This is a genomic window from Pseudomonas sp. BRG-100 (assembly GCF_000737955.1).
Classification (GTDB): Bacteria; Pseudomonadota; Gammaproteobacteria; order Pseudomonadales; family Pseudomonadaceae; genus Aquipseudomonas; species Aquipseudomonas synxantha_A.
On sequence record NZ_JPRX01000001.1, the window covers coordinates 3,041,479 to 3,098,945 of the forward strand.

A 57,467-nucleotide genomic window follows, 5' to 3' on the forward strand; every position below is an offset into this window, starting at 1 on the left:
GGCTGGCTTGCCTGCGATGGCGCCAGCAGCCACACCCATGCATTCCCTGCATAAAATCCAGACCTCAAATGCACTTGCCAGCACACCCTGCGAACGGCGAAAAAACGCTCCTGTCCTTCGTCCGGTGAACCTCCATGTCCAAACCCCAACCCGTGCGCAACGTGCTCTACATCATGTGCGACCAACTGCGTCGCGACTATCTGTCGTGCTACGGCCATGCTCATCTGCGGACGCCGAATATCGACCGCCTGGCCGCTGCCGGTGTGCGTTTCAGTCGGGCCTATACACAAGGCACCATCTGCGGGCCGTCGCGCATGTCGGCCTATACCGGGCGTTACGTCAGCAGCCATCAGGTGGCGTGGAACGCCGTACCGCTGCCGCTGGAAGAGCTGACGATTGGCGACTACCTGCGCCCCCACGGCATCCGCACCGCGCTGGTGGGCAAGACCCACGCCACGCCGAACGTGGAGGCGTTACAACGCCTGCATATCGACCCCGACAGCGCCCAGGCCGAGCCGCTCAATGAGGTGGGCTTTGATGCGTACCTGCGCCACGACGGCATCTACCCCGACAGCCCGCTGTTCGACGACAAACGCGAGTCCGCGCCTTACACCCATTACCTGCGCGAGCAGGGCTACGGTGGTCGCAACCCCTGGCATGACTGGGCCAATGCGGCCCAAGGTGAAGACGGTGAAGTGCTCAGCGGCTGGCACATGCGCAATGCCGGCAAACCTGCGCGGGTGGCCGAACAACATTCGGAGACCGTCTACACCACCGACCGCGCCATCGACTTTATCGGCGAGCAGGGGCAGCAGCCATGGTGCCTGCACCTGTCGTACATCAAGCCGCACTGGCCCTACATTGCCCCGGCGCCGTACCACGCGCTGTATGGCGCCGAGCATATCCAGGCGCCGATTCAACCTGAACACACCAGCGATCACCCGGTGTACCAGGCGTTTCGCCAACACCAGGAGAGCCTGAATTTTTCCAGGGATGAAGTGCGCCTGACGGTGATTCCCACGTACATGGGCCTGATCAAACAGATCGACGATCAACTCGGGCGGCTGTTTGATTTCATGCAAAGCACTGGCCGCTGGGACGACACGCTGATCGTGTTTACCAGCGACCATGGTGACTTCCTCGGCGATCATTACCTCGGTGAAAAAGAGTTTTTGCTGGAGCCTGCGGTGGGTGTTCCCTTGATCGTGCGCGACCCACGGGCCAGTGCCGATGTCAGCCGTGACAGCGTGGACGCACGCCTGGTGGAAACCATCGACGCCCTGCCCACTTTCCTCGACGCTCTGGGCCTGCCCGCAGCCGACCATCGCCTCGAAGGCCGCTCGCTGATCCCGCTGTTGCACGGCGAGCAACCCACCTGGCGCCACTACGCCATTGCCGAATACGACTACGCCTTCCAGGCCCCGGCTCGGGAACGCCTGGCGCAGCCCATCGACCGTTGCCGCATGACCATGGTGCGCAGCGAACGCTGGAAGTACCTGGCCTATGACGGCTTTCGCCCGCAGCTGTTCGACCTGGAAAACGACCCGCAGGAAATCCACGACCTGGGCAGCGATCCCGCCTATGCCCAGGTGCGCGAGACTCACTTGGGTTATCTGTTCGAATGGCTGCGTGGGTTGAAGCGGCGTACCACCATCAGCCACACCGAGATCGAAGTGCGCGGGCAATGGTTTCGCTATGGTGAGCCGGAGGCGGAAAAAGTGGTGCAAATTGGGGTCTGGTAAACGCCACAAATCCAATGTGGGAGGGGGCTTGCTCCCGATAGCGGAGTGTCAGTCACAGCATTTTTGACTGGCCCACTGCTATCGGGAGCAAGCCCCCTCCCACATTTTGATCTCCAACCGGCTTAGAGACCTTTCGTGGTCTGGCTGCGCTGCCCCTGCACACCCACCGGCACATCACCCTTGAGCGTGACCCGGCGCACGATGCGCTCTTGGGTGCCATAGTCGTCCACCGCGTAATGCTGGGTGGCACGGTTATCCCAGATCGCCACGTCACCGGTATTCCAGCGCCAGCGTACGGTGTTTTCCAGACGCGTGACGTGGCCTTGCAGCAGGTTGAACAGCTGGGTCGACTCCGCCTGGGAATAGCCTTTCAGGCGCTTGACGAAGTGCCCCAGCAGCAGGGTTTTCTCACCGCTGACCGGGTGCACACGCACCACCGGGTGTTCGGTTTCGTACACTGTCGAAGTGAAGACCTTGCGGTATTCCTCCAGCTTCTCCACCGCTACATCCGGCTTGCGTGCGGCGTAGTCGTATTCGTTGCTGTGCACCGCCCATAGGTGGTCAGCCAACGCACGCAGCTCGACGCTGAGGTCGTTGTAAGCGGCGGCGGTATTGGCCCAGACGGTGTCGCCGCCGGACGCTGGCGCCAGCACCGAACGCAGGATCGAAGCTTTTGGGTAGGCATCGACGAAAGTCACGTCGGTGTGCCAGGAGTTGGCGCGCTGTCCACGGGTGCCATCCAACTCCATCAGAAAGCGCGTGCCGTCGCGCACCGGCACCGTAGGGTGTGCAATCGGCTCACCGAGCAGGTGGGCGAAGGCTTCCTGGCTCTGGTCATCGAGATGGGTTTGTTCGCGGAAGAAGATGACCTTGTACTGCACCAGTGCCTGCTGGATGGCCTCAACGGTGGCGGCATCCAGGTCACCAGACAGTTTGATGCCACGGATCTCGGCGCCGATACGACCGGCCACCGGGTGGATGTCGAGCGCGTGGGCGATGGGTTGAACAGCTAATGCGGCGTTGCTCATTGTGATGACCCTCATGTGCCTGCTGATGGTGGAGATGCTTTCCAGCAACGCTCTATCCATATGCATTTTAGATCTAGCAAATGAATCAATGCTTCGTTGACGGAATAAGAGCTTGCATTTAAAACCTCAGCTTGCTCGGTCGCAAATGCCTTCGACCTATTTTTAAAATGCCGGGAAAGCATATGGATCTTCGCCAACTGCGCTACTTCATCGCCCTCAACGAACACCGCAGTTTCGTGCGTGCGGCGGACGCCATGGGCATCACCCAACCAGCGTTCAGCCGCAGCATCCAAGGGCTGGAACAGGAGTTTGGTTGCGTGCTGGTAGACCGCGGCCACAAGGACCTGCGCCCTACGCCGGAAGGCCAGGTGGTGTTGCAGCACGCCCTGAGCCTGGTGCACGGCGCAGCGCTGCTGAGCAGTGAAGTGACGCGCATGACCAAGCTCGACGCCGGCGACCTGCGCTTCGGCTGCGGCCCCGCGCCCGCCGTGAAACTGGTGCCGGATGCGGTGGCGCGGTTTATCAACGCCCACCCGAAAATCCGCACCAGCTTCCAGGTGGACAACTGGGAAACCCTCAGCCGCAGCCTGAGCCGTGAAGAGATCGAATTCTTTATCGCCGACATCCGCCAGTTCGAGGCCGACCCGAATTTCCAGACCCGCGCACTGACACCCAAGCGCGGCGTCTTTTTCTGCCGCCCTGGGCACCCGTTGCTGGCCAAGGACAGCCTGTCGACCAACGATATGTTCGACTATCCGCTGGCCGCGCCGCTGATCTCCCAGGGTATTCGCAAACTGCTGGCGAACCTGAGTGGGCGCATGGATTTTTCCCCGAGCATCCAGACCGAGCACTTCCCGGCGCTGGTGAAGATTGTGCTGCAATCCAACGCCATCGGCGTCGGCACCGAGGAAGCGTTCGCCGAGGATGTGGCCAGCGGTTCGCTGGTGCTGCTGCACTGGCGCAACCTGCCGCAGAATATGGAGACCATGAGTGCGCGTTGCGGGATTGTCAGTCGCACGGGGTCGCGGTTGTCGCCAGCGGCGAAGGCGATGATCGAGACGTTGGTGGAGGTGGATAGTCAGCAGGTAAGTGTGGCGGTTTGAAGGGCCTCATCGCAGGCAAGCCAGCTCCCACATTGAGCGGTGAACACATTCAAGTGTGGGAGCTGGCTTGCCTGCGATAGCGATAGCCCAGGCACCGACAAGCTCAGAGCCCCGCCGCCACCAAACCCGGCGCCACCCAATCGCTCACCTGAAACGACTTGCGAATCAGCTTCTCCTTCGAGGCCAAATCCACCGCATCCTGCAATTTGCCCAGGAACACCGGGTCCAGGGTCGAGGGGAAAATCTCACTGAGTTTCTGGTCTTTCAAATCATTGGTCAGGATCACCGGCGGGTAACTGGCCAACCCCGACACCAGCGCGATGTAAGCCTGCTTATTGTTGTCATCGGTCAACCACTGCACTGCTTGCTGCTGGGCCTTGAGCAGCTTGGCCACAGCATCTGGGTGTTCGTCGACAAACTTGGCGCTGCCCACCAGCACGGCCTGGATGCTGCCGGCATCGCCCAGGTCCTTCGTGGTCAGCGGTATTTCTGCCAAGCCTTTGGCCTGCAACGCCGTGAGAGTGGAACCGCCCCAGGTTGCGTCAATCTGCTTGGCGGCCAGCGCAGCGCTGGCGGCATTGAAGTCCAGGTTGATGACCTTCAGGTCCTTCTCACTCAAGCCCTGGCTGGCCAATGCGCTGTCGAACGACAACTGGCTGGCCGTGCCGCGAAACACCGCCACGCGCCTACCCTTGAGGTCTTGCAGGGTCTTGATGCCTGAACCCGGCACCACACCGAGGTAGTGCTTGACCCCACGTGCGGTGGCGCTGAGCAGCCGCGTATCCAGGCCATTGGAACGGCCGATGATTGCCGCCAGGTCGCCCAGATAGGCGAGGTCCACCTGGCCGTTGGCGAAGGCTTCATTGATCACAGGGCCCGCGCCTTTGAAGTAATTCCACTGGATCTTGATGCCTTGGTCGGCAAAGGCTTTTTCATAGATTTGCTGTTCACGCAAAACGTCGGTGATGCCGCCGCCACTGTGCTGGCTGCCGGCACTGAGGTCGGGCACGGCGATGCGAATTTCCTTGAGGTCAGCGGCATGCACCAGCCCGGCCAGGGCGGTACCGGCGAACAGGCTGATCAGACGTTTGAAGGGCAGTTTCATAAGCGCAGCTCCTGGTGGGCGACGGTCGCCTGGGGAGCAAAAAATAGGCACAGCACGAACAAAACTTTAAATACTATAAATGCACAATTTAATAGCTTTTTGGACTATGCGAGCGAATACACAGGCTCCAGAGCGGTATGCATGAACAGCATCGAAAATATTCTTCGAATGCATTGGATGCGTGGAGAGCTGAGGCTTTAAATGATTTCTCTTATCTCGCAATCATCTTGATTACGTTTTTATAAGATCGAAATCACATAATGCATTTGGCGACACGGAGGTCTTCCATGGCCCGGATTTCACTTTTGAGCCTACCTCTGGTGGCCCCGTCCAACGGTAGAGTGCCGCGTTGGCCGCAGCTGTGTCAGCGCCTGTTGGCGTGGCTGCTGCCGTTCACGTTGTTTGCCCTATGGTGGTTGGCCAGTCGCAATCACTGGATGAGCGAACAGATTCTGCCCGCCCCCACCCTGGTGTGGAGCAGCGCAGTGGAGTTGGCCGGTGGCGAGTTATGGAGCCATCTTGCGATCAGCTTGCAGCGCCTGTTCTGGGGCCTGCTGGCCGGTATCGGCGTGGGCGCGATACTCGGCGCAGTCCTGGGTTTCAGCGCCCGCGCCGAGCGTTTGGTATTCCCCACGTTCAGCGCGCTGTCGCAGGTACCGACCTTGGCGTGGATTCCGCTGTTCATGGTGTTTTTCGGCATTGGCGAAACCTTGAAACTGGTGGTGCTGGTCAAGGCCATTGTGGTGCCCGTAACCCTGCACACCTTGGTGGGCGTGCGCGACGCCCAACCCAACCTGCGCGAAGCCGCCCGCGTGTTGCGCCTGCCCACCCACTTGCTGATCCGCCGCCTGATCCTGCCCGCTGCGCTACCGGCGTTCATGGCCGGGGTACGCCTGGCCCTGGCGGCGGGCTGGACGTCGTTGCTGGCCGTGGAGTTGCTGGCCTCCAGCGAAGGCATCGGCTACCTGATGGTGTGGGCGCGCCAGTTGTTCATGCTCGATATTGTCTTTGTGTGCATCGTGGTCATCGGCGTGCTGGGCGTAGTGATGGACCGCGGCATCGGTTGGCTGGATCGCAAGTGGGTGCACTGGCCCCATCCGGCTACAGCGCAGATCCGCCGCGGGCCACGCTATGAAGGCTGGCAACGCTTGCAACCGTGGCTGTTGCCGCTGCTATTGCTGACGTTGTGGCAAGTGGCAACGCAACAGGGTTGGGTCGACCCGAACATTCTGGTCAGCCCCCAAGCGGTGCTGCAAACCACCGTGGCGGGTGTGCTGGATGGCAGCCTGACCACGGCGCTGGGCAAAAGCCTCGGCCGGGCCGTGGGTGGCTTGCTGCTCGGCGGCAGCCTGGGCTTTGCCGTGGGCTTGTGGCTGGGGCTGTCGCGGCGCAGTGAGCGGGTACTCAGCCCGACCCTGGCCGCGCTGCGCCAGATCGCGATTTTCGCCTGGGTGCCGCTGCTCACTGCCTGGTTCGGCCTGGGTGAACTGGCCAAGTGGGTGTTTATCGCCCTCGCCGCGTTCTTCCCGTTATTCATCGCCACTCAGCGCAGCGTGCTCAACCTGTCGCCGCAACTGCGCGAAGCCGCGCAAGTGCTGCGCCTGAACCTGTGGCAACGTCTGCGTCGCCTGGTACTGCCGGGGGCCGCGGCGGGGATTTTCGCCGGCCTGCGCCTGAGCCTGATCTACGCCTGGATGGGCACCATCGGCGCGGAATATTTCATGCCTTCGGACGGCGGCATCGGCAGCCTGATGATCGGCGCCCAACAGCTGCTGCGCATGGACCTGATCATGAGCGGCATGCTCCTGGTCGGCCTCACCGGCGCCGCCCTCAACCTGATCGGCCAACGCATCGAAACCCGTGCCACCCGCTGGAGACACGCATGAACGCACCGATTGTCAGCTTCAACCATGTGGGCAAAAGCTTCGATGTCGACGGCTTCGAACTGGAAGCCATCCGCGAATTCAACCTGCAGATTGCCGAAGGGGAATTTGTCGCGATTGTCGGCGCCAGCGGTTGCGGCAAGTCCACCCTGCTGCGTCTGCTGGTGGGGCTCGACACGCAATATCGCGGCGAGATCCAGGTTGATGGCAAGGCCGTCAGCGGTATCGGTGGCGAGCGCGGTATCGTGTTCCAGGAGCACCGCCTGTTTCCCTGGCTGACCGTGGCGCAGAACATCGGCCTGGGCCTGGTCAACGAGCCGCTGAACGAGGCCGAGCGCAACCGGCGCATCCGTGACTTTATCGAGCTGGTGGGCCTCACCGATTTCACGCGTGCCTACCCGCATCAACTCTCCGGCGGCATGGCGCAACGGGTGGCGATCGCTCGTGGCCTGGTAGCCAGCCCACGCATCCTGTTGCTGGACGAACCCTTCGGCGCCCTCGACGCACTGACCCGCCAGCAGATGCAGGACGAGCTCCTGGCAATTCGCGCCCGCGCCAGGATCACTACGGTGCTGGTCACCCACGACGTGGAAGAGGCGATTTTCCTCGCCGACCGCGTGGTGGTGATGGAGCCCCGGCCCGGGCGCATCAAGCAGATGGTGGACATCGCCCTGCCCCATCCGCGCCAGCGCAGCAGCTTTGAATTCCATCAACTGCGCGAACAGTTGCTGCATGAACTGATCAGCGACGACCACTACCAGCCGCCGGTGCGCGAACAGATCCGCGATTTGCCCCTGGCGTTCATTGCTTGCTGAAAGCGAGTTTGACGCCCGGCTGCTCCTGGCGCTCAAACCGATTGGCCCGGGCGAAGGTGCCGAAATCATTGAAGCGCACGCCCATCTGGGCCATGACCTTATGCGCCACCTTGACGGTCATCTGGCGAATGTAGAACGGCTCCTTCACCACAAAGTGATGGATGCCATGGGTGCTGCCGAAGTTGAAGCAGAACGCCTGCAACGGCCACAGCCACCAGGGGTTCAATACCTGGGTCTGCTGGATCACGTTGCCCAGTTCCACATCGCCGTAGTAGTGCATGTTGGAGCTGACAAAGTGCAGGCAGAACGTACGCAATACGTTGGGGCCGATGATCACCACTGCAGCGATGTCGATCACCTGCATCATCTGCAAGGTGCCGGCCGACCACATGATCGGCGCGCCCAACAGGCTGGCAATGCCGTTGGCAGCATGAAAGCCGAGGAGGACGTACCAAGCGCCCCAATGCAGGAGTGCCAGCGGGGCATACACCAGCACCACGCGCTTGAGGATGCTGAGCTTGTGTGCCCAAGTCTTGGCCCGCAGCATTCGGATCAAGGCCGACATCATGTTGTCGCCCACCATCAGCAAGCGCGCAAGCCCCCAGGGCTCGCCGTTGGTAATGGCGCGCTCTTCCATATCGGTCTCCGTGCCGGAGACCTTGTGATGGTTGAGGTGCAAATGCCGGCGTATCCACGGGTTGATCGTGCTTGGCCGTGCCAGCCATACCAGGCCCATCATCAGGTTGTGGGGCAGGCGCTGCTTGCGAAAGTACATGCTGTGGATCAGGTCGTGCTCCAACTCGTGGGTCAGTGAAGCAAAGAACGCATTGAGCAGCAGGCACGCCCACCAGGCCAGGTGACCGCTGATATAGAGCGCCGCCGAGCCGAGCATGCCCAACAAGGCAAACGCCAGGATGCCCGCGCCCAGGGCGTCCTGATGCAGCAGCCAGGGATGGCGCTGGCGCAATCGGGCGCCCTCGGCCAGCACCACCTCACGGATATGCGCTGAACGTTGTTGTGCGTTCATCTGTTGGGGACTTGCAGAAGTACCGTCCATGCTTCCATCCTCTTGTACATTGATGTGTCCATCCTGCCCTAAGCGATCGGGCAGGACGCTAGCCCCGGACGCCAACCTGTTGACCGCAAGCGCCAATCGCCATGACCGAACCCACTTCCCTCGCCAGTTGGACCCGCGCCCTGCGCAAGCAGCTCGACGCCCTGGGCCTGAACAGCGCCACGCTGTGCGCCGAGGCCGGGCTCGACCCGCAGCAGATGGACGACCCCAACGCACGCTATCCGTTGTCGGCCACCACGCGCCTCTGGCAACTGGCGGTGCAGGCCAGCGGTGATCCGGCGATTGGCTTGCGGGTGTCGCGGTTCGTCAGCCCCACCACCTTTCACGCCCTCGGTTATGCCCTGGTGGCCAGCGGCAGCTTGCGCGAGGTGTTCGAGCGCATCGTGCGCTATCACCAGGTGGTCAGTGACGCCCTGAGCCTGGAGTTGACCCGCCATGGCGACGCGTACCACTTTCGCCTGCTCCAACCCCAAGGCAGCCCCGCGCCGGCGCCGGAGGCCATCGACGCCTTCGTGGCGATCTATGTGCGCACTTGCCGCAACCGCCTGGGGCGTGACTACGCGCCGTTGGCCGTTTATCTAAGGCGCCCGGAACCCGCCGACCCCACGCCGTGGCATACCGTATTGCGCTCGCCGGTGTTTTTTGCCGCCAGCGAAGACCGCCTGGAGTTCGCTGCCCACGACTTCGACAGCCATCTTGACGACGCCAACCCGGAATTGGCCGAACACAATGAAACCGTGCTCAAGCGCACCCTCGCCCACCTGCAACCGCTGACCTGGGAGCGCAAGGTGCGCGCCGTGATCGAGGCGCAATTGCCCGATGGCGAGCCGAGTGCCGAACGCGTTGCCCAGGCCTTGCACCTGAGCTTGCGCAGCTTGCAGCGCCACTTGGCGGATGAAGGCTGTCGGTTTGATGCGCTACTCAATGAGTGCAGGCAGAACCTGGCGTTGCTGCACCTGAGGGATCCGCAGTGTTCGTTGGCCGAGATCAGCCATTTGCTGGGGTTTGCCGATACCAGCAGTTTCAACCGGGCGTTCAAGCGCTGGACGGGGATGACGCCCGGGCAATTTCGGGAGGGGTTGCGGTAGGAGGATTTTCAGTGGCTGTGATGGCCTCATCGGGGGCAAGCCCCCTCCCACATTCTGATTTGTGAACACGTTCAAAGTGTGGGAGGGGGCTTGCTCCCGATAGCGGTCGCCCAGGCAATCAACGCCCACGATCCCGGCGCAATACTTTCCTCACCCGCGCCACTAACACCTTGGCGTCAAACGGCTTGAGCAAGTAATCATCCTCATGCAGCTCCAACCCCCGCAACCGGTCTTCAATCCCGCCAGGCGTGGTCAAAAACAAAATCGGCGTTTTGCCGCGTTGGCGAATCGCCTGCTGCAATTTCCAGGCGTTCAAGCCCGGCAGCATCACATCCAGAATCACCAGCTCGTACACAGTGCTTTCCACAAACCGCTGCGCCGCCATGCCGTTGGCCGCAACTTCCACAGAGAAGCCGGCCTCGCTCAGGCCCTGGGCCATAAGCTGCGCCAGTTGCGGCTGGTCTTCCACTAACAACACCTGCATGTCTTACCTCTGGGTTTGATTACAAACCTGTCATCCAATTGTGCGGCTTTTGTCCGCGTCCACTGGCTACCGTGAGCACCTGCCTCCTGGAGCCACAAACATGTATCGCACCGCTTTGTTCTTGAGCCTCGCTGTGACCACCGCTGCACAGGCAACGCCACCACTGCCACGCCATGCCGAGCTGGATTTGCACACTGCGCGCCAACTGGCCGACGCCAGCCTGGCCCACTGCACGGCCGCGCTGACGGTATTGGACCGTGGTGGCAATTTGCTGGTGGCCCTGCGGGCGGACGGTGTCGGCCCGCACAACAGCTTCGCCAGCCAACGCAAGGCATACACGGCGCTGTCGACCAAAACCCCAACCCGGCTGTTTGCCGAGCGTGCGCGTAACAACCCTGAAGCCGCCAACCTTAACAGCTTGCCCGAGTTGCTGTTGCTCGGCGGCGGCGTGCCGCTGTTTGCCGAGGCTGAGCTGGTCGGCGCGCTGGGCATCGCCGGTGCCGGCGGCGCTGCGCAGGACGAAGCCTGCGCCATACAGGCTGCCGAGCAATTGGGCTTGAAAACCACCCCTTGATTCCACCCACTGTCACAAGGATTTCTCGATGAAAACCCTAAGCACGACCCTTGCCGCCCTCAGCCTGAGCGGCCTGTGCAACCTGGCCCTGGCCGCCGGCAACCCGCTGAGCGTACACGTGCTCAACCTGGAAAACGGCCTGCCATCGGCCGGTGTCAGCGTCACCCTGGAACAGCATGTGGGCGATCAGTGGCAATCACTGTCCCAGGGCGTGACCAATCAACAGGGACGAATCGCCGAACTGTTCCCCGCCGACCAGAGCATGAAGCCGGGCGAGTACCGTGTGGTGTTCAAGACCGGCGATTACTACAAGAAGGCCAACCGCGAGACGTTCTTCCCCGAGGTGCCGGTGATTTTCCAGGTCAAGCAGGTCGACCAGCACTACCACATCCCGCTGTTGCTCAGCCCTTACGGCTTCTCCACCTATCGCGGTTCATAGGCCCGCGGCAAGGCGCAGCCCGGCGAGGTCCAGTATCTCGATGGCGCCGTAGCTCAAACCAATGATGCCCTGTTGCTCCAGCGCCTTGAGCAGACTGTTGATGGTCTGGCGCGACAGGCCCAGCATCGCCGCCAGATCCTCCTGAGGCAGTTGCAACATGCGGCGCGCCTGCTCTATTTCGCCGTAACCCTGGGCGATCATCAGCAACCGATGGGCCAGACGCTTTGAGGCGGGCATCAGGCTTATCTGCTCAATGTTGATCAAAGACAGGCGCAGTTTATGGCTCATCAACAGCGCCATATCGCGCCAGAACACCGGTTGTTGTTCAAGAATCTTGAGTATCGCCGCCTGCGGTACCTGCAACAGCGTGCAGGCTCCCGTGGCGAGGGCATCGTGGGTGCGTGGCAGGTTGTCGAACAGGCAGATCTCGCCGAACCAGTGAGGGGTTTCCACCAGGCTCAATACCGCTTCCTTGCCTTGGGCGCTGACGGCACTGATGCGCACCGCCCCTTCCAGCACCGCATACAGGCCACACGGCGGGTCGCCGCGTTTGAACAGGAACTGCCCCGTTGCAAGTACGCGCAACCGCGCCGCCCCCAGCAGGCTACGCTGAAAGTCTGGCGGCAAGTGGCTGAACCACTGACCGCGAACCAATTGCGCGTGCCATTTGCCTGTGTCCATGGGAACTCCGAAGATTGTCGCCCAATTGACAGTTAGGCACCGACTGACAGGGCATGATCAAACATCCTACAGGAGGAACAACAATGAAAAGCCTCGTCGACCACCTCAGTCAATACGCCGCCTACCACCGCGACCCGCGCAATATTGTCAGTCACTTTATCGGTATCCCATTGATAGTGGTTGCCGTGGCTGTGCTGCTGTCACGCCCCGAGTGGACGGTGGGTGGCCTTTGGGTCTCGCCAGCGGTGCTCCTGGCGTTGTTCTCGGCGTGGTTCTACCTGCGCCTGGAACTGGCCCTGGGCGCGCTGATGACGGTGTTGATGGGTCTGTCGGTATGGGCTGGGCATGTATTGGCGGCACAGAGCACGATGGTATGGCTGAGCAGTGGCGTGGGTATGTTTGTGGTGGGCTGGGTGATTCAGTTTGTCGGGCATTACTACGAAGGCAAGAAACCCGCGTTTGTGGACGATGTGTCGGGGCTGATCGTGGGGCCGTTGTTTGTGGTGGCGGAGTTGGCGTTTTTGCTGGGGTTGCGGCAGGACCTGCAAAAGCAGATTGAACAACGTTCAGGCCCGGTGGGACGCCGCGATCTCAAGCCAAGTGAAGTCTAAATGTGGGAGGGGGCTTGCTCCCTCCCACATTGGGTTCTGTATTGAGTTTAGGCTTTTTGCCAGACCTTGGGTTTGAAGAACAGGGTCTCGCCACGGGCCAGCCCGGTGAGGCTGTCGTGGTCTTTCACCACCTCAGCCTCGATCAGCTCGCTTTGCCCTTCCACCTTCAAGGTCACGCGAGTCGTTGCGCCCAGCGGACGAATATCGCGTACCTCGGCCGCATGGTGATCTTCCAGTTCATGCCGCGACAACGACACTTCGTGGGGGCGGAACAGCAGGTGCTTGTCTTCGCCCAAATGCAGGCGGTTCGAATCACCCAGGAAGTGATAAACAAAATCGCTTGCCGGGTTTTCGTAGACATCCCCCGGTGAGCCGATCTGCTCGATCACGCCCTTGTTCATCACCACGATGCGGTCGGCGACTTCCATGGCCTCTTCCTGGTCGTGGGTCACAAACACTGAGGTCAGGTTGATGTCTTCGTGCAGGCGCGCCAGCCAGCGGCGCAGCTCTTTACGCACCTTGGCATCAAGGGCGCCGAAGGGCTCGTCCAGCAGCAGCACTTTAGGCTCCACCGCCAGCGCGCGGGCCAGGGCGATACGCTGGCGCTGGCCACCGGAGAGTTGTTCCGGGTAGCGGTCGGACAACCAATCGAGTTGCACCATGTTGAGCAGCTCATGGACCTTGGCCGCGATCTGGCTTTCATTCGGGCGCTGGTTTTTCGGCTTCATGCGCAGGCCGAAGGCGACGTTGTCGAACACGGTCATATGGCGGAACAAGGCGTAGTGCTGGAACACGAAGCCAACATTGCGATCCCGCACATCGTGGCCGGACACGTCTTCGCCGTGGAACACGATGCTGCCGGCATCCGGGGTTTCCAGGCCGGCGATGATGCGCAGCAAGGTGGTCTTGCCGCAGCCGGACGGGCCCAGCAACGCCACCAGCTCGCCACTCTGGATATCCAGGTTGATGCTGTCCAGGGCCTTGAAGGCGTTGAAGTTCTTGCTGACATTACGGACTTCGATCGACATGACTTATTCCTCACCGGCGCTGTTGCGCAGGCGGTTGATTCGGTTCTCGCTCCACTGCTTGAGCAGCAGGATGAAGAGCGCCAGGATCAGCAACAGGCTGGCCACCGCAAACGCGGCAACATGGTTGTATTCGTTGTAGAGGATCTCGACGTGCAGCGGCAGGGTGTTGGTGACGCCGCGAATGTGCCCGGACACCACCGACACCGCGCCGAACTCGCCCATGGCCCGCGCCGTGCACAGCACCACGCCGTAGATCAGGCCCCATTTGATGTTCGGCACGGTGACATGCCAGAACATCTGCCAGCCATTGGCGCCCAGCAGGCGCGCGGCCTCTTCTTCCTGAGTGCCTTGCTCCTGCATCAGCGGGATCAGCTCACGGGCCACGAACGGCACAGTAACGAAGATGGTCGCCAGCACGATGCCGGGCAAGGCGAACACGATCTGGATGTCATGGTCCTGCAACCATGGGCCGAAGAAGCCCTGGGCGCCGAACATCAGCACGTAGACCAGGCCCGCAATCACCGGTGAAACCGAGAACGGCAGGTCGATCAACGTGACCAGGATGCTTTTGCCACGGAACGAATACTTGCTTACGCACCAGGCCGCGCTGACCCCGAACACCAGGTTGAGCGGCACCGAAATCAACACGGCGATCACCGTGAGTTTCAGCGCCGACAGCGCGTCCGGCTCAAGGATCGCGGTGAAGAACGAACCCAGGCCATTCTTCAGGCCCTGGGACACCACGATCACCAGCGGCAACAGCAGGAACAGGGCGAACACCAGCCAGCCAAGGCCGATCAGGATACGTCGCGACGTCGCGCTGCCACGGCGGGCAGCGTTGGCCGAGGACGCGGCGGAAATAGACGATTGGGACATGTTCCGCGCCTCCTTATGGACGTTCGATGCGCCGCTGCAACAAGTTGATCAGCAGCAGCAAGACAAAGGAAACCACCAGCATCAGCACACCAATGGAGGTGGCGCCGCGGTAGTCGTATTGGTCCAGCTTGACCATGATCAGCAACGGCAGGATTTCGGTTTTCATCGGCATGTTGCCGGCGATGAAGATCACCGAACCGTACTCACCCACGCCACGGGCGAAGGCCAACGCGAACCCGGTCAGCCAGGCAGGCAACAATGCCGGCACGAGGATATGGCGGAACACCTGCAGTGGCTTGGCGCCCAGGCAAGCGGCGGCCTCTTCGACTTCCCGGGGGATATCGGCCAGTACCGGCTGCACCGTGCGCACCACGAAGGGCAAGGTCACGAAGGTCAGCGCCAGGGTGATGCCCAAGGGGGTATAGGCGATCTTGAAGCCCAGGTCGGTTGCGAACTGGCCGACCAGGCCGTTAGGCGCATACAGCGCGGTCAAGGCAATACCGGCGACGGCAGTGGGCAAGGCGAACGGCAGGTCGATCATCGCATCGATGATCTTGCGGCCGGGGAAGGTGTAGCGCACCAACACCCAGGCCAGCAGCGTGCCGATCACGCCGTTGATCAGCGCGGCGTACAGCGCGGTGCTGAAGCTCAGCTTTAACGCCGCCAGCACGCGAGGTGCGGAGATGATGTTCCAGAACTGATCCCAGGTGAGTTGGGCGGCGTGTACAAACATCGCCGCCAGCGGGATGAGCACGATCAGGCTGAGGTACACGACGGTGTAGCCCAGCGTCAGCCCGAAGCCGGGTATGACGGGGGAAATACGACGCGACATAAGAGTCCTTGGTTAAAGGGTAGACACCACTGTAGGAGCGCGCTTTTTGTGGCAGCTGGCTTTTCTGTGGGAGCCGGGCTTGCCCGCGATGCAGGCACCTCGGTGTATCAGCCACACCACGGTGATGCTATCGCAGGCAAGCCAGCTCCCACACAAGCCCAGTTCCTACAGAAAGTCAGGCCCCTACAGTTACTTTGGCTTACTGCGCCGTGTAGATCTGGTCGAACACGCCACCGTCGTTAAAGAATTTCGGTTGGGCAGTTTTCCAGCCGCCGAAATCTTTGTCGATAGTCACCAGGTCCAGTTTCGGGAACTGCTGGGCGTATTTGGCGGCTACTTTTGCATCGCGTGGGCGGTAGAAGTTTTTCGCCGCAATCTCCTGGCCGGCCGGGCTGTACAGGTGTTTGAGGTATTCGGTGGCGATCTCGGTATTGCCTTTTTTCTCGGCGTTCTTGTCGACCACAGCCACCGGCGGCTCCGCCAGGATCGACAGGGACGGCACGACAATGTCGAACTTGTCGGCGCCGCCGTCTTCTTTCAAGGCCAGGAACGCCTCGTTTTCCCAGGCCAGCAATACGTCACCCTGACCGTTGTTGACGAAGGTAATGGTAGAACCCCGGGCGCCGGTGTCCAGTACCGGGACGTGCTTGAACAGCTCTTTCACGTACTCCTGAGCCTTGGCTTCGCTGCCTCCGGCCTTGAGGCCATAGGCCCAGGCAGCAAGGAAGTTCCAGCGCGCCCCGCCGGAGGTTTTCGGGTTGGGCGTGATCACCGACACGTCTTTCTTGATCAGGTCGCCCCAATCCTTGATGCCTTTAGGGTTGCCCTTGCGCACCAGGAACACGATGGTCGAGGTGTACGGGGTGCTGGCGTCCGGCAGACGCGTCTGCCAGTTTTCCGGCAGGGTCTTGCCCAGCTTGGCGACTTCATCGATGTCACCGGCCAGGGCCAGGGTCACCACGTCGGCGCGCAGGCCGTCGATCACTGCTCGTGCCTGCTTGCCCGAGCCGCCGTGGGACTGCTGGATCTTGACGTTGTCGCCGGGGTGAGACTGCTTCCAGAAGTTGGTGAACTCTGCGTTGTAGTCCTGGTACAGCTCACGGGTCGGATCGTACGAGACATTGAGCAACTCGTAGTCCTTGGCAACAGCGGAACCGGCAAACACGGCACTGGCCAGCGCGGCCAAGGCATAACGGCGAATCGACGACATAGAAGCTCCTGAAATTCTTGAGTGTTGGCTTTTCTTATTAGTTGCGGGTCTATCGCCGTTCTTGCTCAGCTCGGTTTGTTACCCGGGTTCTGCAGGCGGAATTTTTCCTTGCGCTCGATCTGTACCACTTGGGCGTTGTGCACAGTGATTTCCACCGCGCCAAAGCGCAGATCACGCAAGGCGCTCTGGATCTCACGCAAAATGGCTGCTTCGTCCTGGCCGTCGACGCTACGTAGAGATGCGCTCATGGTCTCGCTCCTGAAATGAATAGTGCCTGGCAGTGACGACACTGCTTGCGGCGTGAGGGCGATAGTAGATAAGCGTGGATATTCTTAAAAATACTATTTAAGAATGTTTATATAACCAGAAAGAATTTTCTGATAGGGCGCGGGGTTGCGGGTGGATTTTCTGCTCAGATGCTGAAGTTAAGGCCTGATGTGATCCAAATGTGGGAGCAAGCCCCCTCCCACATTTTGAGCGCATTTCAAGTCTGGATTTGGGGTGCTCGGGTCCAGTCGATAGCGTCGGCCGGCATCGGTCGTCCAAACCAATATCCCTGGCCCATATCGCACTCCTGACCCAACAGGAACCGCGCCTGTTCCACCTGCTCGATTCCTTCGGCATGTACCTGCATCCCCATGCTTTTGGCCAGGGCGATGACCACGCGCACGATCGCGGCGTCGTCTTCGTCCCACGGCAGACCGGCGACGAAGCCTTGGTCGATCTTCAGCTTCTGCACCGGCAGGCGCTTGAGGCGCAACAGCGAAGAGTAGCCGGTGCCGAAATCGTCGATGGCCAGGCGCAAGCCCAGTTCGCGCAGACGGTGCAGTTGCTCCAGAGCCACTTCGGGGTCGTCCATCACTGCGCTTTCGGTGACTTCCAGCTCAAGAAACGCCGGGTCCAGGCCCGTGTCGTGCAGCACCTGAGCCACTTGTTCATAGAGTTCACGCCGGGCAAACAGGCGGCTGGAGACGTTGACGGCGATAAAGCCCAACGGCGCGCCGTCCGCCAGCCATTGGCACATCTGCCGGCACGCCTGGTCCATCACCCACGCGTCGATATCGGCAATCAACCCGGTGCGTTCGGCGATGGGGATGAATTCGCCAGGGGGCACCAGGCCGCGCTCCGGATGCTGCCAGCGCACCAGCGCTTCAACGCCCACCAAACGGCTGTCGGGCAGGTTATGCACCGGCTGGTAGTAGACGCGCAGTTCCTGCTGGTCGAGGGCACGGCGCAGTTCGCTGGCGATCTCCACGCGATTTTGCGCGTGAGCGGTCAGCTCTTCGGTGTACAGGGCATAGCCCTCGCGGCCGACGCTTTTGGCCTTGAACAACGCGGAGTCGGCGTTGCGCAGTAATTGCTCGGCGCTCAAGGCATCGCTGGGGAACAGGCTGATGCCAATACTGGCGCTGATAAACAATTGATTACCGTCAAAAACAAACGGGTCTTTCATGGCATTGAGCATGCGCTGCGCCAAGGCAGCGGCCTGGATCACCTGTGGACAACTTTCCGCCAGCACAGCGAACTCGTCGCCGCCCAGCCGCGCGAGTGTGACCCCAGGCCCGAACAGGCCCTTGAGACGGTCAGCCACCAGCTTGAGCAACTGGTCTCCAACATTGTGGCCCAGGCTGTCATTGATGATCTTGAAGTGGTCCAGGTCCATTAACAGCAGGGCACAGCCACGCTTGTGCACTTGCGCCGAGGCCAGGGCCTGCTCGGTACGATCGGTGAATAAAAGGCGGTTGGGCAGGTCGGTGAGCGGGTCGTGATGGGCCAGGTGCGCCAGTTCGTGTTCGGAGTCCTTGATGGCGCTGATGTCCGAGAACACCGCGACGTAATGGCTGATATGGCCCCGCTCATCGCGAATCACACGGATGGTTTGCCACTGTGGATACACCTCGCCGCTTTTGCGGCGGTTCCAGATTTCGCCGCTCCATTCACCTTCACGTTCCAGGGTCTGAAACATCTGTTGATAGAAAGCCGACGAATGGCGCCCGGACTTGAACAGGCTGGGTGGTCGGCCCATGACGTCTTCGCGGCGGTAGCCGGTAATCTCCATGAATGCGCGATTGACGTGCACGATCAGGCCCTGGGCATCGGTGACCAATACACCTTCGCGGGTGCAATCAAACACGGCGGCCGCCTGTTGCAGGCGTACGCGGTTTTCTTGCAGGGGCAGCTGTAGTTGGTGGGCGCGGGCGAAACATACGCCCATCAGGTATATAGCCAGCGCACTCAGGGCTACCCAGACGTAGCCGCGAAGTTGCAGCCAATGCGCCAGCGCCCCCGGTTCATCGATAAAGTTGATCAATAATTGGTGGCTGAGTCTGAGCCATACGACGGAAATCAACAGGTATACCAGCCCCGCACGTAGGGCTCCTCGGTATGAAAACAGCATATGGTCAGTAATCCTTACCAAAAAAAACAGAATCGCCCTACGAAGGCTGGGGATTATAGAATAAGAAACATCCAGTCACTCCTATCTGAAAGAGCGGCTGGTTTTCTCTGTAGGCTTAGTGATAATGCGTGAGCTGTTCTTTTCTTTATCTGAGGGCCATACAGCCTATGTGGTACAACGGTTTTCTTGACCTGTCAGCCTGGCAACTGGTGGCAGTCACGCTGTTGATGACCCACGTGACCATTATTGGGGTCACTGTCTATCTGCACCGTTATTCGGCCCATCGCTCGCTTGAGCTCAATGCCGGCCTGAAACACTTCTTCCGCTTCTGGCTGTGGCTGACCACGGCGCAGAACACCCGCGAGTGGACCGCCATCCACCGCAAGCACCACGCCAAATGCGAAACTGTCGATGACCCGCACAGCCCGGTGATCAAGGGCCTGTCCACGGTGCTGCGCAAAGGCGCCGAGCTGTACCGTGCCGAGGCGGAAAACCCCGAGACCCTGCGCATCTACGGCAAGAACTGCCCGGACGACTGGATCGAACGCAAGCTCTACACGCGCTACCCGCTGTTGGGCGTGGCGCTCATGGGCGTGATCGACCTGCTGCTGTTCGGCACCATCGGTATCACCATCTGGGCGATCCAGATGATGTGGATTCCGTTCTGGGCCGCCGGCGTGATCAATGGCCTGGGCCATGCCGTGGGCTATCGCAACTTCGAATGCCGTGACGCCGCCACCAACCTGGTGCCGTGGGGCATCATCGTCGGCGGCGAAGAGCTGCATAACAACCACCACACCTACCCCAACTCGGCCAAGCTGTCGGTGAAGAAGTGGGAGTTCGACCTGGGCTGGGCCTGGATCAAGGTGTTCAGCTTCCTGCGCCTGGCCAAGGTGCAGCGTGTTGCCCCCATCGCCCACCGTGTCGAAGGCAAGGGCAGCCTGGATATGGACACCGCCATGGCGATCCTCAACAACCGCTTCCAGATCATGGCCCAATACCGCAAGTTGGTGATCGGCCCGCTGGTCAAGCAGGAGTTGGAGAAGGTCGATCACTCGGTACGTCACCAGTTCCACCGTGCCAAGCGCCTGTTGTCACGGGAAACCAGCTTGCTGGATGACCGTCACCACTTGCGCATCCAAAGCATGTTGGAGCACAGCCATGCGCTGACCGTGATCTATGAAAAGCGTCTGGCGCTCCAGCAGATCTGGCTCAAGACCAGCACCAATGGCCACGATATGCTGGCCGCGATCAAGGAATGGGTGCACGAAGCCGAGGCCAGCGGCATTCAATCCCTGCGCGACTTTGCCCACCAGTTGAAGACCTACTCGCTGCGCCCTGCGGCGGTCTGACGGTACTTTGGGAGGGCTTGCCCTCCCACACACTGGCTTTTTGGCGCCATTTTCCGGGCACCGTCAATCCATGCCGATCACGGAACTTCACTGCAAATCCCCTCTCTCAAAGAACACTTCGCCATCATGGTGACCCCTTGTAGTGACCGCTGCTCCATCCTGCGGCGCGCCCAGAGAGAGTTGTACCGATGGTTCACGAAAAGCCCTGCCTGCCCGATGTGCCCACTGCCGAGCCGCCGCGTCCAGCTGCGGCGGCGACCCTGTTGGCGCTGATGCATGCCCAGGGCGAAGTGGAGCGGCTGAGTGAGCGCGAGCAATTGCTCAGTTCGCTGTTGGTCAGCGTGAACGCCGTGCTCTGGGCCATCGATTGGGCAACCCGTCGCGTGCTGTATGTGAGCCCAGCCTACGAGCGCATATTCGGTCGTTCGGCCGGTTTGCTGTTGGCCGACCACCGCGAATGGCGCAACAGTGTTCACCCCGAAGACCTCGATTACGCCGAACACAGCCTGGCCCGCGTGCTGGAACAAGGCGCCGTGGAAGACCGCGAGTACCGCATCATCACCGCCGACGGGCAAATCCGCTGGCTGAGTGACAAGTGCTACATCAACCAGCAGGTGGTGCCCGGTGAACCGCTGATTGTGGTTGGCATGGCCGAAGACATCACCGAAAAGAAGCTGCTGGAGCTGGAACTGCAACGTCTGGCCACCACCGACGTGCTGACCCAAAGCAGCAACCGCCGGTATTTTTTCGAATGCGCCAACCAGGCGTTCGACAACGCCTGCGTTCAGGGCACGCCGCTGGCGTTCCTGTTGCTGGACATCGATGACTTCAAGGACGTCAACGACACCTACGGCCACCTGGAGGGCGATCAGGTGCTGCGGCGCATCGCTGAGAGTGGTCGGGGGGTATTGCGCCGTGGCGACCTGTTCGGGCGCATTGGCGGCGAAGAATTCGCCGCTGTGCTGCCCGGTTGCGCGCCAGAAATGGCCCTGCAAGTAGCCGAACGGCTGGGCAAGGAGATCCAGGCCTTGTTGTTCAGCTATGAAGGGCGCGAGTTCAGCGTGACCGTCAGCCAGGGCCTGGCCAGCTTGCGTGAAGATGACTCCACCCTCGACAGCCTGTTCGCCCGGGCGGATGCAGCGATGTATGAGGCAAAACGCCAAGGCAAGAACCGCGTTATAGCCGGTTAATACCGATCAACTGTGGGAGCTGGCTTGCCTGCGATGGCGTCTTGGCTGACCCACCGCTATCGCAGGCAAGCCAGCTCCCACAATTGATCGGTGTGTGTTTCAGGTTTTGCGTACTCGCGTCAGTTCGGACAAGCCCACCTTGAGCAACCGCGCCGTCTTGCTGCCGGCCAGCTCTTGCAGCCCTTCGTGCTCGGTCAACCGCGCCATCTGCGTCGCCAGGTTCACCACCAAGGCTTCGCGTGAATACACACCGCCTTCCAGTGAATAGGTGGCCGCGATCAATTGGCGCAATTCCAGCGGCAAGCGCCAACGCGTGCGCAACGCCGAACCGTAGGCGGCGCCAAAGGCGTCGAGGGATTCGCCTATGGCTTCGTCATCCAGGGCGCCGCCGCCCTGGCGCCAGTCCTCCAGGCAGCGCAACAAGGCCAGGTCGCCCAACCGATGCAGGATGCAGGCGCTGTAGCAGCGCTGGTGATCCAGTTCCAACATGCGTGCCAGGCGCCGGGCGTACTCGGCGCTGTCCTCGGACAACTGCCAGTGCCGCTCGGCGTAGGCCACCAGCCCAGAGTCACCCAGCACCACGTTGTGCTTGAGCGCAAGGCCCAGGATGAGGTTCATGCTTTGCCCAGGGACCAGCTTGTTCAGGGCCGCGTGCAGAGTCTGCACCGGCGTGCCGTGATACCCGGCACTGTTGGCGGCAGCGATCAGCACAGCGGTGATTTGCGGGTCCATGCGCACCTGATCTTCAAGCTGCTGCAGGTCCACGCCCTCGGGGCCCAGGCTGCGATGCACCGCCGCTTTCACGTCCACGCGCAACGGTGCGCCATCGCAGACCTCTCGGCGCTGCTCCAGGAATGCTGGCAAGGTCATTCCCGGTGCCAGCGCCGGGATCTCGCAATACACGCTTTCGCCCTCGTTAAGCAGCAGGTCTTGCAGGCGCTGGGTCAGGCTCTCCATGTTCAGCGGGCGGGTCAGGTAGGCCGTGGGCGCCAGGGGCAAGGCTTCGCGTACGCTGGCGCTGTCGTTGCGACTGCTCAGCAGAATAAATGGCAATGCAGGGGAGCGGCGCTGCTGGCGCACACTGCGCAGCAGGCTCAGACCATCGACGCCTGCAAGCTCCCAATCCGCCAGGATCAGGTCATAGCTTTTCTCACGTAACAGCGCAGCAGCGTGGTCACCATCTGCGCACACATCCAGCCGCGCGTCACAACGCACATTCAACAACACTTGCTTGAGCAGGTCCCGCGACCAGGGGTCCGCCTCGGCAATCAACACTCGGGGTACAGCAGGTAAATCAACAGCAGTCATCCAGCACGCTCCATCGGCAATGCTTGCACCTTAGACAATGCCGCCGCGTGCGTACAATGAAGCAGGCACAAAAAAACCGCCGAAGCGGTTTTTTTGCTTTTCGTAGGAGCGGGGCGTGTCAGAGTTCGGAGAAACACTCTTCGATAATCGCCAGACCCTTGTCCAACTGCTCGTCCGGCGAGGTCAGCGGCACCAGTACGCGCAACACGTTGCCGTAAGTACCACAGGACAGCAGGATCAAGCCCTTGTCACGCGCCTTGGCCACCACGGAGGCAACGGCGGCAGCGTTTGGCTTGTGGGTGTCGCCGTCTTCGAACAGCTCGACCGCGATCATCGCACCCAGGGCACGCACTTCGCCGATCACCGGGTACTTGGCCTGGATGGCCTTGAGGCCCGTCACCAAGCGCTCGCCGACAGCCTTGCAGCGGTCCAGCAGGTGCTCTTCTTCGAACACTTCCATCACCGCCAGGGCTGCCGCACAGGCGATCGGGCTACCGGCATAGGTACCGCCCAGGCCGCCTGGGGCGATGGCGTCCATGTATTCGGCCTTGCCGCACACACCGGCCAGCGGGAAGCCGCCAGCGATGGATTTGGCGAAGGTGGTCAGGTCGGCGGCAACGCCCATCTGTTCCATGGCGAAGAAGGTACCGGTACGCCCGGCACCAGTTTGCACTTCGTCGGCGATCAGCAGGATGCCGTGCTTGTCGCACAGTTCGCGCAGGCGCTGCATGAAGACTTTCGGCGCGACGTAGAAACCGCCTTCGCCCTGTACCGGTTCGATGATGATGGCGGCGATATCACGTGGCTCGGCATCGTTCTTGAAGATGCGTTCGATGCTGGCGATCGAGTCATCGACGCTCACACCGTGCAGTTCGTTCGGATACAGCGCACGGAACACGCCACCTGGCATCAGGCCCATGCCGGCCGAGTAAGGCACGACCTTGCCGGTCAGGCCGAGGGTCATCATGGTGCGGCCGTGGTAAGCGCCCGTGAAAGCGATCACACCAGCACGGCCCGTGGCGGCGCGGGCGATCTTCACCGCGTTTTCCACCGCTTCGGAACCGGTGGTGACCAGCAGGGTTTTCTTGGCGAAATTACCCGGCACCTTGGCGGCGACTTTTTCGCACACTTCGACGTAGGGCTCGTAGGCCAATACCTGGAAGCAGGTGTGGGTCAGCTTGTTCAACTGCTCGGTCACGGCCGCGATGATTTTGGGGTGCACGTGGCCGGTGTTCAGCACGGCGATACCGCCGGCGAAGTCGATGAACTCGCGACCTTCAACGTCGGTCACGGTGGCGTTCTTCGCCGAGTCGGCGAAGATCGGGTGAATCTGGCCAACACCGCGCGGTACAGCGGCTTCGCGGCGTTTCATCAGGGAAGCGTTGGTCTTGCTCATAAAGTCCTCATTCGCCACTCATCGGGTGGCGTGGTCCAAGGCATACGTGGCGGGGAGGCAACTACGGCAGCATTCGATGATCGACTGCCCCAGCTTTCCCGGCCACTACGAATTACGATGTGAAACACGCAAAGGGACAGCGCTCTCGTGCCCTCTGCGTTTACTGCAATCCCGCGCCTTAGATACCCAGGCAGAGGTATTTGATTTCCAGGTAATCCTCGATCCCGTACTTGGAGCCTTCACGGCCCAGGCCCGACGCCTTGATGCCGCCGAACGGCGCCACTTCGTTGGAGATCAACCCGGTGTTGACGCCGACCATACCGTACTCCAGGGCCTCGGCCACACGGAACACACGGCCCAGGTCACGGGCGTAGAAGTAAGAGGCCAGGCCGAACTCGGTGTCGTTGGCCATCGCGATAACGTCGGCTTCATCTTTGAAGCGGAACAGCGGCGCCAGCGGGCCGAAGGTTTCTTCCTTGGCCACGGCGGCGTCTTTGGAGACGTTGGTGAGGATGGTCGGCTCAAAGAAATTGCCTTCCATCGCCTTGCCACCGGCCAGCAGCGTGGCGCCTTTGCTCAGGGCATCAGCGATATGTTCCTGAACCTTGGCCACGGCTTTTTCGTCGATCAGCGGGCCCGTGGTGGTGCCTTCTTCCAGACCGTTACCGATCTTCAATTTGGTCACCGCCACCTTGAGCTTTTCAGCGAAGGCGTCGTACACCGAATCCTGAATGTACAGGCGGTTGGCGCACACGCAGGTCTGGCCGTTGTTGCGGTACTTGGAGATGATCGCGCCTTCGACGGCCTTATCCAGGTCGGCGTCGTCGAACACGATGAACGGCGCGTTACCGCCCAGCTCCAGGGAGACTTTCTTGATGTCCTTGGCGCATTCGGCCATCAGCTGGCGACCGATTTCGGTCGAGCCGGTGAAGGACAATTTACGCACGATCGGGTTGCTGGTCAGTTCGCCGCCGATGTCGCCGGCGCTGCCGGTGACCACGCTGAGCACGCCTTTGGGGATACCGGCGCGGTGCGCCAGCTCAACCAGGGCCAGGGCCGAGAAGGGGGTTTGCGAGGCCGGCTTGATCACCATGGTGCAACCGGCGGCCAGGGCCGGGCCGGCTTTGCGGGTGATCATCGCTGCAGGGAAGTTCCACGGGGTGATGGCTGCGGTCACGCCGATAGGCTGCTTGATCACGATCAGGCGCTTGTCGGGCTGGTGGCCGGGGATCACGTCACCGTAGATGCGCTTGGCTTCTTCGGCGAACCATTCGATAAAGGAGGCGGCGTAGACGATTTCGCCCTTGGCTTCGGCCAGTGGCTTGCCTTGTTCGAGGGTCATCAGGCGGCCGAGGTCGTCCTGGTTTTCGATCAACAGTTCAAACCAGCGGCGCAGCTTGTTGGCGCGCTCCTTGGCGGTGAGTGCACGCCAGGCCGGCAGGGCCTTGTCGGCGGCTTCGATGGCGCGGCGGGTTTCCGCGGCGCCCATCTTCGGCACGGTGCCGAGAATCTCGCCCGTGGCCGGGTTGTTGACCTTGATGGTCTGACCGTTGTCCGCATCGACCCAAGCGCCATCGATAAAGGCTTGCTGGCGGAACAATTGGGTATCTTTGAGCTGCATGTCGGCTTTCCTTAACAGCACCGCGCGCACGCGGAGCGAATTAGAGTTGTTGAAAGGCGCCTTGTGGGCTGCCGTCAGGGAAATCAGCCCCAGCGCGCGGAAGAAATAAAAGTGCGCACGGGAGACAGAGCGTTTGAAATCTCAAACGAATCCTAGGATCAATGGGGGTACAGGGCAATAGGATGTTCGAAAAAAAGAACGAATATGGCGCATCCGGCTCATCTTTCAGATCAAGCGCACACGACAACAGCCCCGGAGCCTTGTGGGCGCCGGGGCCGTTGGGGACCTCGCAGCTTAAGGTTGGAACGACTTGAGCACGGCCAGTAGGCTGGTCAAGTTGTCGGCCACGCCGCCCTGGGCGACTTTTTCGGTGGCCGCGGCGCCAGCGGTGGTGTCGACACTGTAGATCTGCATCACGCCCTGGTTGGTGGCCGCCTGGGCCAGGGTGTTTTGTTGCTGTTGGGCCGAGACCGAGTTCTGGAACAGGATCGCCGTGGCCTGGCCCATGGATTGGTAGATGGTGCTCATGGCCATCGCGGGTGATTCGGCAACCACCTTGACGTTGGTCTGGGTGACGGCATCGGTGATTTGCGGGCTGACTGTACTCATGGTTGAAACTCCTGGGTTGAGAAAGAACAACATCCGTTATCGCTCAGTGCTTAAGGCTGGAAAGACTTGAGCACGGTCAACAGGCTGGTGAGGTTATCCGACACGCCGCCCTGGGCGACTTTCTCGGTGGCCGCCGCACCTGCGGTGGTATCGACGCTGTAGATCTGCATCACGCCCTGGTTGGTGGCCGCCTGGGCCAGGGTGTTTTGCTGCTGTTGGGCCGACACGGCGTTCTGGAACAGAATCGCCGTGGCCTGCGCCATGGATTGATAGATGGTGCTCATCGCCATCGCTGGCGATTCGGCCACCACTTTGACGTTGGTCTGGGTGACCGCGTCGGTAATTTGCTCGTTAACAAATGCCATGATCAATTTCCTTATTTAGTACACGGTGCATTCCGTGTTCATCAATGAACGTTGCCAAACAAGGGCTGTGAAACCTGTGGCTTCAGGATTTCGCAGGTCCGGCCAGGGCGGCCTCGATCCGTGCGATCAACTGCTGGATCTCCTTGTTCACCTCACGCTTGAGATCCAACTGCTCGACGCTTTGATCGGGCGCGCCATTCAGCGCTTGGCGTACCGCCGCCTCGCTCTGCTGGGCGGCCTGGCGAATGGCCTGCTCGTTGGTCTTCGATTGTTCAAGCACCTGCACCGCGCGCTTGAGGCTTTCGTCAACGATGGCTCGCGGCGCACCCTCGAACATCTGCGGGCTGCGCAGCATCGCCTCAAGCCGCTGGCGATCAGCGCTGGATAGAACCGGTGGCTGCATGTGAACCTCCTGCGGCACTGGCTGGGCGGCAACAGCGCCGCTAAAGCCGCACCTCAACGTTGTCCTGCCAGAACCCTGCAAAGTAAAAGTGCGGCGAGGAATCACAGAAGGTCGCCAACTCCGCAGGCGTTATGGCGCTAGGCTGGTTGGGGAAAATGGCAGGCGGAGGCGGCAGCAGATTGGCCTCGTTGTAGAGGTTGCCGACTTCATAGCAGTTGGCCGCGAACTGCGAACAAAAGGACCCGCTGCCGATGTCGATGGACTCGTTGATCCGCGTCACCAGGCTGGTATCGGAAGTCCAGCGCCGGAACGCTGAAATCATCGCGTTCCACACGCTGTAGCGGCCCCGAATATCACCGCCGATCTTGTCGAAGTAGAACTGCTTGGCAGCTACCGTCGCCGCCTCGCCCAGTTCGGTATCCACGCAGGAAAACACCATCGCCGAGCGCGGCGGTTTTTCCAGGCTCAGGTCGGTCAGGGCCAGGCCACTGCCCACACTTTCGATCACCATCGTGTCGCTTACCGCAATCGCCGGGTGAACCACATTCAGGTAGGTCGTGTCCTGCGAGAACACCTTGGCCTTGACCAGTTGACCGGCTTTGATAAACGCCCGCGTAGCGCTGTCGTCATCTTGTTTGACAGAAAAAATAATATCTCCAGGCTGCATGATGTCGCTCCTCACTCAAGAAAAGTTGCTTTCAAGTTGCTGTTGCACCGCTCCAGCCGAACGCTGGAGCGCTGTGCTGGGTTCAGGCCGCTGGCGCGGCCCGGTTGGCCAGGGTGCTCGCGTACTTGGCGATGCTCTGGTCGATCTTGTCGATGGCCACGCTGGCGGCTTCGGCTTCCATGGCTCCGGCGGCGGCGGCCACGGCGGCAGCGGCGCCCACCAGCAGGTCGGTGGCCAAGGCGCCCAAGGCGTCTTCGGCAGCGCCTGGCAGGTTGTCGTTGACGATGTTCTCGGTCATTTGCTGGAGCAGCACGGCCTGGGCCGCCAACGCGATCTTGCTGACCCCGTCGAAGTACCCCGCCGCCGCCTGCGCCACCAGCCCGGCCGCCTGGCTGATCATCATGTCGGCCGGCACCGCGATCTGCGCCGGGGCATAGGCAAAGTTCTGCGCGTTGGTGAACTGCACCGCCTGCACGATCTGGCTATTGAGCGCCGCCGTGCTGTCGGATGACGGCGCGCTCACCTGGTTGAGCAGGTGCTCGTTCATGCGCGCCATGATCGAGCGCGAGGCCGGTGCGGCGGGCGCCGGCGCAGGTGGATCGGCGGCGGGCGTTGCTTGGGAGGCGGCGGGTTTCTTTCTGCTGAACCACGACATAATCGATCTCCCGAGGCCTCAGCCCTTCTCGCCAATCTGCATGATCAGCGCCACGGCCTTGGAGATCACCGCGTTGGAAATCTGATTCATCGCCTGCTGGCTGTTGACCGCGTTCTGCAACGACAGGCCCGCCGCGCTGCTGGCCACCTGGTACAGCGACGCGATGGCCTGGGCCGGCGCCTCGGCCACCACCTTGACGTTGGTTTGAGTGACCGCGTCGGTGATCTGGCTGTTGACCTCTGTCATACATCTCTCCTTGATGGCATTCACCCAGGTTTGGGTGTGGATAGCGGCGGCGTGCTGCGCTCATATCACTAGAACGCCCCACGCCAACGTCTGTGAATCACCTTCAGCGCAAAGCACTGCGCAGCAGTTGCACACGCTTGCGCACCAGCGGCAGCTTGACGTGCAACTCGGCGGCGATTTGCGGGTAAGGCAGGTCGTCGACAAAACGCATCTCGAACAAGCGCTGCTGCAACAGCGGTAACCGTGCGACGTGCGCCTCGATCTGCTCCAGGCGCTCATAACATTCCACCCGCTCCAGCACCGAAGCGCAGGGCGCGGCGAGCGCGGCCAGGTGATCGTGTTCAAGATCCACCGAATCATCGAACAGCCGCCCCTCGCGCTTGCTGCGCCGCAAGCTGTCGAGAAACACATGATCGAGCACCAGAAACAGAAACCCCTCAGGGTCACGAATGCGCTCCGGCGAACGCCGAAAAAACAACAGGGCCTTGATCGCTGTGGCCGACAACCACTCCTGGCCCTGATCCAGATTGCCCTTGGCCCGTCGCAGCGCACGGCGCTTCAGCTCGCCCTGCACGGCACGCCAACTCGCTTCGAACAAACGGTCATCGGCGGCCCATTGATCCTTGAACTCAAGAGTCATCCCCATCGCCAGCACTCCTGTGCATCCTTGATGAAGGGCCAGTCTGCGAGGGCTCGACGGGGGTACGCTGTTACCTGGGGAACACTGCGGCAACTAATTCAAGGCAAACGCCTTGCGCCGCAAATGCTCAAGATCGTTGATCACCATGCGCTCCAGATTGCCGCTGATCACGCCACTGCGGCGCCACAACTGCAGCTGCACATTAAGCTTGGGGCGGCTGGTATTCAGCATCGACGCCAACACCCCCTGGCTGGCGGGCAGCGACACACTGGGCAAGGCCAGCGCCAGGTCGATCTCGCCCAGATTGGCCAACAAAAACCGCGCCAACCGCGACTCCAGCCGATGCAGGCACACCAACTCCAGCAACTCGATGGCGTGCAGCAAACGCAGCATCATCAACATCAACAAACGCCGCAGAAACGCCGGTTCCTCAAACAACACAGCAAAATGCCGGCTACCCAACTGCAACAAGCGCGTAGGGCCACTGGCGAAGGTGGAAGACTCGCGCCCATGATCCTTGATCAACGCCGTCTCCCCCACCACCTGCCCGGCCCCGGTACTGCCAATGATCTGCTCCCGACCATCGGGCCCATGCACCACCGAATAAATCCGGCCCTCCACCACCAGCGCAATGAATTCGAGGGTGTCGTCCTTGAAATACAACAGCTCACGATCATCCAGCGTGCGCTCCACCATATGGGTGGCAACGTAGCGCAAGAGATGCTCCGGCATACCTCGAAACAAATCGGAGCGAGCCAGCAGGGTTTGTCTGAGCGGGAGATCGAGCATCACGGTTCCTTTGGAATGCATGCGTTCACCTGGGGAATTGCGGCGTGGAAGCGGGTTAAAGCCACAAGAGCAAAGCAAACAAAGGGACGTGCGGCGCGGGGAGTTGTGAATGAGGGTGGCGATTAGCCATTTTTTGTCGGAAATGGACGACAGGGGGCGGGGGAAATGCCGGAATGGACGCATCAGGTCGACATGGGTATGATGTCGCCCGCACAAGCATCCGTAGCTCAGCTGGATAGAGTACTGCCCTCCGAAGGCAGGGGTCGTGGGTTCGAATCCCGCCGGGTGCACCAGATATGAATGAAAAAGCCTCAGGTCGGGAGATCTGGGGCTTTTTTGTTTTTAAGTTTTATTTACCGGCTGGATGCATTAAGCCGCCTTGAGGTTGTAGGGGTCGGCGTTATGAGTAATTTACAGAGTGCCTTCTGTAGCTTAAATCGCATGTTTAGCTGTACAGCTAAACATGCATTAATGGCTAATAATCGGTCACTTTTCGATCAATTTAGACTCGGCGTGCCAATGTCGCTGATTTTGAATTGAGAAAGCCCAGTCCGGAGACTTATGGCTTTTTGCGAACGATGCCCTGTACCTACGCCGCGCCTTAATCATTAACCCCCCTATACCACCACTTCACCATCCCCCCTCAACGCCTCCCGCAACACCCCCTCCAACACCCCAAAAAAACCCTGAATATGCCCCTGCTTCAACGCCTGTGGCCGTGTAACCAGATAAACCTCCATCGCCGGCAGTTCTATCTCCTGAAAAACCTCACTCAACCCCGTAGCCAAAATACGCGGCAGCACCGCCACCCCCATCCCACGCTTCACCGATTCAAGCTGCACCGCAAACGAACTCACCCTAATCGGCGCATGATCCAGCCCCGCAGCTTTCGCGGCGCGCATTTGCGGTAGCAGGTCCAGCGGTGGCAGCAAGGCGATACTTGCGGCAGTGGCGGGAGTTAGCGCAGGAAACCGTTGCAGGTATTCGGCAGTGGCGAACACGCCGTAAGCGAGTTTGCCGAGCCCTCGGTAGATCAGGGAGGGTTCGCCCAGGTGTGCAGTGCGTATGGCGATGTCGGCCACGCCTCGTACGATTTTGTGGAAGTCGGTGGTGACCTGTAGTTCTACGGAGCAGCCTGGGTGCTGCGCTGTGAGGCGGCTGGCGGCTTCGAGCACGCTGGCAGAAAAGCCTTCGCCAGCGCTCACCAACACGGTGCCGCTGAGGGTTGCTGGCGTGCCGTCGACGGGGGTCTGGCGTCGCAGGCCGGATTCGGCCGCTAGGGCGACGTCTACCAGGGCTTGGCCTCGGGAGGTGAGCCGGCAGCCTTCCACGCCGCGTTCCACCAGTGGTTCACCCAGGGCGGTTTCCAGTTGGGTGAGGCGGCGGGAGACGGTAGACGCCGCGATACCGAGCAACTGGCCCGCCTGTAAAAAGCTGCCGCGCCGTGAGACTGCCAACAGCAGTCGAAGATCATCCCAATTTGCCTGCAATGCCATATCTCCGCGCTTCCCTGGTGTGCAGATGTGCAAAGCCATTATGCCGCAGGCGCTGTTTTTACGGCGCAGGCTGACCGGTATATCTACTGGCCTTCTCAACAAATGGAATGGCCTGTATGAACAAGAACCCCAATCGCTTGCGCAGCACCTTTGTGACCGGTGCCACCGGCTTGCTGGGCAACAACCTGGTACGGGAGCTGGTCGCACGGGGTTATGCGGTGAAGGCGCTGGTGCGCTCGGCGGCCAAGGGTGCGCAGCAGTTCGGCGATGTGCCGGGCGTGGAGCAGGTGGTGGGGGATATGGCTGATGTGGATGCCTTCGCGGCGGCGTTGCAAGGCTGCGATACGGTGTTTCACTGCGCGGCGTTTTTTCGGGATAACTATAAGGGCGGCAGCCATTGGGAGGAGCTGGAAAAGATCAATGTCGTCGGTACGCGAGCCCTGCTGCAACAGGCGTATGACGCCGGTGTGCGACGGTTTGTGCATACCTCGTCGATTGCCGTGCTCGACGGTGCCCCCGGTACGCCGATCGACGAGACGTGCCTGCGGGCCGAAGCCGATGCGGATGACTACTACCGCAGCAAGATCCTCGCTGAGCGGGAGGTGTTGAGGTTTCTTGAAAGCCATCCGCAGATGCACGCCTGCATGGTCTTGCCCGGTTGGATGTGGGGGCCGGGTGACCGTGGGCCGACGTCTTCGGGGCAGTTGGTCAGGGACGTTATCAACGGCAAGTTGCCGGGGCTGATTCCTGGCACCTTTTCTCTGGTCGATGCCCGCGATGTGGCCTGGGCGCACATTGCCGCCGCCCAAAACGGGCGACGGGGCGAGCGTTATCTCGCGGCCGGTCGCAACTTGACCATGCGCCAGCTGATTCCGGCGCTGGGGAGTATTGCCGGGGTCAAGGTGCCCTCGCGCCAACTGCCGCTGCCTGTGCTCTACCTGTTAGCCGCGGTGCAAGAGGCCTACGCCTACCTGACCGGCAAACCCATTTTGCTGAGCATGGCGACGTTGCGGCTGTTGATACGTGAGGAGCACCGTACCCGCTTTGACCACCGCAAAAGTGAAGAGGAACTGGGGCTGAGCTTTCGCGTGCTGGAGCAGACCCTCACTGACACGGTGGCCTGGTCCCGAGCCTACGGCGGGTTGTAATAAAAAGCCCCAGGTCGACAGGCCTGGGGCGGGTTCGTGGCGTCAGGTTCAATGCTTTTGCAACGCCTCTAGCCGTGCCGGCAAGTCCTGCTCAGGAAAGCGTTGATACAGCGCCAGCAGTTTTTCATCCGCTGCCCTGGTTTCACCCGCTCGACGCAGGTTCACAATTTCCTGCAGACCTTCTTCCAACGTAGGCAGCGCCCGCTTGCTGAGTTTCGCCGCTGGCTGATCCGCCACTGCGCTTTCGGCTTGAACCGGCGCACTTTCAACCCGTGGCGCCATCGCCATGCGGGCCATTGGCGCGGGGGCGGAAAACGCTTGCGGCGCTGGGTGGGCGGCTTCTTCGTGGCGCAGGGCGGAGAATGTCGCGGTTGAGATTTCGGGCTGCGGCACGGGGGAGCGCATGACCACGCCGATCATCAGCGCCAACCCGGCGACGGTGGCGAATGCCATTTGCCAGCGCGGGCGTTGGCAGGCTTGCAGCCAGCGTTGCCACAGGTTCGGTTGCGGCACCGGCGCTTCGCGGCGGGCGGCGTTGAGGATGAAGGCGTCGAGGGACGCGGGCGGTTCGCCGGTGCTGTGTTGACGGTAGTGCTGGAGCAGCGCGTCGTCCGGGGTGTGTCGGGAGTCAGTCATACAGGTACCTCCTCGGCCAGCAGGCGCCGCAATTTTTGTAGGGCGTAGCGCAAGCGGCTTTTTACGGTTTCCAGCGGGGCGCCGGTGAGGGTGGCGATTTGCGGCACTTCGAGGTCGCCATGCAGGCGTAACAAAAACACCTCGCGCTGGTCTTCGGGCAATTCTTGCAGGGCGGCGTCGAGGCGCGCCTGGTCGCGGCTCAGGCTCAGTTGTTGCTCGGGGCCGGCGCTGTCGTCGGGTTGGGCGTGCAACTGTTCGTCGTAGCTGTCGTGCAGGGGGTTGTGGATGCCGTGCTTGCGCCAGTGGTCGATCAGGCGGTTGCGGGCGATCTGGAACAGCCAGGTACGAAAACTCGCCCGGCCTTGTGGCTGGGTGGTGCTGCGGATCAGACTGAGCCAGGTGTCCTGGTAGATTTCTTCGGCCAGTTCGGCTTTGTTGCACAGGGACACGAGGAAGCGGTACAGGCCCTGACGGTGGCGCGTGTAGAGGGCTTCAAATGCGCCAGCGTCGCCGGTTCGGTAGCGGGCCAGCAGCGATTCGTCGCTGGGTGGATCGTCTGGGACGGCCATGTAATGGGCGAACTCCTTTTTGTCAGCCGAAGCAGGATTAGTGTGGGAGGGGGCTTGCTCCCGATAGCAGTGGGTCATACAGCACATCGGATACTGACACACCGCCATCGGGAGCAAGCCCACTCCCACATTTGAACATCGTTGTGGGCCAGATCAGGGTTTGAGGCTTTGGGCCAGTTCCACCAGTTGCACGAATTCGTTGCGCAGGCCGAACGGGTCATCGCCGCGGGCCGAGCGTGCCAGTGTGGCGGTGTCTTGCAAACTCATGTTGCCAGTGTAGCGGCCATCACCCTTGAGCTGTTGGGCGAACGCGGCAACGGCAGAGGAGAAGCGCAGGTCGTCGCTGGCCGGGGTGGCCTGGTTGGCGATAGGGCGCTCGATCAATTGGCTGTTGCCGCCCGCAGCGGGCTTGTAGCGCACCCGTAGCATCGCCAGCTCGGCGGATTTGCTTTCGGCCGTCGGTGCATTGGCATATCGCAACGGCTCCAACCAACCCTTCTCGCCCTTGGGCACGATTTCGTACAGCGCGGTCACTGTATGGCCTGCGCCGATTTCGCCGGCATCGACTTTGTCGTTATTGAAATCCTCACGCTTCAAGGCGCGGTTTTCATAGCCCAGCAGGCGGTATTCGCTGACCTGGGCGGGGTTGAATTCCACCTGCAATTTCACATCCCGTGCGACCACGGCCAGGGTCGAGCTGAGTTGCTCCACCAGCACCTTGCGCGCTTCACGCAGGTTGTCGATGTAGGCGTAGTTACCGTCACCCGCGTCGGCCAGTTGTTCCATCAGGTGTTCGTTGTAGTTACCCACACCGAAGCCGAGGGTGGTCAGGGACACGCCGCTTTTGCGCTGGGTCACCGCCATTTGCTTGAGGCTGTCGAAGTCGCTGATGCCCACGTTGAAGTCGCCATCGGTGGCCAGCAGGATGCGGTTGATGCCCTTGTCGATAAAACCTTCGCGAGCCATCTGGTAGGCCAGTTCGATGCCGGACGCGCCTGCGGTAGAGCCACCGGCAGTGAGTTGGTCGATGGCGTTGCGGATCTTGGCTTTTTCAGCGCCCGAGGTGGGCTTGAGCACCACGCGGGATTCACCGGCGTACACCACCAGTGACACGCGGTCCTGATCACGCAGTTGGTCCACCAGTAATTTCAGCGTGCTTTTGACCAACGGTAAGCCTTCGCGGCGGTCCATGGAGCCGGACACGTCCACCAGGAAGACCAGGTTGGCGGGCGCCAATTCTGCCACGGCTTTATCGGAGGCCTTGATACCGATGCGCAGCAGTTTTGTACGCGGGTTCCAGGGCGTGGCGGCCAGCTCGGTAGTCACGCCAAATGGGGAGCCATCAGTGGGCAATGCATAGTTGTACGGGAAGTAGTTGACCATTTCCTCCAATCGCACGGCGTCTTCGGGCGGCAGGCGACCTTGATTGAGGAAGCGCCTGACGTTGGCATAGCTGCCAGTGTCGACGTCGGCGCTGAAGGTGGAGACCGGGGTCTCGGCGACGCGATGCACCGGGTTATCCGGCAGGTTGGCGTATTGCTCGCGGGGTTCGCTGCGGTAGTCCATCGTCGCCATTTCTCGCACCGCCATCGGTGCCGGCATCGCCATTCGCTTGACCACTGCATTCTGGATCGGCGCGCTGTGCAGCTCGGCTAGAGGCGCGGGTTCAATCGGCTTGGCGACGTCGGGGGACGATGACAGCCCACACCCAGCCAGAGCCACCAGCAGGGTGACGGCAAAGCCTTGGGCAGCAGGACGCAGCAAGAGCACAGAGCGGGACATGGGCTGAACCTCGTGAGTGAATGAGCCGTTCAACAGCTCAGACGTAACGCAGCACCGGTACGGGTTAACCACGGATATTTCTTCGCCCAATTGCTGCGTCACACTTCGAGACACAACCGGGTGAACCTGCCATTACCACCAGCCACATATCGAGAGTTCGCCTCCCTGTCAGAACAGCCTGTTTCTTGACGTCTTTGGAGCCTTTTTACATCAGAGAAATCGCGATGAACTCCGTAAAAAATAACCTAACACACCGCTATGAGCCGCCCTCATTCGCCGAACGCCCGAGCTATGCCGGGGCCGCTTCAGACAAGCTGTCCTACGCCACCGAGCAAGCGGCAGATCAAATCACTCGAACGGGCTATCGTTGGAAAGTGCAGAACCCAGACGGCACCACACCTATCGGCTATCGTTTTTTCACACCTTCACAAGCCACCTACAGCACACCCACCGGCGCTAACGAGTTCTCCCCGTCTCAAAAAGAGCAGGCCAGGCGCGCCATGCAGTCTTGGGCGGATGTCGCCAATATCTCTTTCACTGAGAATGCACCCGAGGCCAAAGGGCAACTGTTACTGGGCAATGACCCGAACCAGACCGGCCAGTCGGGCCATGCGTCTTATCCAGGCATCTACAGCGATGGCACCCAAGCCTGGTTCGCGTCAGACGGCATGAATCGACCCTTCACTCACGGTAGTTTCAGCCGGTACCTGCTGGCCCATGAGATCGGCCACACCCTGGGCCTCATGCATCCCGGCAAATACAACAATGGCGGCAGTTACGCTGAAAACGCCCGCTACGCCGAGGACAACCGCGCCTACAGCCTGATGAGTTACTGGTGGGCAGGTCATCTGGGCCATGATCACAACAAAAACCGCCAAACCCACTATGCCGGCGCGCCGCTGATGGACGACATCACCGCCATCCAAAAGCTCTACGGTGCCAATTACAAAACCCGCGACACCGACACGGTCTACGGCTTCAACTCCAATACCGGGCGCGACTTTCTCAGCCTCAACTCAGCGGACGACGCACCCGTGTTCAGCGTGTGGGATGGGGGCGGCAACGACACTCTGGATTTCTCGCGGTTTCATCAGGACCAGACCATCAACCTGAAGGCTGAACACTTCTCCGATGTCGGCGGCATGAAAGGCAACGTCTCCATTGCCAAAGGCGTGACGCTGGAAAATGCCATTGGCGGCACGGGTGCTGATCGACTCATCGGCAACCACGCCGATAACCGCCTGACCGGTGGCCTGGGCCAGGACACCCTTACCGGCGGGCCGGGCAAGGATACCTTTGTGTATAACAACGCCAGCGAGTCGACCGCGCAACGCCCCGACCTGATCACCGATTTCACCAGCGGGCAGGACAAGATCGATGTGTTTGCCGCAATGCAGGCCGCGGGTATCAAGGACCTGCAGTTTGTGCGCCGCTTCAGTGGCCGGCCGGGCGAGGCGTTGCTTGGTTATGAGCCGAACACGCGCCAGCACAGCCTGGCGATTGACCTGGATGGCTCGGGCCAAGCCGACCTGTATATCAAGAGCCAAGGGCCAATCAAGCCAAACGACGTGATCAGCCGAGCTTCCCAGCCGAACCGTGTGCCAACCCCACCCGCCCGAGTTACGCCGCAACCGCCAACAACTCCGCAACCGCCGACGCCAGCGCAGACAGCACCGTACAAGCCCCGCCCCGAGCCAATGCTCGCCCCACAACAAGCGCCGTTCTCCTTGCAGAACTACGCCAACGCATCCCTTAAGGGCACGCCGATGCATACCGCGGCCAGGGCCGTGGGCAGTATCCGCGAAGTGACGGTCACACGGGACTCATGGGGCTATGAACGGGTGCATACCCGTTCGTTGGGTACCGGCTCGCTGATCAACGATGGCAACAGCGTACTGACCAACCAACATGTGCGCCACGCGCTGGCCAAAGGCAGCAAGCTCGAACTGTGGCTGGGGTATGAACAAGACAGCACCGGCCGGATGAAGGTAGAGCGCAAAGTGCCGCTGGACCCCACGCCACTCAGTGGCGACGCCCGGTTGGACTATGCCGAGCTGCGTGTCGACTTGCCCGCAGGCGAGAAAAAAGCCTTGGCCGAGCAGTTCCCGCCCCTGAAGCTGGCCTCCGGCCCCCAAGCATCGCCTGGGCAGAAAGTCTTTATGCCCAACCATGGGCAAGAGGCCCTCGGCATTTCGTTTTTAAATGCCAAGGGCCAGCCCACCACGCTCAAGGGATACGACCAGGGCAGCCCCTATCAGGGCACGGTCTACCATGATGCCTTCAAGAAGCCCGGCACTTCCGGCTCACCGCTGATCAGCGTCGATACGGGCGAAATCGTTGCCTTGCACAACGGTTCCATCGGCACCCACGTGAGCGGGCAGCGCGACTCCATGGGCACAGCCACCCGCATCGACTTGATCCAACGGCACCGTCGTCAGAGGTGACGCAGTTCAGTCCGTGCCGTACTTCGGATTACGCGGGCCATACAGAATCCCGGTACGTCGCCCTGCCGACAGCAACCGCGCACTGGTGATACCCGCAATCGGGTGCGCCGCATCGGTGGAGCTGTTGATCACCTGCTTGACCGCCGCCGTGATCAACATGCCCACCAGGCCGCCACCGTTGTTGTTGCCCTCCTCGCTCGACGCTCGCGCCGAACCGGTCCACAGGGTGGTGCCGGTGCGCAGGTCCACCAGTTTGGCCGAGGCCGTCACCGAGGTGTCGCTGGAGATCAGCATGTACTGGGTGCCGTACTCGCTGATGGTGATGTACAGCGCCGCGTCCGCACCAAAGATGTCATGCAGCTTGGCCGGTTGTACGGCCTGGATATCGTTGGCGGTGGTGAGGCCGTTCTGGCGGAAGGTTTCGTCCACCAGGGCAATCGGCAACACGTAGTAGCCGGCTTCGGCCAGCGGGTAGGTGACTTGCGACACCAGGCTGTAGGACGCCTGCACTTCCGGCGATTCATTGATCGGCGGCAGTACCAGGATCGACTTGGGCCGCGCCTGTTTGTACGCCGAATAATCAACCGTCTTGGGTGCGGCGCAACCGCCGAGCAACGCCAGGGCCAGCAAGGCGCCGGTGAGTTTTAACAGGCTCATTTAGTGGCGACTCCGGCTTTGGCGTTTTTCAGCAGAAAGTCCATGTACGCAGCAGACTCAGGGAACAGCGCCTTCTCGGTGCGAAACTCCTGCACCATCTGGTCATCCTTGCCCATGTTCATGTACAGCATGCCCAGGTGCGCGTGGTAACCCGGCGGCGCCTTGCGGCCACTGGCGTTGATCTTCTGCAGATCGCGCTCCAGTGCTTCCACCTGCGCTTCCTTGGGTTCGCCCTTGAAGTACTCGTAAACCTGAGGCTGGTAGCTTTCCCATTGATACAGGGGCTGGGGCGCCGTCTGGCACCCGGTTACCGTTGCGATTGCTGCCAGCGTCAGCGCCAACTTCACTGCCTTGCTCATCCGTGTACTGCTCCTTGAGGTGCTGCTGATCAGTTACGCGGGTTCCAGGCGCCGGCGTTGATGCCGTCGACCAGGCGGTTGATCGCTTCGCGCATGGCCAGGTCCAGCACCTTGCCATTAAGGGTGGAGTCGTAGCTGGCGGTGCCGCCGAAGCCGATCACTTCACGGTTGGACAGCGCGTACTCACCGGCGCCCTGGGTGGAATACACCACTTCGGAGGTGTTGATGTTGACGATATTCAACGCGACTTTGGCGTAGGCCACTTGGGTCTTGCCACGGCCGAGGATGCCGAACAGCTGGCGGTCGCCGGTTTCTTTGCGGCCGAACTCGGTCACATCGCCGGTCACCACGTAGTCAGCGCCCTTGAGCTTCTGCACGGTGCCTTTGATTTTGGCTTCCTGGGAGATCTCGCCCATGTTGTCGCGGTCCAGCACGCTGAAGCGGTTGGTCTGCTGCAAATGGGTGATGAGGATGGTCTTGGCCTGGCCGCCGAGACGGTCGACACCATCGGAGAAGATGCCGCGCATGTAGCTGGAGCGGTTGTCGAACTTGCCCACGGCAATCGGCACACGCACGCCGGAATAGGCTACGTGGGCGCTGGCGACTTGCTCCACCGGCATCGCGCGGTTGCTCTCGGTGGCGCAACCGGCCACGGTCAACAACGCCGCGGCGGTGAGGCCCGACAGCAGGATTTTGGACAGTGTCTTCACAGGGTGCTCCTTGGGTGAGGAAATCAGCGTTGCCGGGTTTTCCAAGGAGATAGGCAGCCTGAAAGCGCGCTGGCCTGGATTCTTCCCTGAAAGACGGTGATGCAACGGCTGCGGCATTTTACGGGGTTGAGAGCGGTTCTCAAGTTGTTTCGGCCATAGGTGGGGGGGTTACCCTACTGCCGACCGCAATACTCAAAGCAACGAAGATCAAATGTGGGAGCTGGCTTGCCTGCGAAAGCGGTAGTGCAGCAACAGATGCAGCGACTAACCCACCGCCTTCGCGGGCAAGCCCAATGCCGATCAATTAAACGAACGCAATGCCCAAAGCAACGAAGATCAAATGTGGGAGCTGGCTTGCCTGCGAAAGCGGTAGTGCAGCAACAGATGCAGCGACTGACACACCGCCTTCGCGGGCAAGCCCGCTCCCACAGGGGAACTGCGCTTAACCCTGACTGGCATTAGTCCAAGCCCGCCCACCGACAGCAGCCAGCCTTCGCACAGTCCTACTTGAGCTCCTTCACCAGATACTGCGCAGAAATCTGCGTAATCCCTGTCAACGCCCGGCGCAAGGCTTCAGGGTCGGTGCGGTAAGTGAGCGGCGTGTAGCCATAGACGTTCTGGCCATTAAACGGCGTGACCGCTTCAAAGGTGCGCCAGACCATCTCATCGCCGCGATCCATCTGCGCTAACACGTTAAGGGTCGGATAAATCACACTGCTGAAACCCTGGGTCAGGCGAAAACCCCACTCGGAAACGGTCAGCTGGATCTGCGCATCGGCGGGCTCATCATCGCCGACCACCTTGAGCGTCGAAGTCTTGCCCAACTCATCGACAAAGCCCTGCTTGAGCAACACGCCTACGTCGATTTTTTCCGCCTCCATCACCGTCAGAATAGCCACCGGCGTCGGCATCTCGGCCAACTGCCCAAGCTTCATACCGCCGGCAAACCCGGCGCCACTCAACGCCGCAGTACCCACCTTGGACGCCCCGCTGGCCATGCCAACACCGGCACCAACCCCGGCCCCCAGGGCCGCGCCCCAGGCTTGTTCACGGCCGAAGTACACCATGTTCTTTTCCCACTTCACGGGCAGGACTTTGACGGTCTTGATCTGCGCGCGGTTTTCGGGGGTGAGGGGGTGGCTGACGCAGCCGCCGAGGATGAGGGTGGTGAGGAGAATGAAAAGGAGGTTTTTCACATCAGTCCTTTAATGTTTGCAGTGAATACGAGAAGTCGGCAGGGCCTGGGCCCTGCCGAAACACTGGCTCAACTCATTTGCTTTCTTTGGCAATGGTGCCCAAGGACGCATCCTTGACCAGATAACGGCCTTCGACTTCGCTCAGCGCTTTGAGGCTGTTACGCGCCACGGCGAAGCCCATTTCGACTTCCTGCTTGAGGTAAACCACCTCACCCGCTTTGACATCAATCGGCATGTCCGCCCAGTTTTCAGCCTTGGAGCTGATCACGTGTTTGCCCGGCGTCACGAAAAAATAGATGTACTGGTTACCACGGTTGTAACCCATCTCCGAGTCGGCTTCCTTGTCATCCAGGAACACATTGAACCGCACCATCATCCCGACATTGCTAGGGCGCACGACGTACACCAAACCTTTATCGGCCACGGCAGCCTTGGGCAGCGAATAGTTCGCCACGTCAGCCTGCATCTTCTCCACCGACGGCGTCGAGGAACAGCCAAACAGCGTGGCCAGGGACAGAACGACAGCGGCTTTGCAGAACAGCTTGATCATGTATTTCTTCCTTGTGGGTAACGGTGGAGCGGTTTTGAGAGTGCCGATGATGGCGGGATCTCATTTTTTGATGCGTTGGTCATCGCCGTTGTGTCGGCAGTGGATGGCGTGACATGAGCAATGTGTGCCATCAGTGTGACGCCTTGCGCGGTTTTAGCTGAGGCGCTTATAGTCCGGTCGTCGCTCAAAAGGTGACCGGGTTTGGCGACCCGAAGAACGAGCCCTCAATAATCCAGAGAGCTTAATGATGAATCGATACATTCCCCTAACCGGCCACGACTGCACCGTCCCAGCCCTGATCATCGACACCCAGGCACCTCTCGACGTCCTTCACGACGCCGCCGTGCACCGCATTCGGGCCGTCACCCAACTGCTGGAAAACCTGGCCTTCCGCGAACAACTCAGCAGCGATGCCGTAGTGCTTTCAGACTTCGCCCACTTGCTGGCCATTCCGCTGCGCGACGGGTGTGATTTGCTGGATGTCATCAGTCGCAGGCTTAATGCCGATCCGTCCTGAGTGAAAATCAGGTGGCCTTTGTGTCGCCCGCTTTGCGCTCAATTCCCTTGGCCACTTTCTTTACGATTTTTCAACCAGGACTGTATCCAAACGCCTACCCCAGTAGGTATTGCATAGGCAAAAACACCGGGTAACATATCTACGACTTCAGCCCAACTAAAGTCCCATACACCAATCTTTGAATAATTAACCAGCGCCCCCATGAGTTTTGCGATAGCCCCCACCAACAAAAACAATAAAAACAGATAAATCAACAATAACAAAAACGCCTGCCACCTTGATCTAGGCTTAATCACTTTCCCTTCCCATTTCCTTCACTTTTCTTCAGAGTCACCTCAACAAACTATAAACAAACAAAGAAAATGTTTCACATAACTTCTTAACACTCATATCTGCAGAGTCTATTTCCACTACAGCCCATTTATGATTTTTATCAAAACCGACGCATCGCCCCTGCATATCATCACCAAAAATCATAACACTTTCGAATTGCGCCGCAGTCTCATCATCAAAAATATCACTTGCTTCTAGGAGGCCGTTATAAAGCATAAATCCGGCTATTTCAATTTCCCCACTTCCGAACTCCTGCAAAAACTCCAAGTAATCATCAGGAGCATTTTTCTGCCCTACCTTTATTGCATTAAGACTGACATCATCTACAGCAGCCAAGCCATCAAGCAAATGCTCTTCTTTCTTACTCTTCAAAAAAGTTTTAATGTCCACCTTCACCCCCTACTTTTTATCTGAAAAAATCTCTGGCCACACCTCCAGCACGATGTATTCCACCCTAATGCCGATCCGGAAATCAGAAAAAGGGAACAGATTTGTTTAATAGATTTTTCAACCTTAATTCAAATAAATCTGCTCCCTTTTTTCCCGCTCCCTTTTTTTCACTTCTCTAGCAAGATCAAACAAACCGCCTCCTTTTTCTCTCAATTATCTTTTGGCAAATTTATCGAAAAAGCCGAAAGGAAAGTCTCAACAATTTTTCGATCTGCATCATTCTTTGCAAAACGCTTAAGCACTGGGACAAGATGATAAAACAATAACTCGAGCCTGCTAGGATCTTTGGGCAATGCATCGTTAATGCATGCAACCATTAACTTAACTGGCATAATTGACGCGAATGCTTCATATCCTCTAGCGCTAGAGAACGGAATTTTCTTAAAATAATAATCCGCTAAACGTTTCTGCTCTGGTTTTTTCCAAGATCTATGAGGAAGGAGTAATAAAGCTTCACCCCAATTATCTGAAGCAAGCGGGTACCGGCTCAATATCCAAGCTGCCGCCTGATCAGAAGTCATTTTCGCCAACTCTTTACAGAGTGATATCAATCTTAAATCCATACCAAACTATTTCCTTGGATTAAATGAGTTTCCGGTAACCCAGAGTTAGCCTTTAGGGTAGCAGGTGGCTGATAATGACCGGAGCTATTATCCCATCTTGATATTTTTCCTCGCTCTGGACCGTCATTATTACCAAAGCGTATAGAGCCGGCATATTTAACTTCCCCACCCCCGCTAAGCCCCAGATGGGTTGAAAATTGCTCATTCACATTTGGGCGGCTTACCTTGATAGTCCCATCCGGCAATGTGACAAAATCGTAAGAACCTGAAGGGGTAATTTTCCCCCCACCTTGCCCTTGCAGCCAATACCGGCCTGATTCGTCCTGAACAATATAACAAAAGGGGACAGATTTATTTAATATGCTTTTCAACTCTAATTTAAATAAATCTGTCCCCTTTCTCGGTAGCAAAACTGCCGCCGCCAGCTTCACTCAAAAGCCCGCCAACCAATGCATGCAGAGCGATTTTTTGAGGCCCCGATTCTGACCATTTTTGGCCTTTCGAGTAATCGCCTACAGCGTTAAAGGCGACCGCTTGCAACGTGCTCTGCAACTGCGACCGCAGGGAACTACCGAGATTGTCTCCAAAACTACCGCCTTGAATAGCAGTGCTTAAACTTGCTTGGGCAACTCCTTGCGCCCCCGAATAGACGGCAAACCTACCGATGTCAGACGCGGAACTGAGGTCAAACCCCTTTGTAATGTGATTGACGTTGTCGCCAGTTACACCAAACGCAGGATCAAGCACGCCAGCGGTAAAACCTGCAGCTAACGCCCCAGTTGCATACCCCTTCAAGGCTTTGCTTGACGTAATGTCTTGAAAAGTTGCACCGATGTTTCCGCCGTTATTGATGAAGCTGACGGTGCTTCCACTGGCAACTGAAGTTAACGCAGCAGTTGCCATAACGTTGCCCCAACCGGCTGCTGCGGTCCCAACCGCCGTACCAGCTGAGACCATAGCCGAACTGCCTGCCGCAGCCATTGCCGTACCAGACCCGGCACTGGCACCCGCAGCAGCGCCCGCGACGCTACTTGCGGCCCCAGCCGTCAAAACTGTCACTACGATGATGATCGCCAGCATGGCTCCTTGGCCTAAGCTGGAATGGCTGTACTTGAACGAATCATGCAGTTCCTGCACTTGCCGCCAATCCACATCCCCACGCTTCTCGGCTTCTTTCAACCAAGCCAACTGTGGGTCTGCTTTGACCATCACATCAATGAACAAAAGGGGACAGATTTATTTAATATGCTTTTCAACTCTAATTTAAATAAATCTGTCTCCTTCTCTCACCTTTTCTCAAACCCTTAACCTTTCCTGATCATTCCCATCGACTTCAACTATCTGAAAATGGAGCGGCGAGCAGTACCGCCTCGATTTCATCAGACGCTTTTTCCCCATTCCTTATTAATCCTACTAAGTTCCGAGAGGTACTTTTCAAAAATCATTCTTCTGGAGTCTTTTCCGGCAACACGATGGGAGAGCTCGTAATCTACCGCCATATTGAAAGCTACACGACTGATTATCCAAAAGAGAAGTTCATCCAGCGAATGCGTGTGCTTTCTGAAAATCTCATAACCTCTTTCTGAGGAGACATATTCAAAACCCTCACTTTTAAACTCCACGTGAGGAGTACCATCTTCGGGGGAGCTCTCTCTAACCAACAGCATAGACTTAGGCGCTCCCAACTTAGCGCCTATCAAACTCACGGTTTTCTGCAGCTCACCGAAATTGGAAACCATACTAATTCGTTCTTCTCAACAAAAGGGGACTGATTTGAATGGCACTTACTTAACCTTCTTCGGGTGTCCATTTCTCCTGACCTCGGCCCTTGCCGCCGAGCGCGTCTGCATCAGCATCGGGTACGGCTTGGGCCTTCGTTTTATGGCGCGAGGTTCAATCCGTCCCGGCCGGTTTCCGACACGTTTTCTGGCGATCAGTTTGAGTAAATCCTGCACCCTATCGTCCTGTTCGTCGGAGCTGTACTGCTGCATCGCAAGGAATAATTGAAGGCTATGTTTAAAGCTAAGCTCGCGTGGCAAGCAATCAGCTAATAGCGCTGATTTGGCCATGATCATCCGAATCAAATTATGCGCCAGCAGATACACCCACAACTCTTTTACAGCCATGCCAGGCGTCTTGCAGCTCAACGTTTCAAGCCCCAGCGTTATTTTGATATTGCGCAGATCCAGCTCAACATGCCAACGGTCTTTGTATAGTGATTTGAGCCCCGCTTTGGGGACTTGCTGCGGGCAGTTCAAAGTGGTCACCAGGATTTTTCCGCCGGTTTTCAGCTCACGCACTGTCAGTGTTTCAGGCGCATCGTCGTAATAAGTTTGGCTCATCCAGGAAGGTCGATTCCCAGGTTTTGTCAGCTCAACCAAATGATCTTCCGGCCCCAGCGATTGCCCGAGCCGAAAGTCGGTACTGCGCCGCCTGGCGCCATACTGCTCGAACACGCCATCGATCCCACGACGTTGCAGTTCGCACAGCAGAAAGTACGTTGCGTAGTAGGCATCGCCCAACACAATGTCGCCTCGATTCAGAGTGTCGAGCATCGTCCTGAGTAGCGTCTGTTCATCGCCACCTTTGCCTCGAAAGCGCCCCAGCGAGGCATCTAAAACAGCACCGCTGGCCAAGCAAATGATTCCTACCAAACGGCAGATGGGGAAACCCAGTCCTGCTTTCTGACCACGCGACTGCGGATAGGCAGCTTGGTTGGCCGCAGTGTCTGGCAGGGCCACTGTGGTGCCATCTACGAGGCGCACCGGACGCCCCATCCAGCGCCAGGATGGTGACGCGTTATTACTCATCGTTGATCCCGTGGAGCGCAACAATGTTGAAACCATCTCTACCGGTAACCGCGCCCGTGCTTTGCAATAAGCGCCGGTGTACACGCTGCTGGGGCTTAGCCCATCGCAGCAACGTCTGATCGAAAAATCATTCACGGCCTTCTGACAAGAACGGTCGGCATTCATGGCTTGAGCCAGAAACATCGACAGTGTTTCAGTCGGCGGGAACAAGCGTTGACGATGCTTGGGCATCACTGACTCGGCACGATGTAGCAGCGCCGGATCGGCTAGCAGCTTAAAGAATGCATGGGCGTTGCTGTTTTTGGCGTGCTGCTGAATGCGCTGCTGTTGATACCTGACGATTTGACGTCTACGATTCACGCGGGCTGTCCTTGTTCGAGTGGTGTGTGTTCGCAACTATCACCGTAGACCAAGGACGGCCTTTTTTCATTTTTCTTTATTCATATCAGCTGGTTAGCTGTTAAGGAAGTGCCATTCGGGACTGATTTATTTAATGCACCTTTAAACTCTAATTTAAATAAATCCGCCCCCTTTTCTCTCTTTTCTTTACCCTTAAAACAGCAGTTAAACGACATAACATCCTTTTACGTTAGAAGTTTCGTATCTCCATGACTTTATTAGCCGATCCGCAGCGACAAAAACCGAATATCGGCAATCTCTAATCCAAGTTATGTAATACCGCCTGCCTCCGTTTTCATCAACAACCTTATCAAAGGTCTTATTTTTATTTACAGGCGACCAATATGAGTCGCCACATCCTCGAGTGCAGTCTTTGTAAAGGTGGGAATCGAAATGAGTACCTACCCATAGATTCATTCCATTTTCCCAATTGGAATGGGAAGGTGCGCAGCCAGCCAAGGCCGACAATAATACTACTAAAAGCCATTTATTAATTTTCACGCTTTTTCTCCGACTCAATTGCTGGGCGGTACTTATCGTACAGTGCTCCATAATTTACAAGCAGAGCAGGCGGCACGAACAAAAGGGGACAGATTTATTTAATAGGTTTTTTTCAACTCTAACTTAAATAAATTCTTCCCCTTTTTTTCAGTCTCCTTTTTTCATTTCCACATTATTGCTAACACACCCTCATCTCTAACCCAAAAAAATCTATCCTACCTTTTAAAATACAACACTTGGAAATACTTTACGAAACATATGCTGTATCGCTGGCAACCGGGCTAGTTCGTCCAACATTTCGGCAGCCGAAAGCGGCATATCGTAGGGTACCGTGCCACGGAGCAGTGCTATTCCATATAAGGCATATTCCTCGTTTTTAGAGTGACTCCAATTTGGAACATAGCCAATTACTTTGTAGATCTTGAAAATAGGCTCATCAAACTCAATCAAATCATATAAAAAATCTGGAGCTCCCTCCGCCCCTAAAAATCCTGCGCACCACGATTGTAACTCTGATCTATCAATAGCCTCGCAGAACAGACAGGTAATTACAAACCCTAAAAGCTCATCACTGTAACGCTCAGTTTTTTCTATAATCACTTTCCGCCCCCCATAGCTTCACCACCTATGTGTCCAGTTTTGCTGTGAATCAACTCCGGAACGAGCTGCATCCGTCCGCTATCTTGGTGATGATGCCACGTGTATCCATCAATTTTACTTTTCCCCGCTTCTATTTGTTGCATTTGTTTAGCTGTAAACCCAGAACTGCTCACCTGCCCTTTATGTATAGCATTCGATAGATCTTGGGTTGCGAGACCCATTTGTTGTCTATAGCTAGCAGAGTTAAATACCTCGGTCGGCAACCGAGTGTCAAACGCAACAATATCATCAAATATCGGGAAACCCCTGTTATCAAATACTATGCCAGTAACTGGATGACGTTGACCCGCAAGATACACATTTCGGCCATCCGCAGGCGGTACGGTAGTTGATATGACATTTTCACTTCCATGACTAGCTTCCAGCTCACTGCGAGCACTATGAGGATTATATGGAGCATCTGGACTAGTGACGCTAGCCGTATCCGCATCGTTCCGTATTGAGCAGACTCCACCACTACAGCTATAACATGGACCCGTGTTATGGACCCAGGTGCTTAATTTTCCAACGTAAAACGTATGCCCAATATCAACAGTTAAATTATAGGTCGTACCTTGAGGCTGAAGTAGCGCAACAGAAATCACCTTAATCGATGCCTCTTGCGTCGCCCCATCCCCCAACGACTGCAGTTGATCACCCGGCTTGAGCTCTATAAGTGGCACAAAGCCTTTGCGCGCCGGCACGTAAAACGGATGACCCGGCGTCACTTGCAGAGTCTCAGTGATACCTTCACCGGCACTGCCGTTCTTCACAAGCGTCAACTGATAGATCGGTTGATCCGTGCGAATGTGGGTTGCTGAGACCTTCGACGCGAACGGCTCACCGCCTTCTTCAGGTTTGGTCCAGACGACGTCGCCCACCCTGAGCGCGTCAATGGCTCGTTCACCATCAGGGGTGGCGACCATAGTCCCGGCTGCAAAACAGCATGGGCTATAGCCTGCTAATTTGGCCTGTGCTTGGTTGGCAAACTGTTCAGTCCCCTTACCCGCCGCCGCATCCAAGCCTTTACCAGCTGCTGACTCAAGACCCTTTCCGGCAACAGTCTCTGCAGCCTTGCCAGCGATAGCCTCCGTACCTTTAACCGCTAATGCGTCGCGCGCTGCCAACTCTTTGATTGCGCTTAACAATGCTCCCTTGCCTACTCCACCTATGGGCATAAGCTCAGCAAGCAGCTTGAGATCAATATCTGAATTAATGCCACCACTTGCCAAAACACGTAGCCGGTCTATTTGCTCTGCTTGGGAGGCGGCGTCAGAACTGAGCGCGGCGATCTCAGGGAGTTTCGTGATAGCCGTACGCTCTCCGTATTGCTCGGACCACGCATCAGGCACAACACCCATGCCACCAGGTTCGTTGTTGTAGGTTGTGTTACTTGAAGGATTGAACAGCAGCGAATCCTTGTACTGCTTTTCTGTGGACTTGAACGCAACGACCTGATCCCCGTTGGCAACAATGGGGCTGCCATCTCCCCAGGTCAGCAGGACTTTCTCGTTTTGCAGCTTGGTGATAACTCCCCGCGCAACAGTCAGGTCGTCACCTAATGCTTGCCCTTCAGGGTTAGAAGGACCGTAACCGGCCAGAATCCCTTGAAGCTCATTGTTGGTTTTCTGATCGACCTCGCCTCCGGCAACAAACGTTAGGAGCGCATCCCACTCAAAACCAGATCGGCTTTGACCTTTGGTGGCATCTAAACTCTTGGCCTCTTGGGCCAGTCGTTTCTCTTCTTGAACGTGCAACTTGCGGTTGTATGACTGTGCATTCCCGGCGATTTCCGAGCCCATGGCGACATCGCCATCAACACTCGCGGCAGCGAGCAATCCCACCAGCTTCGAAGCCGCATTGACCAGACGATCGTGTTCCGCTGGATCATTGCCACTGAGCAAAGGCGACTTATCCAACGCCACAATAAGGGCTTCGTTAGCACCCGCAGCCATCGCTCCCGTTTTAAAGTCGCCGCCCATTGCTTCTGAAAGCAAACCACCTACAACAGCATGCAGTGCAGTTTTGCTCAGGCCGCTGTCTTGAAGTTTGAAGGCATTACCAAAATCACCAACGCCGGTGAACGCTGTCGCCTGCATTACATCGAAAAGGCTACCCTTCATTGCATCCTTGAAGCTGCCTTGTCCAAGAGCTTCAGAGAGCGTTCCGCGTACGGCACCGCCAGCCAATTGAATCGTTCCAAAACGGCCAATCGCTGCGGGGTCATTCCAATGGGGTACGACGCTTGGTCCACTTACCTTGTTAGTTACAGGGTCGCTCTGCGCGCCAAACCAATTGCCACTGGCGTAATTCACAAAGCCCGCAGAAGCGCCCGCGATCAGTGACTGCTTCAAGCTGTCGCTGCTGAAGGTTTCCTTGAATGCGGCCCCCAAGTTGCCTTTATTGTTTATGGTGCTGACGACGCCGGTACTGGCAAGCGAGGTCAACGAGGCAGTCGCGATGACGTTGCCCAACCCTGCTGCAGTTCCTGCGACTGCTGCGGTGGTCGACGTCGCAGCGGTAGCGGCTGTCGCGGCAGCCATAGTGGAGCCGGCCCCTACAGCGCTACCTGCCGAAGCAGCTAGCGCACTGGCCGCTCCCGCCGTCAACACGGTGACAACGATGATAATTGCCAGCATTGCGCCTTGGCCGAGGCTGGAGTGGCTGTATTTAAAGGAGTCGTGCAACTCCTTCACATGCCGCCAATCCACATCCCCACGCTTCTCGGCTTCTTTCAACCAAGCCAACTGTGGGTCTGCTTTGACCATCACATCAATCGTTTGACTAACCGTGTTCTGATCAATCTGTTTAATGTCGATCTTCAGCCCGTTAACCGCCTTGATCGCCAACTCACCCTGCGCCACCAACTCACTCTGACGCAATGTCTCGTCGGTATTCCCCTTACCCTTGGCGCTTGTCCACGCCAGGTCACCCTTGCTCTTCTCGTGGCTCTCCTGATGCAGGTCTTTGACCGCCTCGAAGGTCACTGCGCCGCCACTGGTGATGGCCAGGTCCTTACCACTCTCAAGCTTGGCCCGCTGATACAACTGATCACCGCCACTGACCAGCGACAGATCACCACCAGTCTTGATCTCAGTCCCCACATTTATAACGTGGGTCACCTCATCACGCTTGGTCTTCTTCGCGCCCCAGCCCCCCTTCTCGTTCATGTCGTAAAGGCTGTAGGTGCTGTTCTGCGCCGCCAACAAACTCAACTTATCCCCGCTATACAGATAAGCCTCATTCCCCGCACTGATCCTGCTCGCCACAATCGTGGTATCACGCCCCGCCTGGCTGACAAAATCCCCACCCGCCGTCAGCACGCTCGCCACTTGAGTGGTCTGGTCGTCCGAGGTCTTGATGCGTTTTTTGCCGTCCTTTTCCTTGCCCTCGACGTTGTGCATGTCGCTGACCGAGGCGACGTTGAGGTCGCGGCCGGCAGCGATGGTGAGGTCTTTGCCGGCGGTGGCATTGCTGCCAATGATGTTGACGTCTTGGCCGGCCTGCATGTTGAGGTTGCCGCCCGCCGTGACGCTGGCGGCGAGGTTTTTGACGTCGGTGGTGATGCTGGATTTCTCGCCGCCGTCGCGGGTCTCGTGTTTGACGCTGGTGTCGCTGGCGGCGATGAGGTTGAGGTCGCGGCCGGCGGTTAAGTTAGCGTCCTTGCCAGCGGTGAGGGCGCCTCGGTTGGTGAGGTCGCGGCCGGCGTCGATGGCGAGGTTTTCGCGGGCGACGATGGTGCCAGCGCTGGTGTCGGTGAGGGTGCGCATACCGGCGCCGTCACGCACCTGGATGGCGGTGGTTTCGTTGGTGATATCGCCTTTGAGCGCCGTGAGGCTGACTTGTTTGCCGCGGATTTCGCCGGCCATGGCGTTGCGGATGCTGTCCTGGGCCAGCAGGCTGAGGTTGTTGCCGGCTTCGACCAGGCCGCCGGTGTAGATACTGCCGCTGCTGATGGCAGAGAGGTTGTTGCTGGCGCGCAGGGTGCCGACGTTGATCAGGTCGCCGCCGGTGACCAGGTTGAGGTCGCGGCCCTGGATGAGGCTGTTGCCGCGCACGTTGCGCGAGTCGGCCTGGGCCAGGTACAGCACCGGCACGAGCACGGTCTGGCCGTCGATGACGCGGTTTTCCATCCACACGATGTCGTGGGTCAGGGCGCCGACTTGCTGGTCGGTGAGGGCCACGCCCAGGCTAAGGCGCAGCGCGTCTTTGCTGGCAAGGCCGTTGTCCATCAGGTAGCGGAACTGGTCGGCGTCGCTGTACAGGCCGCCGGCGAGGAAGCGTTGGCCGGTTTGCGCGAGGACGGCGTCGCGGATCAGGCGGGTTTCGTACTGGCCGTCACCGAGGCGGCGCCAGGCATTGTCGGAATTGAAACCGAGTTTGCCGAGCATGTAGTCGGAGCTGAAGAAGCCCGACGCCGAGGTGAATTCGGGGTTGGTCTCGATCAGGTAGTGGCTGGTGGGGTCGGCGTTTTTGACGAACAGGCCGTACTCGCCCTTGGGCAGTTGGAAGGTCGGCGAGCTGGTGGGGTCGACCGGCGCGAAGGCGGTGCCGGTGTAGTCCACCGGTACGAAGCCGCCACCGGGGGCCACGCCCACCACGGGCAGTACGCTGCCGGGCGCCTGGGCGCTCGGGTCGTTGGCGTGTTTGCTCAGGTTGATGTTGATGCCGCCGACGGGGATGCCGGTCTGGTCGTCGCCGAGGGTGCCGGTCAACTGCGCCAGGGTGTTGTTGTGCAGCGTGCCGTTTTGCAGGGTGCGGGCGACGTTGAGGTTGACCGTGCCGCCGGCTTGCAGGGTGGCGTCGTAGCCGGGGCCGCTGTTGTTGGTCCAGGTGGTGACGTCACTTGCGTAGGCGAACGGCAGGCTATTGGGTGAGCGGCTTTTGAGTTCTTCGAAGCGCGCCTTGTCGAAATTCCCGGCCGCCGTGGCCGCATTGAACGCGGGCACGTCGACATATTGCATGCGTTCAAACAAATCGTCGGAGACGTGACCTGGGGTGCCGATGACAAGCTTGCGCTGGCCCGTGCGCGTGGCGGCGCCCTGATTGAGCAGGTCACCGGCAGTAATGCTCAGGTCGCCATTGGCGGCCATCAGGCTGTAGCGGTTCTGCACATTGTCGCCTTGCAGCAACATGTTTTTGCCAGCCACCAGGCGTGCCGCTACCGAGTCCTTGGTCGCCGCCTCAAGGTACGTTTCGTAGATGGTGATCTCGCCGCGTTCCCAGTTGTCGCTCTCGCCGCAGTGCTGGCCACAGATCCAACTCAAGCTGCCGGTGGTCAGCGTTTGCCCGAGTTCGAATGCGTCTTTGGCGTTTTCGATAAAGCCTGCATTGATGCCGATCGAGCCTTCGCTTTCCACGGTGCCGGAACGGTTGCTGAACAGCACGGCACGCCCGCCATCGCGGGCGGCGAAGCTCAGGTTGCCTTTGCTGTAGACATCGCCATAGCTGTTGCTGAAGCCATTGCTGCGCAAGGTCATGTCGCCGCCGCTGAACAGCAGCGTATCGGCAGCATTGGTAATGCCGTTGACCGCCGTGAGGTTCACCGCGCCCTGGGCACCGAGGGTGCCACGGTTGTTGATTTGCGCGGCGGCGATATCCAGTTGCTGGCGGGCGGTGAGGAAGCCGAGGTTGTCCAGAGTGCCGCCCAGGGTCAGGCGGGTATTGTTGGCCGCCAGGCGGCCGCCGTTCTGGCTGAGGTTGCTGGCGGCGACGGTGAGTGTTTGCAGGGCCGAGACGCGGCCGCTGTTGGTGATATCGCCGGTGGTGATGCTGATGTCACCGTCGCTGAGCAGTTCGCCGCCGTTGTCCAGGCTGGCCACGTTGAGGATCAAGCCCTTGGCGCTGGCCATGCGGTCGCCGGCCTTGAGGGCCAGCCCCTGGTCGCTCTTGTAGGTGAGCACGTCGTTGAGTTGCACACGGCCCAGGCCATCGACGTTGCCGAATGCCCAGTCGGCGCTGCCCATGCCCTGAATATTGCCCTGGCTGCCGGAGAGGCTGGCGGTGTTGAGGTGGAACAGGCCGGTGCCGGCGTGTTGCAGCATCCCGTTCTGGTTGTTGACGCTGGCGGCGTCAAGGCTGAAGGCCTGGCTGCCGAATTCGAGGGTGCCGTTCTGGTTGTTCAACGCACCGCTGAGGTTGACGCGGCTGCTGGCGCCGCCCAGGGCACGCAGTTGGCCGTTGGCGCTGTTATCGAGGTTGCCGCCAGTGAGGGCCAGGCCCTGGTTGGCTTCGACCAAACCGCCCTGGTTGGTGAGGGTGTCGCGTGAGGTCAGGTTGATCTGATTGCCGCTGACCTGGCCGCCCGCGCTGTTGTCGAGGCTGGCGCCGCTGACGGTCACTTGTTCTTTGCCGAACAGTTTGCCGCCACGGTTGGCCAGGGCTTCGACGGTCAGTTGCAGGTTGCCGACCAGGCTTGCCATCAGGCCGCCGCTGCCGTTGTCGACGCTGTTGGCGGTGACGGTCAGGCTGTCGCCTTGCACGGTGCCGCCCTGGTTATCCAGGCGGGTGGTATTCAACTCGGTGAGGGCGCCGCCGCTGAGGATCAGGCCCTTGCGGTTGCTCACATCCTGGCCGCTGTAGCTCAGGCCTTCGGCGCCGGCCAGCAGTTGGCCGTTGTCGTTGTTCAGGTGCTGGGCGGCGATGTCCAGGCGCTTGCCGCGCAGGGTGCCGCCGTCGTTGTTGAGGGTGGTGAGTTGCTTGACCAGCACGCTGCGTTCGCCCGCGTCGATCTGGCCGCCGACGTTGGTCAGCAGGTCGCTGACCTTGAGCACAACGTCACCGCCATCGCTGACCAGCGCGCCTTTGTTGCTGTTGTTGAAGGTCTGTGCGGTGACGTCGACGGTCTGGCCCAGCAGGATGCCGGCGCTGTTGTCGAAGCGCTCGCCTTGCAGCTGCAGCAGGCCCTCGCTCTGAATGCGGCCCTGGGCGTTGAGCAACTGACCCGGGCCCTTGAGCAGCAGGCTTACGCCCTGGGCGCCACCGGCCAGCAGGCCGGCGTTGCGGTTGTCGAGGCCGGAAGCGCGCACGTCGAGGTGGTCGCCCAACACGCGCCCGGCGCGGTTGTCGATATCGCCGCCAGCCACGTCGAGCAGCAGTTGCTTGCCGACAATCGTGCCGCTCTGGTTATCCAGGTGGGCGGCGTGCAGTTCGATATCGCCCTGCCCGGCCTGCAAGCGGCCCTGGGCGTTGTTGAGCTGTTGCGCGGCGGTGAGGGTGAGCTTGCCGGTGTCGGCGCTCAGTACGCCGCCTGCGTTGCTGCTGAGGGTACCGGCAGTAACGTTCAGATCGGTGCTGGCCTGGGCGAAACCCTGATTGTTGTTGAAGGTGTTGGAAACGGCTAGGTTGAGTGCGCCACCGTCGGCCTGGATCAAGCCCTTGAGGCTGTTGTCGAGATCGCTGGCATTGACGGTCGCGGTTTTGCCCACCAGCACGCCGTTCTGGTTGTTCAGGGTGCCGGCGTTGACGGTCAGGTCGTTGGCGATGACTTGCCCGCCGCTGTTGTTCAGCTCGGCACTGGTGAGCACCATGCTGCCACCGGCCATTTCGATACGGCCCTGGCGGTTGTCCAGCGATGCGCTGTTGAGCGTGGCGGCCTGGCCTTCGCCGAAGCGGATCAAGCCGCCGAGGTTGACGATGGCCGGCGAGTTGATCGCCAGGCTCTGCTCACCGAACAGGCGCGCAGTGGCGCCCTGGTTAGTGAGTTTGGCGCTGCTGACCTCGACGGTCTTGGCCTGGATGATCGCGCCCTGGTTGGTCAGCGCTTGCGCGGCGGTAATCGCCAGGGCGCGGCTGGCCAGCAGGTTACCGCTGGTGGTGACGGTTTGCGCGTTCACCACCAGGTCGCCCGTGGTGTTGCGGCTGTTATCGGCGGCAACGCCGGCTTCGATGATGCCGGGGTTGTTCACGCTGGCCGCGTTGATATCGATGCGCTGGCCGGCGGCGATGCTCTTGCGGTTGACCAAGGCTTGGGCGCTGGTGACCTGCACATTGCCGTTGGCGTAGACCTTGTCGGTGAGGTCGACGTTTTGCGCGGTGACTTTGACGTTACCGGTGGCCGCCGCCTGCGCCATGCTCAGGCGCCCGTTGGCGTCGAGCTGAATATCGCCACCACTGGCGGCCAGGGTTCCGTCGAGCTTCACGCCCACACCGGCCTCGGTGCCCACCAGTTTGATCGCGCCGGCATACATGCCGCCCAGGGCCGAGGAGTCGATCGCCAGCTCGGGCTTGGCGCTGCCGTCGTCGGCACGGGCGGTGGTTTTCAGGCTTTGCGCATCGACGTCGTTGCGCCCGGCAATCACGTTGAGTTCGCGGGCGTTGATTTGTGCGTTGATCTTGGCCGAGCGGGTGATGATGTCGAAGCGTTCGACGTTGCTGGCGTTCAAGCCTTCGCCGTCGATGGTCACGGCGCCGCCATCCACTTCATAGCGCTGCAATTGACCGCTTGCGTCGAGCACCGGTTTGCCGGTGGTGAGGGTGACGTTGGGGGTGTTGATAAAGCCGCAACCGCTGCACGTCACGCCGTACGGGTTGGCCACGATGACCTTGGCCGACTGCCCCGCCACTTCGGTGTAGCCGCGCAACTGGCTGGGGCTGCCGCCGTTGACTTCGTTGAGGATGACGTTCGCCGCGCCGCCCTTGAGGTTGGGGTTGCCGACAATGATCCCGCCCAGTTGGGTGTTGACCATGGCGCCGTTGCCGTTGTTGAGGATCACGCCGTTGGGCCCGACGTTGTAGTCCTTGAACTGGTTATGAGACAAGCCCGCGCCATTGGGGGTGGCGATGTTCACCACCGGCACGCCATTGCCCGCCGCGCCTACGGTGGTGCCCGGCGCACTGACCACAATGCCCTCGGCCTGGGCCAGCAGCGGCTGCCAGAACAGTGCGTTGGCAAGGATCAACGCCAGCCCGCGCTTGGGCAGGCCGAAGAACGCGTCCCGGCGCTTCAGGGCGGCAGAAGGTTGGCGGGCCAGGAAGGCGAATTGGCGAACATCCATTGTCAGGCTCTCATGCAGCGGGGCGTTGAATTACAGGAAAAAATCCATGCGGAAGTAGATCGGCGCTTCGCGCTCGGTGACTACACCGGGTCTTTCTAACGAATGAGCAAAGGTCACGCTGGTGCTCACGTGTTTGCCACGGGCGAACAGCTCCAGGGAGTTGCTGGACACCCGGCCATGAACGTTGTCGTTATAGCGGTCGTTGCGGATCACGCCCTGGTCGTAACCGACGCTGGCGCCGTATTCGAAGAAGGCCGGGCGCATCCAGTCGAGGGTCACCGGGCGTGCCCAGCGCACTTCGTTGCGCCAGTAGCCGCCGCTGTCGCCGGTCAGCAATTGGTCCTTGAAACCGCGCACCGAGGCCGAGCCGCCGAGGCTCATACGCTGCGGCGAAAACAGCGGGTCTTCACTGCGTTGCCCGGTGGCCAGGCTGCTGAAGCTGAACGACTCGCCCCACAGGCTGAACGGTTGCAGGTAGCTGACGGTGGCGGTGTATTTG

The 57,467-nt window shown here is 59.5% G+C and carries 54 protein-coding genes and 1 tRNA gene (1 of these 55 running past the window's edge); 14 read left to right on the forward strand and 41 right to left on the reverse strand.

Going from position 1 to position 57,467, the window contains the following annotated elements:
* The first annotated feature begins 134 nt into the window (after positions 1-134).
* Complete coding sequence (locus JH25_RS13890) at positions 135-1,742, forward strand: alkaline phosphatase family protein (protein ID WP_032878448.1); 1,608 nt, start codon at positions 135-137, stop codon at positions 1,740-1,742.
* A 122-nt stretch (positions 1,743-1,864) separates the two neighbouring features.
* Here the strand turns inward: JH25_RS13890 and JH25_RS13885 are convergent, their stop codons facing one another.
* Positions 1,865-2,770 (reverse strand): TauD/TfdA dioxygenase family protein, encoded by a 906-nt coding sequence (locus tag JH25_RS13885; protein WP_032878449.1) that lies wholly within the window; start codon positions 2,768-2,770, stop codon positions 1,865-1,867.
* 182 nt (positions 2,771-2,952) lie between these two features.
* On the opposite strand from JH25_RS13885, the gene JH25_RS13880 reads away from it, so the two are divergent.
* A complete protein-coding gene (locus tag JH25_RS13880) occupies positions 2,953-3,873 on the forward strand; it encodes a LysR family transcriptional regulator (RefSeq protein WP_032878450.1) in 921 nt (306 codons plus the stop codon).
* Positions 3,874-3,976: 103 nt separating this feature from the next.
* On the opposite strand, the gene JH25_RS13875 is transcribed toward JH25_RS13880, so the two are convergent.
* Positions 3,977-4,978, reverse strand: coding sequence for an ABC transporter substrate-binding protein (locus JH25_RS13875; protein WP_032878452.1), 1,002 nt, complete (start codon positions 4,976-4,978; stop codon positions 3,977-3,979).
* A 287-nt stretch (positions 4,979-5,265) separates the two neighbouring features.
* On the opposite strand from JH25_RS13875, the gene JH25_RS13870 reads away from it, so the two are divergent.
* Positions 5,266-6,864, forward strand: coding sequence for an ABC transporter permease (locus JH25_RS13870; protein WP_032878453.1), 1,599 nt, complete (start codon positions 5,266-5,268; stop codon positions 6,862-6,864).
* Positions 6,861-7,676, forward strand: a complete 816-nt coding sequence (locus JH25_RS13865; RefSeq protein WP_032878454.1) for an ABC transporter ATP-binding protein — start codon at positions 6,861-6,863, stop codon at positions 7,674-7,676. Before JH25_RS13870 ends, JH25_RS13865 begins: the two co-directional genes overlap by 4 nt.
* Here the strand turns inward: JH25_RS13865 and JH25_RS13860 are convergent.
* Complete coding sequence (locus JH25_RS13860) at positions 7,663-8,733, reverse strand: fatty acid desaturase (RefSeq protein WP_032878455.1); 1,071 nt, start codon at positions 8,731-8,733, stop codon at positions 7,663-7,665. The genes JH25_RS13865 and JH25_RS13860 overlap by 14 nt on opposite strands.
* Positions 8,734-8,834: 101 nt before the next feature.
* On the opposite strand from JH25_RS13860, the gene JH25_RS13855 reads away from it, so the two are divergent.
* A complete protein-coding gene (locus JH25_RS13855; RefSeq protein ID WP_032878456.1) occupies positions 8,835-9,839 on the forward strand; it encodes an AraC family transcriptional regulator in 1,005 nt (334 codons plus the stop codon).
* A 118-nt stretch (positions 9,840-9,957) separates the two neighbouring features.
* On the opposite strand, the gene JH25_RS13850 is transcribed toward JH25_RS13855, so the two are convergent.
* Positions 9,958-10,323 (reverse strand): response regulator transcription factor, encoded by a 366-nt coding sequence (locus JH25_RS13850; RefSeq protein WP_032878457.1) that lies wholly within the window; start codon positions 10,321-10,323, stop codon positions 9,958-9,960.
* A gap of 100 nt (positions 10,324-10,423) precedes the next feature.
* Here JH25_RS13850 and JH25_RS13845 point away from each other — a divergent pair, with 100 nt between their 5' ends.
* Entirely contained in the window at positions 10,424-10,897 is a 474-nt protein-coding gene (locus JH25_RS13845; protein ID WP_032878458.1) for a GlcG/HbpS family heme-binding protein, read from the forward strand.
* A gap of 28 nt (positions 10,898-10,925) precedes the next feature.
* The gene (gene uraH / locus JH25_RS13840) at positions 10,926-11,336 is read left to right on the forward strand and encodes a hydroxyisourate hydrolase (RefSeq protein WP_032878459.1); all 411 of its coding nucleotides are present in this window, start codon (positions 10,926-10,928) and stop codon (positions 11,334-11,336) included.
* On the opposite strand, the gene JH25_RS13835 is transcribed toward uraH, so the two are convergent.
* On the reverse strand, positions 11,331-12,017 hold the full coding sequence (locus JH25_RS13835) for a Crp/Fnr family transcriptional regulator (RefSeq protein WP_032878460.1): 687 nt from the start codon (positions 12,015-12,017) through the stop codon (positions 11,331-11,333). The two genes, uraH and JH25_RS13835, sit on opposite strands and share 6 nt — an antisense overlap.
* Positions 12,018-12,100: 83 nt before the next feature.
* On the opposite strand from JH25_RS13835, the gene JH25_RS13830 reads away from it, so the two are divergent.
* On the forward strand, positions 12,101-12,628 hold the full coding sequence (locus JH25_RS13830) for an Mpo1 family 2-hydroxy fatty acid dioxygenase (protein WP_032878461.1): 528 nt from the start codon (positions 12,101-12,103) through the stop codon (positions 12,626-12,628).
* Between the two features lie 47 nt (positions 12,629-12,675).
* Here JH25_RS13830 and JH25_RS13825 read toward each other — a convergent pair whose 3' ends face one another.
* The 6 genes from JH25_RS13825 to dibA all read right to left on the reverse strand — a co-directional run bounded on the left by JH25_RS13825 (position 12,676) and on the right by dibA (position 18,972).
* On the reverse strand, positions 12,676-13,656 hold the full coding sequence (locus JH25_RS13825) for a sulfate/molybdate ABC transporter ATP-binding protein (RefSeq protein WP_005783710.1): 981 nt from the start codon (positions 13,654-13,656) through the stop codon (positions 12,676-12,678).
* Positions 13,657-13,659: 3 nt separating this feature from the next.
* Entirely contained in the window at positions 13,660-14,532 is an 873-nt protein-coding gene (gene cysW, locus JH25_RS13820; RefSeq protein ID WP_032878463.1) for a sulfate ABC transporter permease subunit CysW, read from the reverse strand.
* A gap of 13 nt (positions 14,533-14,545) precedes the next feature.
* Positions 14,546-15,364 (reverse strand): sulfate ABC transporter permease subunit CysT, encoded by an 819-nt coding sequence (gene cysT, locus JH25_RS13815; RefSeq protein ID WP_005783708.1) that lies wholly within the window; start codon positions 15,362-15,364, stop codon positions 14,546-14,548.
* 199 nt (positions 15,365-15,563) lie between these two features.
* Entirely contained in the window at positions 15,564-16,574 is a 1,011-nt protein-coding gene (locus tag JH25_RS13810) for a sulfate ABC transporter substrate-binding protein (RefSeq protein ID WP_005783707.1), read from the reverse strand.
* A gap of 65 nt (positions 16,575-16,639) precedes the next feature.
* The gene (gene oscA / locus JH25_RS13805; RefSeq protein ID WP_003170956.1) at positions 16,640-16,822 is read right to left on the reverse strand and encodes a sulfur starvation response protein OscA; all 183 of its coding nucleotides are present in this window, start codon (positions 16,820-16,822) and stop codon (positions 16,640-16,642) included.
* 236 nt (positions 16,823-17,058) lie between these two features.
* Positions 17,059-18,972, reverse strand: coding sequence for a phosphodiesterase DibA (dibA, locus tag JH25_RS13800; protein WP_032878464.1), 1,914 nt, complete (start codon positions 18,970-18,972; stop codon positions 17,059-17,061).
* A 167-nt stretch (positions 18,973-19,139) separates the two neighbouring features.
* Between dibA and desA the strand changes: the two genes are divergently transcribed.
* Positions 19,140-20,324 carry a delta-9 fatty acid desaturase DesA gene (gene desA / locus JH25_RS13795; protein ID WP_005783697.1) on the forward strand — a complete coding sequence of 395 codons (1,185 nt, stop codon included), beginning with the start codon at positions 19,140-19,142 and terminating at the stop codon, positions 20,322-20,324.
* A 188-nt stretch (positions 20,325-20,512) separates the two neighbouring features.
* Positions 20,513-21,514, forward strand: a complete 1,002-nt coding sequence (locus JH25_RS13790; RefSeq protein WP_032878465.1) for a GGDEF domain-containing protein — start codon at positions 20,513-20,515, stop codon at positions 21,512-21,514.
* Positions 21,515-21,613: 99 nt separating this feature from the next.
* Here the strand turns inward: JH25_RS13790 and JH25_RS13785 are convergent, their stop codons facing one another.
* The 11 genes from JH25_RS13785 to JH25_RS13735 form a co-directional block, all read right to left on the reverse strand.
* Positions 21,614-22,822: an HDOD domain-containing protein gene (locus tag JH25_RS13785; RefSeq protein ID WP_032878467.1), complete on the reverse strand. Its 1,209-nt coding sequence runs from the start codon at positions 22,820-22,822 to the stop codon at positions 21,614-21,616.
* Positions 22,823-22,940: 118 nt separating this feature from the next.
* Entirely contained in the window at positions 22,941-24,218 is a 1,278-nt protein-coding gene (gene gabT, locus JH25_RS13780; RefSeq protein WP_032878468.1) for a 4-aminobutyrate--2-oxoglutarate transaminase, read from the reverse strand.
* 178 nt (positions 24,219-24,396) lie between these two features.
* Positions 24,397-25,839 (reverse strand): NADP-dependent succinate-semialdehyde dehydrogenase, encoded by a 1,443-nt coding sequence (gene gabD, locus JH25_RS13775; protein WP_032878469.1) that lies wholly within the window; start codon positions 25,837-25,839, stop codon positions 24,397-24,399.
* Between the two features lie 294 nt (positions 25,840-26,133).
* Positions 26,134-26,448, reverse strand: a complete 315-nt coding sequence (locus JH25_RS13770) for a RebB family R body protein (protein WP_003187551.1) — start codon at positions 26,446-26,448, stop codon at positions 26,134-26,136.
* A 50-nt stretch (positions 26,449-26,498) separates the two neighbouring features.
* Complete coding sequence (locus tag JH25_RS13765) at positions 26,499-26,813, reverse strand: RebB family R body protein (RefSeq protein WP_005783676.1); 315 nt, start codon at positions 26,811-26,813, stop codon at positions 26,499-26,501.
* An 82-nt stretch (positions 26,814-26,895) separates the two neighbouring features.
* Positions 26,896-27,216, reverse strand: coding sequence for a hypothetical protein (locus tag JH25_RS13760; RefSeq protein ID WP_032878470.1), 321 nt, complete (start codon positions 27,214-27,216; stop codon positions 26,896-26,898).
* 40 nt (positions 27,217-27,256) lie between these two features.
* Positions 27,257-27,883 carry a hypothetical protein gene (locus JH25_RS13755; RefSeq protein WP_003187547.1) on the reverse strand — a complete coding sequence of 209 codons (627 nt, stop codon included), beginning with the start codon at positions 27,881-27,883 and terminating at the stop codon, positions 27,257-27,259.
* An 82-nt stretch (positions 27,884-27,965) separates the two neighbouring features.
* Positions 27,966-28,538, reverse strand: a complete 573-nt coding sequence (locus JH25_RS13750) for a hypothetical protein (protein WP_032878471.1) — start codon at positions 28,536-28,538, stop codon at positions 27,966-27,968.
* Between the two features lie 18 nt (positions 28,539-28,556).
* Positions 28,557-28,784, reverse strand: a complete 228-nt coding sequence (locus JH25_RS13745; RefSeq protein ID WP_003187543.1) for a RebB family R body protein — start codon at positions 28,782-28,784, stop codon at positions 28,557-28,559.
* 103 nt (positions 28,785-28,887) lie between these two features.
* Entirely contained in the window at positions 28,888-29,430 is a 543-nt protein-coding gene (locus JH25_RS13740) for an RNA polymerase sigma factor (RefSeq protein WP_050549371.1), read from the reverse strand.
* An 87-nt stretch (positions 29,431-29,517) separates the two neighbouring features.
* Positions 29,518-30,234, reverse strand: a complete 717-nt coding sequence (locus JH25_RS13735) for a Crp/Fnr family transcriptional regulator (protein ID WP_032878474.1) — start codon at positions 30,232-30,234, stop codon at positions 29,518-29,520.
* 195 nt (positions 30,235-30,429) lie between these two features.
* On the opposite strand from JH25_RS13735, the gene JH25_RS13730 reads away from it, so the two are divergent.
* Positions 30,430-30,506 (forward strand) — tRNA-Arg (locus JH25_RS13730).
* A 324-nt stretch (positions 30,507-30,830) separates the two neighbouring features.
* Here the strand turns inward: JH25_RS13730 and JH25_RS13725 are convergent.
* Positions 30,831-31,709, reverse strand: coding sequence for a LysR family transcriptional regulator (locus JH25_RS13725; RefSeq protein WP_032878475.1), 879 nt, complete (start codon positions 31,707-31,709; stop codon positions 30,831-30,833).
* A gap of 116 nt (positions 31,710-31,825) precedes the next feature.
* Between JH25_RS13725 and JH25_RS13720 the strand changes: the two genes are divergently transcribed.
* The gene (locus JH25_RS13720; RefSeq protein WP_032878476.1) at positions 31,826-32,857 is read left to right on the forward strand and encodes an SDR family oxidoreductase; all 1,032 of its coding nucleotides are present in this window, start codon (positions 31,826-31,828) and stop codon (positions 32,855-32,857) included.
* Positions 32,858-32,905: 48 nt separating this feature from the next.
* Here JH25_RS13720 and JH25_RS13715 read toward each other — a convergent pair whose 3' ends face one another.
* From JH25_RS13715 to JH25_RS13705, 3 genes are all read right to left on the reverse strand, one after another.
* Positions 32,906-33,493 carry a hypothetical protein gene (locus tag JH25_RS13715; RefSeq protein WP_032878477.1) on the reverse strand — a complete coding sequence of 196 codons (588 nt, stop codon included), beginning with the start codon at positions 33,491-33,493 and terminating at the stop codon, positions 32,906-32,908.
* Positions 33,490-34,062: an RNA polymerase sigma factor gene (locus JH25_RS13710; RefSeq protein WP_032878478.1), complete on the reverse strand. Its 573-nt coding sequence runs from the start codon at positions 34,060-34,062 to the stop codon at positions 33,490-33,492. Before JH25_RS13710 ends, JH25_RS13715 begins: the two co-directional genes overlap by 4 nt.
* Before the next feature lie 153 nt (positions 34,063-34,215).
* Complete coding sequence (locus tag JH25_RS13705) at positions 34,216-35,844, reverse strand: vWA domain-containing protein (RefSeq protein ID WP_032878480.1); 1,629 nt, start codon at positions 35,842-35,844, stop codon at positions 34,216-34,218.
* 224 nt (positions 35,845-36,068) lie between these two features.
* On the opposite strand from JH25_RS13705, the gene JH25_RS27660 reads away from it, so the two are divergent.
* Positions 36,069-38,288 (forward strand): M10 family metallopeptidase C-terminal domain-containing protein, encoded by a 2,220-nt coding sequence (locus tag JH25_RS27660; RefSeq protein WP_050549372.1) that lies wholly within the window; start codon positions 36,069-36,071, stop codon positions 38,286-38,288.
* A gap of 6 nt (positions 38,289-38,294) precedes the next feature.
* Here JH25_RS27660 and JH25_RS13700 read toward each other — a convergent pair whose 3' ends face one another.
* From JH25_RS13700 to JH25_RS13680, 5 genes are all read right to left on the reverse strand, one after another.
* Positions 38,295-38,945 (reverse strand): DUF799 domain-containing protein, encoded by a 651-nt coding sequence (locus tag JH25_RS13700; RefSeq protein WP_032878481.1) that lies wholly within the window; start codon positions 38,943-38,945, stop codon positions 38,295-38,297.
* Positions 38,942-39,304, reverse strand: a complete 363-nt coding sequence (locus JH25_RS13695) for a DUF4810 domain-containing protein (RefSeq protein ID WP_032878483.1) — start codon at positions 39,302-39,304, stop codon at positions 38,942-38,944. The genes JH25_RS13700 and JH25_RS13695 overlap by 4 nt, the downstream gene beginning before the upstream one ends.
* A 29-nt stretch (positions 39,305-39,333) precedes the next feature.
* On the reverse strand, positions 39,334-40,014 hold the full coding sequence (locus tag JH25_RS13690) for a CsgG/HfaB family protein (protein ID WP_005783620.1): 681 nt from the start codon (positions 40,012-40,014) through the stop codon (positions 39,334-39,336).
* 503 nt (positions 40,015-40,517) lie between these two features.
* Positions 40,518-41,210, reverse strand: coding sequence for a hypothetical protein (locus tag JH25_RS13685; RefSeq protein WP_032878484.1), 693 nt, complete (start codon positions 41,208-41,210; stop codon positions 40,518-40,520).
* A gap of 73 nt (positions 41,211-41,283) precedes the next feature.
* Positions 41,284-41,676, reverse strand: coding sequence for a DUF2846 domain-containing protein (locus JH25_RS13680; RefSeq protein ID WP_171905465.1), 393 nt, complete (start codon positions 41,674-41,676; stop codon positions 41,284-41,286).
* Positions 41,677-42,019: 343 nt separating this feature from the next.
* On the opposite strand from JH25_RS13680, the gene JH25_RS13675 reads away from it, so the two are divergent.
* A complete protein-coding gene (locus tag JH25_RS13675; RefSeq protein WP_005783616.1) occupies positions 42,020-42,277 on the forward strand; it encodes a hypothetical protein in 258 nt (85 codons plus the stop codon).
* Between the two features lie 38 nt (positions 42,278-42,315).
* On the opposite strand, the gene JH25_RS28665 is transcribed toward JH25_RS13675, so the two are convergent.
* The 10 genes from JH25_RS28665 to JH25_RS13650 all read right to left on the reverse strand — a co-directional run.
* Positions 42,316-42,540: a hypothetical protein gene (locus tag JH25_RS28665; protein ID WP_161992138.1), complete on the reverse strand. Its 225-nt coding sequence runs from the start codon at positions 42,538-42,540 to the stop codon at positions 42,316-42,318.
* 67 nt (positions 42,541-42,607) lie between these two features.
* Positions 42,608-43,000 carry an SMI1/KNR4 family protein gene (locus JH25_RS13670; protein WP_177327404.1) on the reverse strand — a complete coding sequence of 131 codons (393 nt, stop codon included), beginning with the start codon at positions 42,998-43,000 and terminating at the stop codon, positions 42,608-42,610.
* Between the two features lie 209 nt (positions 43,001-43,209).
* On the reverse strand, positions 43,210-43,581 hold the full coding sequence (locus JH25_RS28090) for a hypothetical protein (RefSeq protein ID WP_236648044.1): 372 nt from the start codon (positions 43,579-43,581) through the stop codon (positions 43,210-43,212).
* A 32-nt stretch (positions 43,582-43,613) separates the two neighbouring features.
* The gene (locus JH25_RS28670; RefSeq protein WP_164699478.1) at positions 43,614-44,054 is read right to left on the reverse strand and encodes a hypothetical protein; all 441 of its coding nucleotides are present in this window, start codon (positions 44,052-44,054) and stop codon (positions 43,614-43,616) included.
* The gene (locus JH25_RS13665) at positions 44,002-44,847 is read right to left on the reverse strand and encodes a DUF637 domain-containing protein (protein ID WP_236648046.1); all 846 of its coding nucleotides are present in this window, start codon (positions 44,845-44,847) and stop codon (positions 44,002-44,004) included. The genes JH25_RS28670 and JH25_RS13665 overlap by 53 nt, the downstream gene beginning before the upstream one ends.
* A 155-nt stretch (positions 44,848-45,002) precedes the next feature.
* A complete protein-coding gene (locus JH25_RS0127180; RefSeq protein WP_050549373.1) occupies positions 45,003-45,362 on the reverse strand; it encodes an Imm63 family immunity protein in 360 nt (119 codons plus the stop codon).
* 45 nt (positions 45,363-45,407) lie between these two features.
* Positions 45,408-46,793 carry an IS4 family transposase gene (locus JH25_RS13660; RefSeq protein ID WP_032878488.1) on the reverse strand — a complete coding sequence of 462 codons (1,386 nt, stop codon included), beginning with the start codon at positions 46,791-46,793 and terminating at the stop codon, positions 45,408-45,410.
* A gap of 762 nt (positions 46,794-47,555) precedes the next feature.
* A complete protein-coding gene (locus JH25_RS13655; RefSeq protein WP_081088332.1) occupies positions 47,556-47,933 on the reverse strand; it encodes a hypothetical protein in 378 nt (125 codons plus the stop codon).
* On the reverse strand, positions 47,930-56,968 hold the full coding sequence (locus tag JH25_RS0127185) for a two-partner secretion domain-containing protein (RefSeq protein ID WP_081883315.1): 9,039 nt from the start codon (positions 56,966-56,968) through the stop codon (positions 47,930-47,932). The genes JH25_RS13655 and JH25_RS0127185 overlap by 4 nt, the downstream gene beginning before the upstream one ends.
* A 30-nt stretch (positions 56,969-56,998) precedes the next feature.
* Positions 56,999-57,467, reverse strand: partial view of a ShlB/FhaC/HecB family hemolysin secretion/activation protein gene (locus JH25_RS13650; protein ID WP_005783598.1) — the 3' portion only. It continues 1,253 nt past the right edge of the window; the window shows 469 of its 1,722 coding nt (coding positions 1,254-1,722); its start codon lies off the right edge, out of view — the gene reads right to left on this strand; the stop codon is at positions 56,999-57,001.

Coding starts and splice junctions, on each gene's coding strand:
- JH25_RS0127180 (WP_050549373.1), bottom strand. CDS start 45,362: ATGGTTTCCAATTTCGGTGAGCTGCAGAAAACCGTGAGTTTGATAGGC.
- gabD (WP_032878469.1), bottom strand. CDS start 25,839: ATGCAGCTCAAAGATACCCAATTGTTCCGCCAGCAAGCCTTTATCGAT.
- JH25_RS13790 (WP_032878465.1), top strand. CDS start 20,513: ATGGTTCACGAAAAGCCCTGCCTGCCCGATGTGCCCACTGCCGAGCCG.
- JH25_RS13725 (WP_032878475.1), bottom strand. CDS start 31,709: ATGGCATTGCAGGCAAATTGGGATGATCTTCGACTGCTGTTGGCAGTC.
- JH25_RS13830 (WP_032878461.1), top strand. CDS start 12,101: ATGAAAAGCCTCGTCGACCACCTCAGTCAATACGCCGCCTACCACCGC.
- JH25_RS13860 (WP_032878455.1), bottom strand. CDS start 8,733: ATGGACGGTACTTCTGCAAGTCCCCAACAGATGAACGCACAACAACGT.
- JH25_RS28090 (WP_236648044.1), bottom strand. CDS start 43,581: ATGACTTCTGATCAGGCGGCAGCTTGGATATTGAGCCGGTACCCGCTT.
- JH25_RS13710 (WP_032878478.1), bottom strand. CDS start 34,062: ATGGCCGTCCCAGACGATCCACCCAGCGACGAATCGCTGCTGGCCCGC.
- oscA (WP_003170956.1), bottom strand. CDS start 16,822: ATGAGCGCATCTCTACGTAGCGTCGACGGCCAGGACGAAGCAGCCATT.
- JH25_RS13855 (WP_032878456.1), top strand. CDS start 8,835: ATGACCGAACCCACTTCCCTCGCCAGTTGGACCCGCGCCCTGCGCAAG.
- desA (WP_005783697.1), top strand. CDS start 19,140: ATGTGGTACAACGGTTTTCTTGACCTGTCAGCCTGGCAACTGGTGGCA.
- JH25_RS13765 (WP_005783676.1), bottom strand. CDS start 26,813: ATGGCATTTGTTAACGAGCAAATTACCGACGCGGTCACCCAGACCAAC.
- JH25_RS13770 (WP_003187551.1), bottom strand. CDS start 26,448: ATGAGTACAGTCAGCCCGCAAATCACCGATGCCGTCACCCAGACCAAC.
- JH25_RS13850 (WP_032878457.1), bottom strand. CDS start 10,323: ATGCAGGTGTTGTTAGTGGAAGACCAGCCGCAACTGGCGCAGCTTATG.
- JH25_RS13810 (WP_005783707.1), bottom strand. CDS start 16,574: ATGTCGTCGATTCGCCGTTATGCCTTGGCCGCGCTGGCCAGTGCCGTG.
- JH25_RS13785 (WP_032878467.1), bottom strand. CDS start 22,822: ATGACTGCTGTTGATTTACCTGCTGTACCCCGAGTGTTGATTGCCGAG.
- JH25_RS0127185 (WP_081883315.1), bottom strand. CDS start 56,968: ATGGATGTTCGCCAATTCGCCTTCCTGGCCCGCCAACCTTCTGCCGCC.
- JH25_RS13740 (WP_050549371.1), bottom strand. CDS start 29,430: ATGGGGATGACTCTTGAGTTCAAGGATCAATGGGCCGCCGATGACCGT.
- JH25_RS13870 (WP_032878453.1), top strand. CDS start 5,266: ATGGCCCGGATTTCACTTTTGAGCCTACCTCTGGTGGCCCCGTCCAAC.
- JH25_RS13750 (WP_032878471.1), bottom strand. CDS start 28,538: ATGTCGTGGTTCAGCAGAAAGAAACCCGCCGCCTCCCAAGCAACGCCC.
- JH25_RS13885 (WP_032878449.1), bottom strand. CDS start 2,770: ATGAGCAACGCCGCATTAGCTGTTCAACCCATCGCCCACGCGCTCGAC.
- JH25_RS13735 (WP_032878474.1), bottom strand. CDS start 30,234: ATGCATTCCAAAGGAACCGTGATGCTCGATCTCCCGCTCAGACAAACC.
- JH25_RS13760 (WP_032878470.1), bottom strand. CDS start 27,216: ATGCAGCCACCGGTTCTATCCAGCGCTGATCGCCAGCGGCTTGAGGCG.
- JH25_RS13700 (WP_032878481.1), bottom strand. CDS start 38,945: ATGAGCCTGTTAAAACTCACCGGCGCCTTGCTGGCCCTGGCGTTGCTC.
- cysT (WP_005783708.1), bottom strand. CDS start 15,364: ATGTCGCGTCGTATTTCCCCCGTCATACCCGGCTTCGGGCTGACGCTG.
- dibA (WP_032878464.1), bottom strand. CDS start 18,972: ATGCTGTTTTCATACCGAGGAGCCCTACGTGCGGGGCTGGTATACCTG.
- JH25_RS13875 (WP_032878452.1), bottom strand. CDS start 4,978: ATGAAACTGCCCTTCAAACGTCTGATCAGCCTGTTCGCCGGTACCGCC.
- JH25_RS13720 (WP_032878476.1), top strand. CDS start 31,826: ATGAACAAGAACCCCAATCGCTTGCGCAGCACCTTTGTGACCGGTGCC.
- gabT (WP_032878468.1), bottom strand. CDS start 24,218: ATGAGCAAGACCAACGCTTCCCTGATGAAACGCCGCGAAGCCGCTGTA.
- JH25_RS13745 (WP_003187543.1), bottom strand. CDS start 28,784: ATGACAGAGGTCAACAGCCAGATCACCGACGCGGTCACTCAAACCAAC.
- JH25_RS13695 (WP_032878483.1), bottom strand. CDS start 39,304: ATGAGCAAGGCAGTGAAGTTGGCGCTGACGCTGGCAGCAATCGCAACG.
- JH25_RS13705 (WP_032878480.1), bottom strand. CDS start 35,844: ATGTCCCGCTCTGTGCTCTTGCTGCGTCCTGCTGCCCAAGGCTTTGCC.
- JH25_RS13825 (WP_005783710.1), bottom strand. CDS start 13,656: ATGTCGATCGAAGTCCGTAATGTCAGCAAGAACTTCAACGCCTTCAAG.
- cysW (WP_032878463.1), bottom strand. CDS start 14,532: ATGTCCCAATCGTCTATTTCCGCCGCGTCCTCGGCCAACGCTGCCCGC.
- JH25_RS13755 (WP_003187547.1), bottom strand. CDS start 27,883: ATGCAGCCTGGAGATATTATTTTTTCTGTCAAACAAGATGACGACAGC.
- uraH (WP_032878459.1), top strand. CDS start 10,926: ATGAAAACCCTAAGCACGACCCTTGCCGCCCTCAGCCTGAGCGGCCTG.
- JH25_RS13845 (WP_032878458.1), top strand. CDS start 10,424: ATGTATCGCACCGCTTTGTTCTTGAGCCTCGCTGTGACCACCGCTGCA.
- JH25_RS13680 (WP_171905465.1), bottom strand. CDS start 41,676: ATGCAGGCTGACGTGGCGAACTATTCGCTGCCCAAGGCTGCCGTGGCC.
- JH25_RS13890 (WP_032878448.1), top strand. CDS start 135: ATGTCCAAACCCCAACCCGTGCGCAACGTGCTCTACATCATGTGCGAC.
- JH25_RS13835 (WP_032878460.1), bottom strand. CDS start 12,017: ATGGACACAGGCAAATGGCACGCGCAATTGGTTCGCGGTCAGTGGTTC.
- JH25_RS13715 (WP_032878477.1), bottom strand. CDS start 33,493: ATGACTGACTCCCGACACACCCCGGACGACGCGCTGCTCCAGCACTAC.
- JH25_RS13865 (WP_032878454.1), top strand. CDS start 6,861: ATGAACGCACCGATTGTCAGCTTCAACCATGTGGGCAAAAGCTTCGAT.
- JH25_RS27660 (WP_050549372.1), top strand. CDS start 36,069: ATGAACTCCGTAAAAAATAACCTAACACACCGCTATGAGCCGCCCTCA.
- JH25_RS13880 (WP_032878450.1), top strand. CDS start 2,953: ATGGATCTTCGCCAACTGCGCTACTTCATCGCCCTCAACGAACACCGC.